Below are 54958 nucleotides of genomic sequence, written 5' to 3'. Positions count from 1 at the left end.
GTGTACGGCGGCACGGCGTAGAGGCGCTTCTCGCGGCCGGCGCCGAACAGCATCAGCGCCGGGCTCAGGTCCAGCTTGGGGTTGTCGAATTTGGGAATCGGCGAGGGGTCCATCACGTAGCGCCCGTCCACCGTCACCGGGTAGGCGTAGCTGGTGGCGATGTGGCCGAAGGTGGCGATGTCCTCGTAGAGCTTCACGTGCATCACGCCGTAGTCGCCCAGCGCGTGCATGGTGCGCGTCTCGGTTTCCGACGGCTCGATGAAGCGCAGCGGCTCGGGGATCGGCACCTGGTAGACCATGATCTGCCCGGCGGCGAGCGGGGTTTCCGGGATGCGGTGGCGGGTCTGGATCACCGTCGCTTCCGGGGTGCGTTCGGTGGTGGCGACCCCGGCGGTGCGGGCGAAGAAGCGGCGGATCGACACCGCGTTGGTGGTGTCGTCGGCGCCCTGGTCGATCACCTTGAGCACGTCGTCGGCGCCGAGAATGGCCGCGGTCAGCTGCATGCCGCCGGTGCCCCAGCCGTAGGGCAGCGGCATCTCGCGGCCGCCGAAGGGCACCTGATAGCCGGGAATGGCGACCGCCTTGAGCAGTGCGCGGCGAATCATGCGCTTGGTCTGCTCGTCGAGGTAGGCGAAGTTGTAGCCCGCCTCGCGGGCGGGAATGGCCTGTGCATTCATGCGCGTTTCTCCTTTGCCGGCGTCTCGGCGGCTACCTCGGCCGGTTCGGTCTGCGGCTGGCGCAGCTTGCGGATCAGCTCCAGCTCGGATTGGAAGTCGACGTAGTGCGGCAGCTTCAGGTGCGAGACGAAACCGGCGGCCTCGACGTTGTCGCAGTGCATCAGGACGAATTCCTCCTGCTGCGCCGGGCCCTGCACTTCCTCGCCGTACTCGCCGGCACGCAGCGCGCGGTCGACCAGCGCCATGCCCATCGCCTTGCGCTCGGCATAGCCGAAGGCCAGGCCGTAGCCGCGGGTGAACTGCGCCTGCTCGGCGCTCTCGCCGACGAACTGGTTGACCATCTCGCACTCGGTCAGCTCGATCTCGCCGAGGCAGACCGGAAAGCCCAGCTCCTGTGGCTCGATCCAGACCTCGGCGGTGCCGATGCGAATCTCGCCGGCGAACGGGTGGTTGCGGCCGTAGCCGCGCTGGGTCGAATAGCCCAGCGCCAGCAGGAAGCCCTCGTCGCCGCGGGCCAGCGCCTGCAGGCGTTCGGCGCGGCTCGTCGGCAGCTCCAGCGGCTCGCGGGTGAGGTCCGGCACCGGCTCGCCGCGGTCGATTTCCGGCGTCATCAGGCCTTCCTCGCCGAGCAGGCCGAGTACCCGCGGGCAGTCGCTCAGCGTGGCGCCTTCATCCACTGGCGGGCCGGGGCGTTCGCCTTCGGCGAGCAGGGCGAAATCGAGCAGGCGATGGGTGTAGTCGAAGGTCGGGCCGAGCAGCTGGCCGCCGGGCACGTCCTTGAAGGTCGCCGAGATGCGCCGGCTGAGCTGCATGGCACCGGTGTCCAGCGGCAGGCTTTCGGCGAAGCGCGGCAGCGTGGTGCGGTAGGCGCGCAAGAGGAAGATCGCCTCGACCAGATCGCCGACGGCCTGCTTGATCGCCAGCGCAGCGAGTTCCTCGTCATACAGCGAGCCTTCGCTCATCACTCGCGCCACGGCGAGCGGCAGTTGCTGGCGAATCTGCTCGACGCCGAGCTCGGCGATGCCGGTATCGCCGCGGCGCTTCTTCGCCAGCAGCGCGTGGGCGTTGTCGATGGCCTGTTCGCCACCCTTGACCGCGACGTACATCAGGCCACCTCCTGCAGCGAATCGCCGATGCGCGTGCTGCGCGGCAGGCCGAGCACTTCGCCGTCGGCGCAGAACAGCGCATCGAGCCCACGCGGGAAGTCGTTGCGTGCGGCGCGCTGCTGCCAGAACGCTGGTTTCAGCGGCAGGCCGACCAGGCGGCTGCCGTCGATGCCCGGGCCCTGCCAGCTCAGCGCCGGGCCGCGGTCGAGTCGGTCGAGCTGGATCAGCAGCGTGCAGGACTGGTCCGGGTAGCGCTCGCTGCCGTTGTAGAAGCCGGAGAGGTCGTCCAGCGCGGCGGCGTCGAGCAGGGCGAACATCGCCTCCTCACGCGCCTCGACGATCGGGCAGCCGCAGTGGAAGGCCAGGTTGGCGCGAATCGCCGGGGTGTCGAAGGCCGGCGCCAGCCACAGTGGTGTGTCGTTATCCAGCAGGCTCAGGCATAGCGCATAGCTGGCGGCCTGCAGATGGTCGATGGCGGCGACGCTGACCAGCGGCTGGCGCGTGCCCGGCTCGGCCAGGGACTTGAGCGCGGCGCGAAAGCTTTTCTGTGCATCCAGCACCGGGTCGGCGAAGGCGGCCTGCAACAGGTCGGATGGGGCGCGATTCATCAGTCTTCTCCTCGCAGCAGCGTGAAGAACTCCACGCGGGTAGTGGCGATTTCGGCGGCCTTTTGCGCGGCGCGTCGGGCCTGCGCGGCGGCCAGCGGTTCGATCAGTTCATTGAGCCAGCGGCTCTGCTGTGGGCCTTGCAGGTGGGCGTCGGCGAGCGCGGCGAGCTCGGCCTGGCGCTTGTCGCGGCCGGCGCGGTAGCTGTAGCCGGTGCTGCCGTCGGCCAGGCGCACCACGCAGCGGGTGACGCTCATCTCGCCGAGGTTGAACGGCGCACCGGTGCCGCCCATGCGCCCGCGAACCAGGGTCATGCCGATTTCCGCGGGGCGGATCAGCTGGTAGGCGCAGTTGTGCAGGTCACTCTCGAAAGGCGCCAGGTCGGCGGCGCTGGCGCGGGCCAGCACGGCCATCCAGCGCTGGCGCGGGGATTGTTCGCGGGTGTGCATGGGGTTCTCCATCAGGTGGCGACCTGGTACTGGAAGCGGTCGGAACGGCTGGCCGAAAGGGCGATCTCCACCGGTCGCCCGGCGGCATCGCAGGACAGGGTGAACACCGACAGCAGTGGCATGCGCAGGGGCATCAGCAGCTGTGCGGCCTCGTCGCGATCGGCCAGGCGTGCGCCGATCAGGCTGAAACGGCGCGTCAGCGGCAGGCCGCGTTCGCCGAGGTAGCGGCGCAGCGAGCCGCCCTGGTAGTCGGCGAGCCGTTCGGCGTGGCTGGCGCAGTAGCGGTGGCGGATCAGGCTGACCGGCTCGCCGTCGAGCAGGCGCAGGGTGCTCAGCTCGATCAGCGCGGCGCCTTCGGCCAGTTGCAGGTGACGTGCTTCCTCGGCGCTGGCGCTGAGCTGACGGCGCGCGAGCAGGCGCGCCTCGGTGCGCAAGCCGAGGGCGGCCAGCGATTCGCTGTAGGCGCTGTCGGCCTGCAGCGGATACACCAGCGGGCGTTGCAACACCTGGGTGCCCTTGCCCTGGCGGCGCAGCAGACGGCCTTCGTTGATCAGCTCGTCGACGGCGCGGCGTAGGGTGTGGCGGTTGACCGCGAAGCGCCGCGCCAGCTGCATCTCGCCGGGGAGAAAGTCGCCGATGCGGTAGTGGCGCAATTCGCCGCGCAGCACCTGGGCCAGTTCGAGGTAGAGCGGTTCGCTGGGTTGTCTAGACAACTGCATGGTTTTTTCGAGAGGCGCACGGCGCCTCACTCCGTCAGATGAAGCGCTTGCGCAGGCGCTGGGAGAGCAGGTCGATCAGGCTCACCACGGCGATGATGATCAGCAGCAGGGCGGCGGTCTGGCCGAACTGGAAGCCGCGAATGGCTTCCCAGAGGATCACGCCGATACCGCCGGCGCCGACCATGCCGACCACCGTGGCCGAGCGCACGTTGGATTCGAAGCGGTACAGCGAGTAGGAAATCCACAGCGGCAGCACCTGCGGAATCACCCCGAAGATGACTTCCTGCAGCGCACTGGCACCGGTGGCACGCACACCTTCCACCGGGCCCGGTTCGATGGCTTCCACGGCTTCGGCGAACAGCTTGGCGAGCACGCCGGTGGTGCTGATCCACAGCGCCAGCACGCCGGCGAAGGGGCCGAGGCCGACGGCGACGACGAAGAGCATGGCGAAGACCATCTCGTTGATCGAACGGCAGGCGTCCATCAGCCGGCGCACCGGCTGGTAGACCCACCAGGGCACGATGTTCTCGGAGCTGAGAATGCCCAGCGGGATGGCGCAGACGATCGCCAGCAGGGTGCCCCAGAGGGCGATGTGCACCGTGGTGACCATCTCCCTGAGGTACAGCTGCCAGTTGCTGAAGTCCGGCGGGAAGAAGTCGGCGGCAAAGGTCGCCATGTTGGCGCTGTCGCGGATCAGCAGCAGCGGATTCATCTCCGCGCCCTGCCAGGACCAGGCCAGCACGGCCAGGCACAGGCCCCAGCCGAGCAGGCGCAGCCAGCTGCGCTTGTCGTTGCCCGCCAGAGGCGGTGTGGTGCTCAGAGTGGTCATGTTCAGTTCTCGAAAACGGCGCGGACGGGGGCGCGGCGCCAGCGCGCCACGCCCGGCGTTGCTCAGCTGGCCTTGGCGGCGTTCTTCTGCTCGCGCTCGGCCATGCGCTGTTCCAGCTTGGCCAGCTCGTCGTCGATGCCCTGCAGCTTGGCCTGGCGATCGCTGTCGGAGAGCTTGCTGTCGGCGGCGACTTCGCTGCGCTTCTTGAACAGTTCCAGCTGGCGGATCGGCAGCAGCTGGTCGTTGTCGGAAGCACGGAACGGAGCCCACTGCAGCGCGGCGAGAATTTCCTTCTCGGCCGGCTTGGCGCCGTAGCTCATGAAGAACTCGCGCAGCCTGTTTTTCTGCTCGTCGCTCAGGCTCTTGCGCCACACCAGCGGGTCGGCCGGGATCAACGGCGAGGTCCAGATCACCTTGAGTTGGGCAGCCTTGTCCGGCGCGGTGATCTCAAGGCGCTCCATGCCTTCGCTGTTGAAGGTGCCGACATCGACCTGCTTGTTCGCCACCGACAGCGCGTTCACTTCGTGGCTGCCGTTGAGGCTGCGCTTGAAGGCCTGGCCGGCGTCGACCTTGTTCTTGGCGAACACGTAGTAGCCGGGCACCAGGTAGCCGGAGGTGGAGTTCGGGTCACCGTTGGCAAAGGTCAGGCTCGTGGCGTTCTTCAGCACGTCCTCGACCGAGTTCAGGGCGCTGTCCTTGTGCACGATCAGGTGGCTGTAGTAGCCCGGGCTGCCGTTGGCCGCGACGGTCTGGGCGAAGACTTCACCGCCAGCGCGGTCCACCGCTTCCATCGCCGACTTGTTGCCGTACCAGGCCAGGTCGACCTTGTCGAAGCGCATGCCCTGGATCACCCCGGCGTAATCGGGGGCGAAGAAGGCTTTCACCTCGTAGCCGGTCTGCTTGCTCATGTCGGCGAGGAAGGGGTCCCAGACGCTGCGCAGGTTCTGCGAGGACTCGGTGGAGATGATGCCGAAGGTGATGGTCTCGGCGGCCTGCGCGGTGCCGAACATCGCACCGGCAAGCAGCGTGGAGGCGGCGAGGGCGCGGCTGAAGCGTTTCAACATGGAGGTCACTCCTGAGGTGTGGCGTTAGTTGTCGGGTTGACCTGCGGCTCAGCCGTTGACCAGCTGCAGCTGCCGCGGCTCGGCGGCACGGGCGCGGTCGGAGAACAGCAGGCTGGCGTTCAGGTCGGCGCCGTAGAGGTCGTTAAGCAGGTGGTCGCTGAGTGCCGCCGAGGGGCCGTCGTAATGAATGCGCCCGCCCTTGAGCGCCACGGCGCGGGAGCAATAGCGCAGGGCGTAGTCGACCTGATGCAGGGTCACCACCACGGTCTTGCCGTCCTGGCGGTTGATGTCGGCGAGGATCTCCATGACCTTGCGCGCCGACTCCGGGTCGAGCGAGGCGATGGGTTCGTCGGCGAGGATCACCTCGGCCTGCTGGGTCAGCGCACGGGCGATCGCCACCCGCTGCTGCTGGCCGCCGGAGAGCGTCGAGGCGCGCTGCGCGGCGCGCTCGGCCAGGCCGACGCGCTCCAGTGCGGCCATGGCCTGGCGCTTCTGCTCGTCGCTGAACATGCCCAGCGATCCGCGCCAGCGCGGCATGCGACCGAGAAAGCCGAGCAGGACGTTGTCCAGCACGCTGAGGCGGTTGACCAGGTTGAACTGCTGGAAGATGTAGCCGATGTCGGCGCGCAGGCGGCGCACCTCGCCGTGCAGACGGCCGGTGGCCTGAACCTCGCGGCCGAGCACCTCGATGCGTCCACCGGCGGAGCGGTCGCAGCAGGCCAGGCCGGCCAGATGGCGCAACAGCGTGGACTTGCCGGAACCGGACGCGCCGATCAGCGCCACCATCTCGCCTGGCTGTATCGCCAGGCCCAGGTCGAACAGCGCCTGCTTGCCGGCGAAGGTCTTGTTCAGTCGCTCGACTCGAATAGCCGCATTCATGTCTTGCCCTCTCGTCTGCGCGGCCGGGGAGGTCGGCCAACTTGTCTAGACGAGAAGGTAGTCAGGCTCTGTTGCAGTCCCGCTAAGCGTCCGTGAACCTGCGATGACCATTCGGTGAAGCTTCGACGGTCAGCGCAGCGGCCAGTCGGCGCACGCAAGGCTTTGCCTTCGCGGCGCGCGCCCCTAAGCTGGTCAGCGAGCTGCCGCGTCGCCTACACGACGGTCGGGCCTGTCAGAAAAGAGGAAGAGCATGAAACAGAAGATCGTATTCATCACCGGCGCCACCTCCGGCTTCGGCCGCGCCACTGCCCGCCGCTTCGCCGAGGCCGGCTGGGCGCTGGTCCTCACCGGGCGACGCAGCGAGCGCCTGGAAGCGCTGCAGAGCGAGCTGTCGGCGAAGGTGCCGGTGCACATCGCCACCCTCGATGTGCGCCATGCCGGCGCGGTGAAGGAGGTGGTCGAGCAGCTGCCCAGCGAGTTCAGCCAGATCGATTGCCTGGTCAACAACGCCGGCCTGGCGCTGGCGCCGCAGCCGGCGCAGCAGGTCGACCTCGCTGACTGGCACACCATGATCGATACCAACATCACCGGCCTGGTCAACGTCACCCACGCGCTGCTGCCGACGCTGATCGCCACCGGCAAGGGTGCCAGCATCGTCAACATCGGCTCGGTGGCCGGCCACTGGCCGTATCCGGGCGGCCACGTCTACGGCGCGACCAAGGCCTTCGTCGAGCAGTTCGGCTACAACCTGCGCTGCGACCTGCTCGGCACCGGCGTGCGCGTTACCGACATCGCCCCGGGCATGGCCGAGACCGAGTTCACCCTGGTCCGCACCAAGGGCGATCAGGACGCCAGCGACCGGCTCTACCGCGGCACCACGCCGCTGACCGCCGAGGACATCGCCGAGCAGATCTTCTACGTCGCCACCCTGCCGGATCACATCAACATCAATCGCCTGGAAGTGATGCCGACGCGTCAGGCCTGGTCGCCGTTCAATATCGATCGCGACAAGTAATCGCTCCAAGAGGCGTGGCGTGCCATGCGCCGCGCCTGCTGCATGCCTCGCAAACCGGCCGTTCAGACATATCGTTAACCCAAGCGTAACGGTCGCGCCTGCTGCTTGATTGATGACCTTCCGGTCACCTCCCTACTGTGCGCTCCACATCGCGGAAACCTGTGGAGTCAGCATGACAACAACAATCTCCCCACCGCCGCAGTGGTCGCGTCGTCGCGCTGAAAAAGCCCGCCGTCTCGACCAGGTGCGCAGCCTCGCCGATGGCGTGGTACTGCCCAGCGAGCGGATCGTCGAGGCCCTGGAACTGCTGATCGCCCCCGGTGATCGCGTGGTGCTCGAGGGCAACAACCAGAAGCAGGCGGACTTCCTCTCCCGCTCCCTGGCCAAGGCCGACCCCGGCAAGCTACATGACCTGCACATGATCATGCCGAGCGTCAGCCGCGCCGAGCATCTGGATCTGTTCGAGCGGCAGATCGCGCGCAAGCTCGACTTCTCCTTCGCCGGCCCGCAGAGCCTGCGCATCAGCCAGCTGCTCGAAGACGGCCTGCTGGAAGTCGGTGCCATCCACACCTACATCGAACTCTACTCGCGCCTCTTGGTGGACCTGATCCCCAACGTCGCGCTGGTGGCCGGCTTCCAGGCCGACCGCCACGGCAACATCTACACCGGCCCCAGCACCGAAGACACCCCGGCGCTGGTCGAGCCGACCGCCTTCAGCGACGGCATCGTCATCGTCCAGGTCAACGAGATCGTCGACGAACTGCCGCGCGTGGACATCCCGGCGAGCTGGGTCGATTTCGTCGTGGTGGCGGACAAGCCGTTCTACATCGAGCCGCTGTTCACCCGCGACCCGCGCCACATCAAGCCGGTGCACGTGCTGATGGCGATGATGGCGATCCGCGGCATCTACGAAAAACACAACGTGCAGTCGCTCAACCACGGCATCGGTTTCAACACCGCGGCCATCGAGCTGATCCTGCCGACCTACGGCGAATCCCTCGGCCTGAAAGGCAAGATCTGCCGCAACTGGACGCTCAACCCGCACCCGACGCTGATCCCGGCGATCGAGACTGGCTGGGTCGAGAGCGTGCATTGCTTCGGCACCGAGCTGGGCATGGAGAACTACATCGCCCAGCGCCCGGACGTGTTCTTCACCGGGCGCGACGGCTCGATGCGCTCCAATCGCATGATGTGCCAGCTGGCCGGGCAATACGCCGTGGACCTGTTCATCGGCGCCACCCTGCAGGTCGATGGCGACGGCCATTCCTCCACCGTCACCCGCGGCCGCCTGGCCGGTTTCGGCGGCGCGCCGAACATGGGCCACGACCCACGCGGTCGCCGCCATCCGACCCCGGCCTGGCTGGACATGGCCATGCCCGGCGGCGAGGCCCCGGTGACCATGCTCGAGCGCGGCAAGAAGCTCGTGGTGCAGATGGTCGAGACCTTCCAGGAAGGCGGCAAACCCACCTTCGTCGAGCAGCTCGACGCGGTGGAGGTGGCGAAGAAGAGCGGCATGCCGCTGGCGCCGATCATGATCTACGGCGACGACGTCACCCACCTGCTCACCGAGGAAGGCATCGCCTACCTGTACAAGGCCCGTTCGCTGGAGGAACGCCAGGCGATGATCGCCGCGGTGGCCGGCGTCACCAGCATCGGCCTGCGGCACAACCCGAAGGACACCGAGCGCATGCGCCGCGAAGGGCTGATCGCCCTGCCGGAAGACCTCGGCATCCGCCGCAACGACGCCACCCGCGAACTGCTCGCCGCCAAGAGCATCGCCGAGCTGGTCGAGTGGTCCGGCGGCCTCTACAACCCGCCTGCCAAGTTCAGGAGCTGGTGATGAGCGCACTCATTGCACGACAGGCGCCGACCGCGGCCGAGCGCCTGGCCGATCTGGCGGTGCAGGCGCTGGTCGACGAGGCCGATCTGTCGCCCAAGCCGGGGCTGGTCGACCGGCGCGGCAGTGGCGCGCACAGCGATCTGCACCTGGGGCTGATGCACGCCTCGGCGCAGTCGCTGTGGCCGGCGTTCGCCGCCATGGCCGATGCCGCGCGGTGCGAAGGTCGGGTCAGCCAGGCGCTGCGTGAAACCCTCGGCCAGCTGGGCCGCGACGGCGAAGCGGAGATGTTGCGCGTCACCGCCGGGGTCAACACCCATCGCGGCGCGATCTGGGCGCTGGGGCTGCTCAGCGCGGCGGCCATGCTGGAAAGCGGCGCTTCGGCCGGCGGGATCGCCGCCAGCGCGGCCGCCCTGGCGCGGCTGGATGACCCGGCCGCGCCGCACAACCCGGACAGCCATGGCGCGCGGGTTTGCCGTCGCTACGGCGTGCTCGGCGCCCGCGAACAGGCGCAGCACGGCTTTCCCGCGGTCATCGAACACGGCTTGCCGCAACTCCTGGCCAGTCGCCGCGCCGGCGCCGGCGAGCAGAACGCCAGGCTCGATGCACTGCTGGCGATCATGAGCAGCCTGACCGACACCTGCGTGCTGCATCGCGCCGGTCTTGAGGGGCTGACCCGCATGCAGGCCGGTGCCCGCGCCGTGCTCGAAGCCGGTGGTGCCGCGACCCTCGCCGGTCGTCGCCAGCTGCGCCTGCTCGATCGCGACATGCTCGCCCTCAACGCCTCGCCGGGGGGCGCCGCCGACCTCCTGGCCGCCACCCTTTTCCTCGACCGTCTGGCGCCGCATGCGCCGGCGCCGACTGGGAGCAACTGAACATGGAAACCCTGTCTTTCGAATTCGCCGCCGGGCAACCCGCCCGCGGCAAGGCCCTGGTCGGCGTGGTCGGCTCGGGCGATCTGGAAGTGCTGCTGGAACCCGGCCAGGCCGGCAAGCTGGCGATCCAGGTAGTCACCTCGGTCAATGGTGCCGAGCAACGCTGGAAGAGCCTGTTCGAGCGGATGTTCCGCGAGCAGACGCCACCGGCATTGAACATCGATATTCACGATTTTGGGGCCACGCCCGGCGTAGTGCGTCTGCGCCTGGAGCAGGGACTGGAGGAGGTCGGCCATGACTGATGCGTCCGCTAACACCGTGGCCCGTTTACTCGCGTCGCGCAGCTTCGTCGAGCTCGGTGCCCGCCAGCGTGCCCGCGCACTGCTGGACGAGGGCAGCTTCCGCGAACTGCTCGATCCGTTCGATCGCGTCACCTCGCCCTGGCTGCCGAAGCAGGGCATCGTCACCCAGGCCGACGACGGCGTGGTGGTCGCCAAGGGCACCATTGACGGCCAGCCGGCGGTGATCGCCGCCATCGAAGGCGCCTTCCAGGGCGGCAGCATGGGCGAAGTCGGCGGCGCGAAGATCGCCGGCGCGCTGGAGCTGGCTGCCGAAGACAACCGCAACGGCATCCCGACCCGCGCCGTGCTCCTGCTGGAAACCGGTGGCGTGCGTCTGCAGGAGGCCAACCTGGGCCTGGCGGCTATCGCCGAGATCCAGGCGGCCATCGTCGAGCTGCGCGACTACCAGCCGGTGATCGGCGTGGTCGCCGGTTCCGTCGGCTGCTTCGGTGGCATGTCCATCGCCGCCGGGCTGTGCAGCTACCTGGTCGTCACCCGCGAAGCCCGCGTCGGCCTCAATGGCCCGCAGGTGATCGAGCAGGAAGCCGGGCTCGACGAGTACGACTCGCGCGACCGCCCCTTCATCTGGAGCCTGACCGGCGGTGAGCAACGCTATGCCTCGGGTCTGGTGGACGCCTACGTCGCCGACGACACCGATGCCATCCGCGCGCAGCTGCACGAGCTGTTCGCCCTCGGCAAACCCGTTCAACCGCGCAGCCGACGCCACGCCTGGTTCCTCCAGCGCCTGGCCGACGTCGACACCCGCACGCAGCTCGATGCCGCCGCCGTGCGTGCCCTCTACGAAGGAGATGCCCAATGAGCCGTGGACTGAACTGGTTGCAAGCCTTGGCCGGCGGCCAGGCACTGGCGGGCTATCCGGCCTCGGTGAAGGTGGTCGACGGCACCCTCGGTGAGCGCACCGCCCGCTATATCGCTGTGGTGCCGGACGCCGAGAATCCCTTCCCGCGCGCGCGCAATGGCGAGGTCGGTCTGCTTGAAGGCTGGGCCCTGGGCCAGGCGCTGGACGAGGTGATCGCCGCCGATCGCGACAAGGCGGACAAGCGTGTGCTGGTCGCCGTGGTCGACGTGCCGAGCCAGGCCTATGGCCGCCGCGAGGAGGCGCTGGGCATTCACCAGGCGCTGGCCGGTGCGGTGGACGGCTATGCCCGTGCGCGGCTGGCCGGGCACCCGGTGATCGCGCTGCTGGTGGGCAAGGCCATGTCCGGCGCCTTTCTCGCCCACGGCTATCAGGCCCAGCGGATCATCGCCCTGCGCGATCCGGGCGTGATGGTGCATGCCATGGGCAAGGCCGCCGCGGCGCGCATCACCCTGCGCAGCGTCGAGGAGCTGGAAGCCCTGGCCGAATCGGTGCCGCCGATGGCCTACGACATCGACAACTACGCGACCCTCGGCCTGCTCTGGGAAACCCTCTCGGTGGACAGCATCGAGCAGCCTTCGGCGGACGACCTGGCGCGGGTGCGTGATTGCCTGAACAAGGCTGTGGCGGACATCGGTGGCAGCAGCGATCTGCGTGGTCGTCTCGGCGCGCCGAACCGCGAGGCGTCGTCGCGGGTGCGCGAGCTGCTGCGCGCGCAGTGGTAGCGAACACCTGAGCGGCCGTATCGCCGAACCCGTCAGCGACTCGACAACAACAATCACGAGGAGGCTGTAGATGCACGACACACCGCGTCCCCACGACCTGCTCTGGGGCATGACCCCGGCCCAGCTGCCGGCCGACGCGCCGGATTGGGCGCGTCGGGTGCTCGCTGCCGGCCAGCCGGTGGTGGTGCGTCGGGCGCGGGTGGCGCTCGGCGAGGTCGCGGTGGGTGTACGCGGCGCCAGCCGGGACCAGCGCTACGCCACCTCGATGGCGCTCGGCCGCGTGCTGCGTTGCGTCAGCCCTGAACAACTGGTGCAGCGGCTGCCAACCGCCGGGCTTGCGGCGCTGCGTGCGCTGGAGCTGGTCAAGCCGATGCTCGACGCCCTGGGCTACGGCTGGGGCGTGACCGGCTCGGTGGGCTACCAGCTCGCCACGGAGCTGCCAACGGTGACCACCGGCAGTGACCTGGACCTGCTGTTGCGTGTGCCTGAGCCGCTGTCACGCGACGCGGCCGCCGAACTGCTGGCGCTGTTCGACGGCGCACCCAGCCGCATCGACATGCAGCTCGAAACTCCCAACGGCGCCATCGCGCTGCGTGAGTGGGCCGGCCAGACGGCTCGCGTGCTGCTCAAGTGCGCCACGGGTGCACGCCTGGTGGCCGACCCTTGGCGGCTGGCATCGGACGGCACGGAGCGGGTCGCATGAGCAGCCTGTTCGCCTTTCCCGGCCAGGGCGCGCAGAAGCCCGGCATGCTGCAGCGCCTGCCCGAGGCGTCGGAAGTCGCCGCAACCCTGGCCGAGGCCAGTGCCGTGCTCGGCGAGGATGCGCTGCTGCTCGATTCGGCCGAGGCGCTGCGATCGACCCGCGCGGTGCAGCTCTGCCTGCTGATCGCCGGGGTCGCCGGGGCGCGGCTGCTGATGCGCGATGGCCAGCGGCCGGACTACGTGGCCGGGCTGTCCATCGGTGCCTATGCCGCGGCGGTTGTCACCGAGTCGCTAGCGTTCGCCGACGCCCTGCGCCTGGTCGCCCTGCGCGGCGAGCTGATGCAGCAGGCCTACCCCGAGGGCTACGGCATGACAGCCATCCTCGGCCTGTCGCTGGGCACGGTCGAGACGCTGCTGGCCGAAGCCGAGGGCCCGGTTCACCTGGGCAACATCAACGCCGACAACCAGATCGTCATCGCTGGCAGCGATGCCGCCATGGCCGCGGTAGCCGCGCGGGCCAAGGCGCTGGGCGCCTCCTGCGCGCGGCGCCTGGCGATGAGCGTGCCGTCGCATTGCGCGCTGCTCGAGCAGCCGGCACAGCGACTGGCGGAGGCCTTCGCCAAGGTCGAGGTGCATGCCCCGCGGATTCGCTACCTCAGCGGCTCCTCGGCGCGCCCGCTGTTCGACGCCGAGCGCCTGCGCGACGACCTGGCCTTCAACATGTGCCGCATCATCGACTGGCACGGCACCCTGCGCACCGCTTACGAACGCGGGGTGCGCCTGCACATCGAACTGCCCCCGGGCCAGGTGCTGACCGGCCTGGCGCGGCGGGTTTTCGAACAGGGTACGCTGGCCGCCTTCGACGGCGCCCGGCTCGACACACTGGACGCCTTGCTGCGTCAGGAGGGCAGCCAGAGCCGATAGACCGCGTGCACATTCAGCGCGAGCAAGCCTTACTCGCGGCTGATCGATGGATAACAACAACGACCTCGACAACACGCGCCAAGCCCTCTGCAGGCGGCGCAACCAAAAAGGACAAGAACAATGATCATCTTTGGTGTGGCCTTCCTGGCCTTGTGTACCCTCACCGGCATCTTCGTCGGCGAGCTGCTCGGCAAGCTGATCGGCGTACCGGCCAACGTCGGTGGCGTCGGCATCGCCATGGTGCTGCTCATCCTCGTCGGCAGTTACCTGAAGAACCGCGGCCTGTTCAAGCCGGAAACCGAACAGGGCGTGAAGTTCTGGAGCGCCGTCTACATCCCGATCGTGGTCGCCATGGCCGCGCAGCAGAACGTCTACGGCGCGCTGTCCGGCGGCCCGATGGCGATTCTCGCCGGCATCGCCGCGGTGGTTCTGGCCTTCGCCCTGGTCCCGGTGCTGGACCGCATCGGCCGAAAAAAGTCTGAGGCCGAGCCGGTTGCCACCGCCAAGCCCACCACCAGCAGCGCACGGGGGTAATGGCCATGTACGAATCGCTCATGAAAGTGGTCACCGGCTACGGCATGATCAGCGGCTTCGCCCTCATCGGCGCAACCATGTGGCTGTCCTACTGGCTGTCCGACAAGCTCACCAAGGGCCGCCTGCACGGCTCGGCAGTCGCCATCCTCATCGGCCTGTTGCTCTCCTACATCGGCGGCGTGGTCACCGGCGGGCAGAAGGGCCTGGTCGATATCGCCCTGTTCTCCGGCATCGGCCTGCTCGGCGGCGCCATGCTGCGTGACTTCGCCATCGTCGCCACCGGTTTCGGTGTCAGCGTCGAAGAGCTCAAGCGCGCCGGGATGGTGGGCGTGCTGGCGCTGTTCGTCGGCGTGTTCTCCTCCTTCATCGCCGGTGTCGCAGTGGCCATCGCCTTCGGCTACACCGATGCGGTCAGCCTGACCACCATCGGCACCGGTGCGGTGACCTACATCGTCGGCCCGGTCACCGGCGCGGCGATCGGCGCCAGCTCCGAGGTGATGGCGCTGTCGATCGCCGCCGGCCTGGTCAAGGCGATCCTGGTGATGGTGGCCACGCCCTTCGTCGCCCCGCTGATCGGCCTGAACAACCCGCGCTCGGCGGTGATCTTCGGCGGCCTGATCGGCACCTCCAGCGGCGTGGCCGGCGGTCTGGCGGCCACCGATCCGAAGCTGGTGCCCTACGGCTGTCTGACCGCCGCGTTCTACACCGCGCTGGGCTGCCTGCTCGGGCCGTCGCTGCTGTTCTTCGTCATGCGCGGGCTGCTCGGCTGAGACGCAGCAGCAAAGGTGGAAAAGGCTGCGCCGTTTTCCACCCTACGGTAGCCATGCGTAGGGTGGAAAACTCGCAAAGCGATTTTCCACCTGCCAGACCGTCGGCTGGCTTCTGACCAAAACCGGGGGGTTACAGCAACGGTTTTTTCTGGCAGGGTAACCCTTGATTCGCGACCGATTGCCGCAGGCAGCGGGCGCGGGTCGATGTGCTAGCGGGAGAGACTGCCGCATGGCAGCGCCGAAGGAGCAACCGCCCCGGAAACTCTCAGGCAAAAGGACCGCTACCACCGCAGACACTCTGAAGAGCCGCCCGGTTTTCGTCGCCGGGCGCACCGAAGGAGCAAGCGGGCCGCCCTGGCTCGTGAATCTCTCAGGTCCAGAACAGAGGGGGCGCCCGCCGCGCGTTGGGCGCACGGGCTATGACCCCCTGACGTCCTGGAGCGCAACAATGAAAACAATCGCAGTCATCGGTGGCGGCATCACCGGCGTCACCACCGCCTATGCCCTGGCCAAGCGCGGCTTCGCCGTCACCCTGCTGGAAAAGCACCGCTACGCGGCGATGGAAACCTCGTTCGCCAACGGCGGCCAGCTGTCGGCCTCCAATGCCGAGGTCTGGAACCACTGGTCGACCATCGTCAAGGGCCTCAAGTGGATGCTCAAGAGCGACGCGCCGCTGCTGGTCAATCCCAAGCCCAGCTGGCACAAGCTCTCCTGGTTCGCCGAGTTCATCGGCTCGATCCCCAACTACCGCAAGAACACCATCGAGACCGCACGCCTGGCGATCGCCGCGCGTGAACATTTGTTCGCCTGGGCCGAGGCCGAGGGCGTCGATTTCGACCTGAAGAAGAAGGGCATCCTGCACATCTACCGCGACAAGGCCGGCTTCGAGCATGCCGGCGAAGTCTCGCGGCTGCTCGCTGCCGGCGGCCTGCCGCGGCGCAGCGTGACGCCCGAGGAGATGCGCGCCATCGAATCGACCCTGGCCGGCACCTATTACGGCGGCTACTACACCGAATGCGATTCCACCGGCGACATCCACAAGTTCACCCATGGTCTGGCCACGGCGATCGAGCGTCTCGGCGTGCGTTGCCGCTACGGTGCCGACGTGAAGTCGGTGACCAGCGACGGCAAGCGTGCCAGCGTGATCCTCGCTGGCGTTGGCGGTGACGAGCGGCTGGAGTTCGACGGCCTGGTGGTCTGTGCCGGCACCGCCAGCCGTGCACTGGCAGCCCAGCTCGGCGACCGGGTCAACATCTACCCGGTCAAGGGCTACTCGATTACCGTCAACCTGAACGACGAAACCAGCCGTGCCTCGGCGCCGACCGTCAGCCTGCTCGACGACGAGACCAAGCTGGTCACCAGCCGCCTCGGCGACGACCGCTTCCGCGTCGCCGGCACCGCCGAGTTCAATGGCTACAACCGCGACATCCGCGCCGATCGCATCCGCCCGCTGGTGGAGTGGGTCAACCAGTGCTTCCCCGGCGTCAACACCCGCAGCGTGGTGCCGTGGGCCGGCCTGCGCCCGATGATGCCGAACATGATGCCCAAGGTCGGCCGCGGCAGCTCGCCGTGCGTGTTCTACAACACCGGCCATGGGCACCTGGGCTGGACGCTGAGCGCGATCACCGCCGACATGATCGGCGACGTGGTGGCGCAAAGCCTGGGCCGGCCCGCTCCGGTGGCATCCGGGCAGACAGCCGTCGCCTAGCCATGCAGTCGTAGGGTGGAAGACGGCGAAGCCTCTTCCACCTTGCGGCGCCGATCATCCCGATCGGCTGGCCATATGCCGACGCGTGGAAAACCGCTGCGCGGGTTTTCCACCCTACGTCCTTCCAGACTTGGCATCCTCGCTCTGCTCCAGCGCGCGCCGGGCATACATCCGGCATTCGGCGAGCAGCGCCAGCAGGTTGGGGTCGCGCTCCTTGGCCTTGAGGAACACCACGCCGATGTGCTGTTGCAGGTGATAACGCGCCTGCAGCGGGATCAGTCGTACCCGCGATTCGTAGACCATGCCCACGCGCCCCGGCAGCAGCGCATAGCCGACCCCGGAATTGACCATGCTCAGCAGGGTGAAGATGTCGTTCACCTGCATCGCCACCTTCGGCTCGAAACCCGCCAGCTGGAACACCCGGTTGCCGTCCTGATGGGTGGCGAAACCCTGGGACAGGGTGATGAAGGTGGCGTCGCGCAGGTCGCTGAGATCCACCTCGCTCTGGTTGGCGAAGGGCGAGTCGGCCGGCGCGGCGAGGAAGATATCGTCGGAAAACAGCTGCACCTGCGCGCAGTCCGGATCGGCCACGCTCTCGTTGAGCGACACCAGAATGGCGTCGAGCTCCATGTTCTTCAGCTTGTAGAGCAGGTCGACGTTGGAGCCGAGGATCAGGTCGATGTTGAGTTCGCTGCGGCGCAGTTTCAGACCCATGATCAGCTGCGGCACGGTCTTCACCGTCAGCGAATACAGCGCGCCGAGCTTGAAACGCTCGGCCGAGAAGCCGGCGGCTTCGCGGGTCTGGCGCACCGTCTCGAGCACGTCCTTGACCAGCTGCTGGGCGCGCTCTTCCAGCACGTAGGCGCTTTCCAGCGGGATCAGGTTGCGTCCCTCGTGCTTGAACAGCGGGCAGCGTAGCGCGCTTTCCAGGGAGTGGATGGCGCGGTGCACGCTGACGTTGCTGGTGTTCAGCTCCACCGCGGCCTTGCCCAGATTGCCGCTGCGCATGAAGGCCAGAAACACTTCCAGCTTCTTCAGGGTCAGTTCTTCGTCGATCTGCATGGCTTCGGCTCCGCGGGCGGGTCGACGATTATGCCGGACCAGGGCGCGCTGCGGCGCCTCACCAGCGCAGCAGGCGCGGCCCAAGCAGTGCACCGAGCACGCCGGGCAGCAACATGCCGAGCAGGTACCAGAGCGCCCAGAACGGCACCGCCATCTCCGGGCAATGCAGGCTGTAGGCGAGCGCCGCGATGCTGCCGGCGAGCAGGCCGGCAGCGGCGCCGGCCAGGCGCGGGCGCGTCGGCGCCAGCCCGCGCAATGCCCAGAGCGCGGCGATGAAGGCGGGGATCGACAACAGCGCGATGTTCGCCAGGCACTCGCGCCAGGTGCTGCCCAGCAGCAGCGGCATGCGCGCGTCGGCCGGTGCGGTGATCAGGATCGCCAGAGCGGCAATCCAGACGATCACCGCCGGTGCGGCCAGCAGTACCCAGCTGCGACCCACCTGCGTGCCGGGGCGGGCCATGCGCGTGGTCAGCAACAGCGCGCCGGCGAGCAGGGTCGCCGGCAGTGCCAGCTTGGCCCAGAACAGCGGCGTGGTGGCGATCACCGCCAGGTCGGCGCGAATGCCGTACGCGGTCACGATCAGCAACAGCGCGCCGGCCAGCCCGCACAGCAGCGCGATAGCAAAGCGCTTGGCAACGACGTGCCGGTCCACCGGCGCAACCTCGTTGGCGAGCAGAGCAATCAGGTCATCGGTTTTCATGCGCCACCTCGAATCTTCGCCGCCAGGGCCTTGAGCCCGCGATGGATGCCGACCTTGATCGCCGAGCTGGAAAGCCCGGTCAGACGCGCAGTTTCTTCCACCGAGCGGCCCTCCAGTTTGACGTGAACGATAGGTAGCCGCTGGCGTGGCGGCAGCTGCTGGAGCAGCTTGCCCAGATCACGGCGGGCCTCGGCCTGCTCATTGTCCTTTACGGCGAGCAGCTCGTCGGCCTCGTCCAGCCAGTCGGTCTGCGCGGCCTGACGGCCACGGGCGCGGTAGTGGTCGGCCAGCTTGTAGCGACAGATCGCCTGCACCCAGACCGTCAGCGGCTGCTCGGCGCGATAGGTCTGCCGCGCATTGTGCACCGCCAGCAGTACTTCTTGCAGAACGTCCTCCAGCTCGCTCGACTGCGCCAGACGGCGTCGCAGAAAACCGCGCAGATGGCCGCCGAGCTGATCGAGAAATGCCCGGTAGGCCCTCGCATCGCCATCGAGCCCGCGCAGCAGCAGCGCGCGCAGCTCGTTCTCGCGGGCCTGGAGTGTCTCCTGAGAGGTAGTTCGTTCCATCGGCTGCTCTGGTTACAGGTGGAACCGCGAAATGTCCGCCGCCCGTCGGCCAGGGTCACGGTAGGGACGTCGCGAGGAAATCTCAAAATAATTTTTCGCTGGCTGTAACCACCACGACCGACGCAGCGAATTACCTCAGGAGCCATCTGCAGATCCGTCGATGGCCACTCAACGATTGCGGAGAATCCAATATGAAGACTCTCAACCTTGCGGCTGCCGCCATTGCCCTGGCTTCGATCGCCGCGGGCGCTCAGGCAGGCGAGAACGACAAAGGCGACATGGAAAAATGCTACGGCGTCGCGCTGGCCGGACAGAACGACTGCAAGGCCGGTGCCGGCACCAGCTGCGCCGGCAGTTCCAAGCGCGATTACCAGGGCAACGCCTGGAAACTGGTGCCCGCCGGTACCTGCACCTCGATCGAGACGCCCAAGGGAATGGGCTCGCTGACGCCGGTCGAACGCTGAGCGTAGCGTGCCGGCCGTGCAGATTCTCGGAGCAGGACTAGGGCTCAAACCCGAGCATTACTCGGACGCCTGCGCCTGCGTGGCGGATGGGTTGTGGTTCGAGGTTCATCCGGAAAACTACATGGTCGGCGGTGGACCGCGGCTTGACTGGCTGGAGGCAGTGGGCGCGCGGCACCCGCTGTCGCTGCACGGTGTGTCGCTCTCGCTGGCCGCCGACTGTGCGCCGGACGAGACGCACCTGCAGCGACTCAAGGCGTTGGCCGAGCGTGTGCGGCCGGCGCTGATCTCCGAACACCTGGCCTGGTCGAGCTGGCGCGGCGACTACCATCCCGACCTGTTGCCATTTCCGCGGACAACGGCGGCTTTGAGGCGGGTCGCGGCGAACATCGAGCGCACCCAGGAGGTACTTGGGCAGCGCATTGCCATCGAGAATCCCAGCCACTACCTGCGCTTCGAGCAGCATGAGTGGGATGAGATCGACTTTCTCGCCGAGCTCAGCCAGCGCACCGGCTGCGGCCTGCTGCTGGACGTCAACAACGTGCAGGTCAGCGCACATAACCTGGGTTTCGATGCCGACGCCTACCTGCGGCGCTTTCCCGCCGCGCCAATCATGGAGGTCCACCTGGCCGGGCACAGCCAGGATGACGCATCCTCGCTGCTGATCGACTCTCACGATGCACCGGTGGACGCGGCGGTCTGGGCGCTCTATCGGCACCTGATCGAGCGTATCGGCCCGCGCCCGACGCTGATCGAGCGCGACGACAAGCTGCCCCCCTTCGAGACGCTGCTGGCCGAGCGCACTCGCGCCCAGCAGGTGCTCGATGAAGTGAGAGCATGGCAATGAGCGGCTCGCTGGCGGCATTTCAGGATGCCTTCGTCGCGGCGCTGACCGGCGCGCCCGATAGTGCGGCGGGCGAGGTCGCTGCGCTGGTCGGGCAGCCGGGTTTCGCCGTGTACCGCAACACTCTGGCCAAAGGCTGTGTCGATGCGCTGCGCGCCAATTTTCCTACCGTCGAACGACTAGTGGGGGAGGAGTGGTTTGCCGCCGCCGCGACGCTGTACGCGCGCCAGATGCCGCCGCGCAGTGGCCCGTTGCTTGAGTACGGTGATGATTTTCCGGCGTTCCTGCAGGGCTTCGAACCGGCGCGGGAGCTGCCCTATCTGTCTGGTGTCGCGCAGTTGGATCGGCTCTGGCTCGAGGTATTCAGCGCCATGGAGCAGCCCGTTCTCGCCCTTGCTGGCTTGACGACACAAACCCCGGAGCAACTGGCCCGGCAGACGCTCGTTCCACGCGATGCGCTGCGTTGGCGGTGGTTCGCCGAACTACCGGTTTTCAGTATCTGGAGTTGCACCCGCGACGGGCGCGTGGTGTCGGCAGAACTGGTCTGGCAAGGCGAGGGGGTACTGCTGAGCCGAAGCGCCGGGCGTATCGGCTGGCAGCCACTCGAACACGCCGGCTGTGCATTTCTCGATGCCTGTGCCGCTGGCCGGTCGCTGGAGCAGGCATCGGAACTGGCGCTGGCGGTCCAGCCGCAACTCGACTTCAACGACCTGCTCGGCCGGCTGCTGGCGGCGGGTGCGTTCGCTGCGCTGGTGCCGCCGACGCCATCCACATGAGGAAACCGTCATGAACGCCATGCACAACCTGCCGCTGCGTTTGCGTCAACAATGGAACGCGGTCGCCCAGGGATTACAGCAGCTGCTCGGTGATTCGCTGCTGAACCTGGCGGCACGGTTGGCCATCGCGGCGATCTTCCTGCTCTCCGGGCGCACCAAGGTGAGCGGCGTGCTGGACATCACTCCCGGCACGTTCGAGCTTTTTCGCAGCGAATACGCGTTGCCTTTGCTGCCGCCGGCCATCGCGGCGCACCTGGCGACCTATGCCGAGCATCTGTTCCCGCTGCTGCTGGTGCTCGGCCTGCTCACGCGGCTGTCGGCGCTGGCGCTGCTGCTGATGACGCTGGTTATCCAGCTGTTCGTCTACCCGGACGCCTGGTCGACTCACCTGAGCTGGGCGGCGCTGCTGCTATTGCTGATAGGTCGAGGCGCCGGCCGGCTCTCGCTCGATCACCTGTGGGGAATTCGCTAGCACTGACCTTGATCGCCACCTCAGGCAGGCACGATGTCTTCATCCTCGGGAATCTCATCGGTGACGAACACGCGAGCGTGATCGCTCTGCGCGTCTTCGATGCGCAGGCCGAAGTAAAGGGCATCATTGGCGTCCCAGAATGCCTCGACCTGCTCAAGTGAGGCCTGCTCGAGCAGGACTTGGCCGGTGTGGTCGAGGATGATGGAGTAGCGGCGATTGGCGGACATGAAAGTGACTCTGATCATCGGATCGGAAGGGCTGCACCCGTAGCTGTGATGTCATTTTGTCACTTCGCGCGGCTTAATCCCTGCCCGTTCATCGCTTGTGCGCTTTTGTCTGCCGAACGGTTAGTGAGCGGTGGAGCTCGAACGCCACTACACCCCGCTCATTGCCAGTTGGCTTATTTATAGGCCCGAAAAGGATTGCAGTCGATGCAGTTTGCAATCAGGAGATAATATTTATATCGAATTTATGGCGAAGGAAGCCGATAAACATGCTGATCCAGTACACGGTAAGTGTTATGCAGGTGAAGTAAAGCCAAGCAGTTATAGGGCGGCTTACCTTTGGTCGAGTCACACCGAATGCGTAAAGAAAACTATATCGGTGCATTCGGCAGAACGTATCAAATGGGCTATAGGATTCCCACTTGACATTGGGCAGGCGAGAGAAGTACGGGTCGAGCCGACGAATTCCGTGGAAGCAGATATAAATGCCATTAATGCCTCCGGCTACGAATAGTAGCAGCCACCCGAGATAGAAGATTCGCCCAAGCACCGAGGCTTCGTTCATATCAGTAAATTCCCCGATAAATAATAGTGCCCACCTCTTCGCCAAAACTGCCGCCTTCAGACCCTCCGTAATAAGCGCCGGCAGCGGCGCCAGCGATTGCGATCACTGCGAGGACAGGAGCTCCAATCGTGACACCGAACGCAAGTGCAATTCCTCCCACCACGGCAGTCGCTACTTTGGCACCTGCGAAACCTCCTACGGCACCCCCGCCCGCACTGCCAAAGAATCCGGTTACCTGCTTGAAGCTAGTTTGGGTACAGGCTTGGTCATTGCCCACCGTGCAGGCTTCTTGAATCGCATTCAATCGAACGCCTCCGTCGATGGCGATGCCCAAATAGCCTAAGCGGCTAGCGCCCTTCGCCCAATTCGAAACCGTATTGATGCGTTGCCCAAGCTGCGGAACTTCGCCTCTTTCAGTAATCGCAGAAGCATTATGCAGGATTGATTTTGTAGATAGGCCGAGCGTGGTCTTGATGCTGTCGTAATTACGGATATTGACAGTTGAAAGGGTCAGGCGGCCAAGGGAATGATTCAGCTGGCCGAATAGCTGCTGACGCTTCGCATAGAACTCCGGCGAGAATCGGTTGGGGTTTCCGGTGCGGCTGAGCTCGTCGACATACGCGACGTTGATCTTTTCCAGCGTGCTCCTGACGTCCCCTAGCTGGCGTCCGGCTGCGGCACTCAGTACACCCAGCGCGGTGCTCTGGTGGGATGCGACGGTTTCCAACGAGACGTAGTCCAGAACTTCCAAATGCCGCTTGACCGTCATGGCTTCGGCGGGTGACAGCTGTTGAATGCCTTCACTTGCGAGCCGGGCCTGTTCCCTGAGGTCTTCCAGGCGTTGTCGGTCGGCGTCGGTGCGCGGCATGTTGGAGATGATGACGATCTCGCCAGGCAGGACCGTTTCGTTGAGATGCTCGTTGTTACGCTGGAACAACGAGCGGTGGAGGAAGTGCATTTCACGTCCGTAGATCGCCTCATAGATCGCCTGGCGGCTCTGCACCTCTTCGTTCCAGTAGAAGGCGACGTCGAATGCAGCCCTGCTGCACTGGCTGTCCTGCATGATCTGTCCCGCGGTGCAGCCGGCGCGCGCCGGGCTGCTCGACGCGGGCATGCGCAAGACCTGGCCAGCCTGGATCTGGTTGGGGTTTTCAATCTGCGGGTTCAGGCGTAACAGGCTGCTGACGGTGGTGCCGTGATCGCTGGCGATCCGAGTCAGGGTGTCGCCCCTCTGTATCGTGTATTCCATTCGCTTTATCCGTGCAGTCCAAGCAGGCTGGCTTCGATTCGAGCCAGCCGGTGCTCGGCAGGTTCTTCCTTGTCGGTCAGCCCCGTTCGAACCTCGGGGCTGTCGATGGCATCGGGAAACTGCAGCGCTAATTCAACGTAAGCGAACAGGTGCCGTTCGGCCTCGATACCGAATGCCTCGGCTTCGTGCACGCGCTGCTTGACGACCGCTTCCAGCTCCGGGATGGACTTTTCATGAAAGTTGTCTGCAGAAAAATGGCTGATCAGGCGCTGGATGAATCGCTGTCGCTCCTGTTGTTGCCAATGAGCGAGGTGCTCGGGACGGAGCGCAAACCAGCCCTCGTCGTCAGCCGTTCTGCCGAGAGAAATCTGGTTTGTGGTGAAACCTCGCCATTCGCTCTGCTCGGTGGTCAGTCCGATGCCGCTGATCGGGCCGAGCCAAGCGCCCAGCTCTTCCTGCGTGAGGCTGTCGAAGAAGCGCTCGCTCAAGGCCGGGTCGTAGAACCTGCAGAATGCCAGTTCACCGGAGGGCAATCTGACGCTGAGAAGGCTGCGCAAATGGTTCGCCAGATCATCGATGCTCGCCGCGCTTTCCAACAGCAGCCCTGCTGATTGCCAGCGCTCCCGGTTCTGCCACATCAGATGCTGCCCCGCGAGGCTGTACAGCACGGGGCTGCATTCCAGCATGGATTCATGGCGCGTACCTCGGTACAGCGGCTCCAGGCGGGGTTCGTCGTCGTGCTGGTAGATGATCTGCAGAGCCGGTAATGCAGCACTATCGAGCAGCAGATAGAGGTCGTCTCGCTCGATGTCCGGTTCTTCTACAGCCTGCATCAGGCCGTGCTCGCATTCTTGCCGCATGGGCAAACCTCCAAGTGGCATGAGCCATCGGCTTGCATTCCGCACTGCTTGACCAACAGCAGCTTGGCGGCCGCGGCCTGTTTGAGTTGCCGCGACATGTTGATCAAGGCAGGCAAGGTGAGGTTGCCGGCAACGGCGCTGGTCGCCAACCATGGCATCACCGGCGCCAGAATCTTCAGCCCCGAGCCCTTTCCGGCTGCGCCACCCGAATTCATCCGGATCGTCGCACCGCTCAGCGTCACCCCGCTGGGGTCGAGCTTGAGGAAACTGCCACCCCCTGAGGCGGTGAGTTCCATGCCGGCGTCGATGACGACCTTGCTGCCGGCGTAGTAGTGGATCTCGTTGCCCGCTTCGACGAACTGACCGTTGCCCAGCTTGATGTGCTGGCTGTTGCCGACGGTGAGGTGGTCGTTGGTGCAGATTTCGGTCTTGCGGTCGGCGTTGGTGGTGCGGTGTTCTTCGGCGCGGAACTCGCTGTAGCTGTTGGCTTCAACGGTGTCGTGGCGCTCGTGGCCGACGCGGATCTTCTGGTCGTGCTCGATGTTTTCGTCCCAGTCGCGCTGGGCGTGGAGGTAGATCTGCTCGGCGCCCTTACGGTCTTCGATACGCAGTTCGTTGTAGCCACCACCACCGGGTGAGCTCAGCGTTTTGAACAGCGTGCGGGTCTTGTTGGCCGGCAGGTCGTAGGGGACCTGATGCTCCTTGTGGTACAGGCAGCCGGTCACCAGCGGCTGGTCGGGATCGCCTTCGAGGAACGTCACCAGTACTTCCATGCCGACCCGCGGGATGGCGATGCCGCCGTAGCGGTCGCCAGCCCAGCTGGAGGAGACGCGCAGCCAGCAGCTGGTCTTGTCGTCGGCCTGGCCTTCGCGATCCCAGTGGAACTGGACTTTCACCCGTCCGTACTCGTCGCAGTGGATCTCTTCGCCGGCAGGGCCGGTGACCACGGCGGTCTGGCTGCCGAGCACCTTTGGCTTCGGATGGAGAAGGGCCGGACGGAAAGGGATGTCCCAGGGCGTGGCGCTGAAGTGGTTGCGGTAGCCCTGGACGAAGCCGTCGCCGCTATCGACATGGCTGGTGACCGACTCCTCCAGCACCTGTGGCTGCTTGCCTTCGTGCAGCACTTCGGTAAGTAGCCAGAGCTGGTTCCAGTCGCTGCGCGGGTGTTCGCCGAGCGGGAGGAAATGCCCACTCGCCAGCTGCGGCTGGTTGCTCTCGCCTTCGGCCAGTTCGTAATCGTGGCGGTGGCGCTCCAGGGCGCGTTGCGACAGGTGCTTGCCGCGGGCGCGCTCGGTGAAGCGACCGGGGTAGTCGTAGTCCTCGAGATCCGGCTGGAAATCGCTGTGGAACGCGGCCTCCATGGTCAGGCGCGGCTTTTCAAAGTCGTAGTCGCGGCGCGTGACCCGGCTAGTACGGGTTTCCAGGCGCAGGCCGAAGCGCTTGATCACTGGCTGGTCGGCGACCAGACCGCTGTCCTGCTGATAGGCGGTGGCAGCGAGCTTCGGGAAGACCGTCTGGTCATCGCCGAAGACCAGCACATGACCGGCTGCGCTGTGCTGGAAGTGATAGTGGATGCCCTCTTCCTCGCACAGGCGCTGGATGAAGTGCAGGTCGGTCTCGTCGTACTGCACGCAATATTCGCGCGGTGGGTAAATAACCGGGCCGAGTTGGAAGCTGTAGGCATCGGCCTGGATACCATGCTCCTCAAGTACCTGGGCGACGATCTGCGGCACGCTCAAGTGCTGGAAGATGCGCTGGTTGGTGCGATGGGCGAGGTAGGCCAGCTGCGGCACGAGCGTGAGGCGGTAGCGGGTCAGGCGCTTGCCGGATTCACCTTGGGCGGCCTGATGTACCAGCCCATGGATGCCGCTGCCATCCGGCGCGAAGGCGAGGAAGGCCGGGCGATGCAGCAGGCTTTCCAGGTCCAGATCAGGGCGCTCGCTGACCAGTTCCAGGTCGAAGTGATAGGGCTGGCTGATGGCCTCGCGGCCTTGGAATTCGAGCACCTTGAAGTCGTGCTCGATGCCTTCAAGGGAAAGCGTGAAGTGGGCCTGGTTGGCTGGGTTGAACATGGCGTCTTTCCTTCCTTAAAGATCGGCCGGGCTGATATTCAGCCGTTCCATGCGATACAGCAGCGTGCGCCGTGGCAGGCCGAGTTCGCGGGCGGCCTGGCTCTGGTTGCCGCCGTTCTTGCGCAGGCAATCCATGAGCAGGCTGCGTTCGACCCGCTCCATGCGTTCGCGCAGGTTCAGGCTGCTGTCCAGGCTCGCCTCCACATGCAGATTGAAGTGTTCCGGCAGCAGCTCACCGCCCTCGCAGAGCAGCACGGCGCGCTCCACCAGCCCTTTCAATTCCCGCACGTTGCCGGGGAAGGCATAGCCTGCCAGACGTTCGAGCGCGGCGTCGGACCAGCGACACAGATCGCGCTGGAGGAAGGCGCAGGCCTTATCGGCGAAATGCCGGGCCAGGCGCAGGATGTCCTCGTCACGCTCGCGCAGCGGCGGCAGTTCGATGGGGAAGTGCGAGAGACGGTAGAACAGATCCTCACGAAACAGGCCGTTTTCCACCTGGCTGCGCAGGTCACGGTGGGTGGCGGCAACGATGCGCACGTCGACCTTGTGGGTTTCGGTGGAACCCAGCGGGCGCACTTCGCCTTCCTGCAGCACGCGCAACAGCTTGGCCTGCAGCAGCAGCGGCATGTCACCGATCTCGTCGAGAAACAGCGTGCCGCCGTCCGCCGCATCGAGCAGGCCGCTGCGGTCGCGGTCGGCGCCGGTGAAGGCGCCCTTGCGGTAGCCGAACAGCTCACTTTCCAAGAGCTGCTCAGGCAGCGAGGCGCAGTTCTGCACGATGAAGGGCTTGCTGCGGCGAAACCCGCAATCGTGAATGGCGCGCGCTACCAGTTCCTTGCCGGTGCCGGTTTCTCCCGTGAGCAGCACGTTGACCGGGCTGTGCAGAACCTTGCCGATCAGCTGGTAGACCGCACGCATGCGCGAGCTGTCGCCGATGAGGCCGTAACCGCTGGCGCAGGGGCTGACCGGTGCGGCGGGCTGCGCGGTGCTCCCGGGTGCACGCAGGCGCTGGAGCAGATGCAGCTGGGCGAGGCCGAAGGCGCCGAGCTGGGCCAGCGAACCGCTGAAGCCGTGCAGCTCGCGCGACTCGGTACTGGCCGTCAGCAGCAGGCCGGCGACGCGCTGTTGCTCGTCCTGCAGCGGCAGGCAGAGCAGGCTACGCCACGGTTTCGGGCTATCCGGCAGGAAACCCGAAGCATGCAAGCTGCTATCCAGTTCGCTGAGACAGAGGGTCTGGTTCTGGCACAGGCAGTATTGCAGCAGCTGCTCACCGTCATAATCGCTCGGCAGACTGGTGGCTTCGCGTGGCTGCAGCAGGCCGTTGTGCCACTCGGCCGAGAGCGTCAGGCGGGTATGGGTGGCGTCCAGCAGATAGAGCTGGCTGAGCTGGCAGTCACTCAGCTGCGCCGCGGTTTCCACCAGCCCACCGAGCAGACTGTCGGCATTCGCCGCGCGCGCCAGCCCGGCGAAGCGACCCAGCAGGGCCTCGGCATAGCGCAGCGGCTGTGGCACCTGATTGAACATCGCGGACATCTCAGGCGAACTCACAGACCAGCGCGCCGTTGCCATCCAGCGTGGCATGTACCCGCTGCAGCGGCTCGCCACTGGCCATGGCATCGAGCAGCCGGTCCACCACCAGCGGTTGCAGGTGCTGCTCGATCAGATGGTCGATCAGGCGCGCACCGCTGTCGCTGTCGCCGCAGCGCTCGGAGAGGTGCGTGACCAATGCCGGGCAATGGCTGAACTGCAGCTGGCGACGCTGCAGGCGCTCACCGAAGCGTGCCAGCTTGAGCGCGACCAGCTCGTCGAGCACCTCGCCGGCGATCGGGTAGTAGGGCACCACGCGCATGCGCCCGAGCAGGGCCGGCTTGAAGTGCTGCGACAGCTGCGGACGGATCGCCAGTTCCAGATCCTCGGCCGCCGGCCGCTGCCCGGCGCTGCAGAAACTGGCGATGCGCTCGCTGGCAAGGTTGCTGGTCATCAGGATCAGGGTGTTGCGGAAGTTGATCTCGCGGCCCTCGCCGTCATTCGCCACGCCCTTGTCGAAGATCTGATAGAAGACGTTCATCACATCCGGATCGGCCTTCTCCACCTCATCGAGCAGGATCACCGAGTAGGGTTTCTGCCGTACCGCTTCGGTGAGCATGCCGCCTTCGCCGTAGCCGACATAACCCGGAGGCGCGCCGATCAGGCGGGAAACGCTGTGCTTCTCCTGGAACTCGGACATGTTTATCACAGTGAGGAAGCGCTCGCCGCCATACAGCAGGTCGGCCAGGGCGAGGGCGGTCTCGGTCTTGCCGACCCCGCTGGGGCCGACCAGCAGGAACACGCCCACCGGAGCGTCGGGTTTGTTCAGCCCGGCCGCTGCCGCGCGCATGGCACGATCCAGCGCTTCCACGGCCTGTTCCTGACCGCGCACGCGGGCGCGCAGATCGGCGGAGAAGTTGGCGACTTGGGCGTTGTGCTCCCGGGCCAGCTGCGCCAGCGGCACGCCGGTCCAGTGGCTGATCACCTCTGCCACCAGGCGCGGGCAGACCTCATGGCTGACCAGTCGCTGCTCGGCCTGGGCTGCGGCGAGTTCGGCCTGCACGGTGCGCAGCTCGGCCTCCAGCTCATCGAGCGATGGGGCCTCGCCGTCCTCGTTTGCATCGCTGCGGGCTTCGGCGGTGCGTTTGCGCAGCTCGAGCAGGCGCTCGGCGAGCTGGCGCTGCCTGGTCCAGCGGGATTCGAGCTGCTCGATTTCATCCCCTGCAGTGATCAGACGTTGCTCCAGCCGCTCGAGGACAGCCGCGTCGACCGGCAGGCCAGCGGCCAGATCGCGGCGCATGGCTTCACGCTGGCGCTCGCCTTCGGCGACTTCGCCACTCAGGCGTTCCAGCGCCTCGGGTGCAGCGGCGAGGCTGATGCGCACCCGCGCGCAGGCGGTATCCAGCACGTCGACGGCCTTGTCCGGCAGCTGCCGGCCCGCCAGGTAGCGCGCCGACAGCTCGGCGGCGGCGGTGACCGCATCGTCGCGAAGGTAGATGCCGTGACTCTTTTCGTAGACCGGCGCCAGCCCGCGCAGGATGGTGACGGCTTCCGGAACGCTCGGCTCGTGCAGTTGCACCGGCTGGAAACGGCGGGCCAGGGCCGGGTCCTTCTCGAAGTACTTCTTGTACTCGCTCCAGGTCGTTGCCGCGATGGTGCGCAGCTCGCCGCGCGCCAATGCGGGCTTGAGCAGGTTGGCTGCATCGCCGCTGCCGGCCTGGCCGCCGGCGCCGATCAGGGTGTGCGCCTCGTCGATGAACAGGATGATCGGCTTCGGCGAGCCCTTCACTTCGTCGATCACACCCTGCAGCCGGCGTTCGAATTCGCCCTTCACGCTGGCGCCGGCCTGCAGCAGACCCAGGTCCAGGCAGAGCAGCTCGACGCCCTTGAGTGCCGCAGGCACTTCGCCGCTGGCGATGCGCAGCGCCAGGCCTTCGACGATGGCGGTCTTGCCGACCCCGGCCTCGCCGACCACGATCGGATTGTTCTTCCGCCGCCGGGCAAGGATGTCGATCATCTGGCGGATCGCCGAGTCGCGGCAGAGCACCGGATCGAGCTTGCCGTCGCGGGCCTGCTGGGTGAAGTTGTGGGTAAAGCGCGCCAGGTTGGATTCGCCACTGGCTGGCTGCTTGCCGTTCGCGGCCTGCGGCTGCTGACTGAGGGCGAAGTCGCGCAGGCGCTCGGCGTCCAGCCGGGCCAGCAATGGCTGGTAATGACCGCCGGCATAGCGCAGCGGATTGCGCAGCAGCGCGAGAATCAGTGCGGCCTGGTCAATCTGGCTCCGGCCGAGTTCCAGGCTGGCCACCAGCAAGGCGTCCTGCAGCCATTGCACCAGTTCGGTGGAAAACACCGGGTTACGCGACTCGCTGTGCTCGCCTCGCGGTTGCAGCGCCTGCGCCAGTGCGCCTGCATCGACTTCGGCATCCAGCAAGGCTCGCTTGAGCAGTCCATCGGGACGCTCGAGCAGGCCAAGCAGCAGGTCCTCGACGAGAATCTTGCTGCCGCCACGGATCACGCAGCGTTCGGCGGCGCCTTCCAGATCGCGCTTGGTCTCGGCGTCCAGCGCCTGTACCAGTTGTTGCAGATCGACATTGATCATTTTCATCTTCCTTAATGGGTCTTGCTGCCGAGAGTGACCAAGCCGTCGGCGCGGTCGCGTCCGAGCCAGCTGGTCCAGCCGAGGCGGCAGTTGTTGTCGGCGCCGATGCGCAGTTCACGGATCTCGTCCGGGCGAAGCTCCAGGCGCAGGTCGTAATCCAGCGGATCGCGCAGGGTGAAGCGCACCAGCGCACAGAGCGGCTGGTAGCCGCTGCCGATGGGCAGGAATTCGTGAAAACGATTCCAGTCCAGCTGGCGGATATGGATGCGGAACTTGCCGCCGCGGTCGCGGACCCGCTCGCCGAGCACCAGGCTTTCGCCCAGCTGGCTGTTGGCCAGACCGAGGCGGTTGCGTTGCTCGTCGAGGATTGCCACCTGGCGCTCCAGGCATTGCTCGATGTTCAACTCGGCGTGCTTGAAGTAGTAGCGCAGCACCGACTCGATCAATGCGGCCGAGTGCGCGCGCAGGCTGAGCAGGCCGAGATAGGGCAGCAGGCGCTTCCAGTTCAGTTCCGGCGCACTGCGGATAGCCTCGCCGCTGAGCCCGACCAGGGCGAACAGCTGCTCCGAGAAGGGGTCATGGGCACCGCTGGTGAAGCGGGCGCGGTAGCGATACTTCTGCCAGACCGGCAGCAGCAGGCGCTGCAGGCGGTTGTTGAAGAGGTCGAGGAAGTCGCGGGTCGGGTTGCCGTCCTCGCTGTCGCCAAGCGCCTGTTCGCCGTAGAAGGCCGGCAGTGGCGAGCCAGCGCCGAAAAGACTGACCAGGTTGATGCGCAGGCGCGCGCGCCACTCGTCGTGCTCCTGGAAGAACTGCACCTGCTCGATATCGCTGCCGGGAAAGCCCAGGCTCGGGTTGGCCTGAAATTCCAGCCGTTCATAGAGCGCCTCGTCATCCAGACCGGGATTGAGCTGGCGCAGGCGATCGAGCACCAGCAGCACACCCTGGAACAGGCTGTACTCGCGGATGCCGCGATTGAGCGGTTTCAGAGCAGCGGTTGCTGACCCATGCGCGGCGTCCATTGGTACACCTCTCCCTGTGTGCTCTGCACGCGCAGCTCGTGATACGAGTTGAGGCTGGCGTAGAGGGCGAAGAATTCGTTGAGCACCGAGGCGAAGAGGAACAGATCGCCCTCACCAATGAAGCCGTCCTGGTTCATGGTCAGTTCGGTACGTACGCCGCGCACCGGCAGCCCGCGATGCAGGCGATCGACGTGCTGGTGGGCGATGTGAGTCAGGCCGCCGAGGCGCCGCCGGCTGACGTTCTCGGCGTGCTTGTCGTAATAGCGAGGCAGGTCGTAGGTCTCGAGGATCACCTTGAGCGCCTCGACGTTGGCCAATGACAAGTAGTTCAGCGACATGTTGCTGATCAGCTTCCACAAATAGTCACGCTGCAGCGGCGGGGCGTAGCTCGGGGTGACCGCCGAGATATTGCGGAAGCTGAGAAATTCCGGGGTGTCTTCGCAGGGCTTGCAGATGTCGCCGAGCTTAAGCTGGCGCGGCAGGTTCTGGTTGGTGCAGGTCAGCTCGATGGACAGCGTCTCGTGCTGATCGAGGTTGCGCAGGCCGAAGCTGAGCCAGGTTTCCTGCCCTTCGCCCAGCAGCGAAGGTTGCTGGCGCACGCTGTAGTGCGGGCGCGCCACCGGCACATCGAAGCTGGGATCATGCTCGAAGGATTCGAACGGCACGTATTCTTCGTAGCCCATGCCGCCGGGTTTCCAGCCGGTGACCCGATCCACCGAAAACACGCCGCATTGCTGCTCATCGTACTCCGCCGGCAGCAGCAGGTACTGGTCCTGCTTGCCGTCCAGGCGGATCGGGATGGCATCGTGCGGGAACAGGTTGACCACCGGCGTACAGTACAGGCGCACGTTGTCCAGCGTCGGGCGGATGCGTTGCACGCCGGTCTTGTGAATGTCGAAGCGCAGCTCCAGACCGCGGGCCTGCTTGAGTATGTCGTCCGGAATGCGCTGAATGATCTCCAGGCCCTTGAGGTCGACGAAGAGGAACTTGTCGGGGAAGGCGAAATATTCCTGCAGGTAGCGATAACCGCGGAAGGTATTGAGCGGGTAGGGTATCAGCGCCTCATCCTCGGCGAATCCCACCGGTTCGAGCTGCTTGGCGGTGAGCTGCAAGGGCGTCAGCGGGCGACCATCGGGACCGGTCAGCGGGTGGCCCTGTTCGTTCAGCAGCACCAGCTCGACGCCGCCCAGATGGCGCAACAGGCTGAGGTAGAGCAGCTGGCTGATATAGGGCTCGCCCGCCAGGTGCAGGCGCAGATGGCTGAGGCCGATCTCGCCAAGATTGCCATCGGCGCTCATCTGCAGGCGCAGGCTGAGCAGCGCACCGGTGCCCTTGACCGAATACTCCAACGCCTGCAACGCCAGAGGCAGCACCTCGGTGGCGTAGGCGGTACGAAAGCAGCAGCTCACGCCCTGCACAGGATTGGATTCCACCGGCGTATTGCGCGGCACCGTCAGCGCCGGGCCGGGGCGCTTCAGCGGATCGAACTGCAGCATGCTAAAGGCTGGCAGCGGACGCATGTAGTTCGGCCACAGCAGATGCATCAGCGAGTGGGTCAGCTCCGGCAGCTCGTCGTCGAGCTTCTGCCGCAGCCGCCCGGTGAGAAAGGCGAAGCCTTCGAGCAGCCGCTCGACATCCGGGTCGCGCCCGGCCTGCCCGAGGAACGGCGCGAGCGCCGGGCTGCGCTCGGCGAAGCGCTTGCCGAGCTGGCGCAGGGCGGTGAGCTCGCTCTGGTAGTAATGGTTGAAAGACATGTCTAACGATTCATCCTTGTCGTTTCGTGTCCGGCGCGCTTGCGCGGCGGGGCTCCTAGCGTCGGCGGTAGCATCCCGTGGAGGTGTCCATGTTCACGAGCAGGCAGTTGCCGCTTGGCACAAGTTTCATCCCGTCGAAAAAGGCCCTCGGCCCGCGTTCGCGCAACTCGATCTGCCCGTCCACCATTGCCCAGTGCCCTCGACCCTGGATGTCGAGGCTGCCGTAGTAGAGCACCGCCTCGAACGTGCCCTGTTCCTGGAGCAGCAGCTGTGAGCCCATTTCCATCACGCCGACCAGTTCGTAGCGCCCGGCCAGTTCGCGCGGCGGTGGGGAAGTGTTGGTGCAGGCGGCCAATGTCAGCGCGAGGGCGGCGAGCGCCAGGCGGGCGCAACGGGAGGAAGGTTTACCACGAGCCATAGGGCACCCCGTGTTGCTCGATGTAGGCCTTGGCTTTTTCCGAGAGGAAGTAGTAGTGCCCATCGGATTTCCCGCCATATGGTCCGACTTTGCTAACCGCGGCGTGGAACCGACCGATTTCGATGGACTGCAGGCAGGGACCGCCGACCCAGGCCTTGGCGATACCGCCGGGGGCCAGTCCGATGGTGATGTCTTTTCGAAATTGTCCATCCAACCACTTGCCCTGAAAGTGGCAATAGCCGCGTTGAGGCTTAAGCATCTCCTCGCGCACCCACTCGGGAATATTGATGCGTACGTTGTAGGTCTGTGGTTCGACCAGCGATTGCCAACGCACGAAAATGATCTCCGGCAGATCAATGCCTGGCAGGTCCTTGCCTGCGCCCCCCGCTGGATGCTTGGGCCAGCCGTCGACCTTGCCTGTATAGGACGGGACCCCGCCACTGACGCGCTCGTAGGCCAGCCCCCGGCGGTCGATCACATCCACGCTTTCCACCCAGACTTCCATGTGTTCAGGTGCGAATACACCGACATACCAGGCGTTATAGGGGAGTTTCGGTTGGGCCTGGCTGCTGGTGCAGCCGCTGAGCAAAAGGATTGCGCAAGCGAGAACAAGAGTTTTCATTCGGGATAGCCCTGCTGTGGCTTGTTGTTGTAGACCAAGCGCACATTGGGCGCAGGCTTGCTGATAAGCAGTCCGCTGGTGGGCTTCCAGTGAGCGGATAAGTGAATATATCGCGATCGAAGTAGATGCTCTTCATGTACATCAAGCTCGTACCGGCCGCCCTCGGCATAAGCCATCAACTTGAAGTAGATATGTTGGAGTTCGGATGGGAGCGCCAATGCGGGATCCCTGTCCTGTATAGGCCGTAAGGGCACTCCGTGTTGCGAAGCGAGGTTTCGCATCACACGTAAATACACCAGTGAAAGCTCGCCGCGTATCTGACGGTCAATAGTTACCAGCCCTAACACCCAATCCTCCGGCGGATGGTTGACACCGCGGGGGTGGAGTTTGCGGATGCGGCGAACCTCTTTTTTAAGCTGATCCTCCGGCAGTCCGAGAGCCTTCCATTTTTCATACTGGCGCTCGGTTTCGCGCCACGCGTGAGTACGCTCAGTGGGTATACCCGCGGGTACCGTGGAACTGACCGGACGACTGAGGATCAGCTTTTCCTGAACGAGCGGAAGATAGCCCCCACCGATATCCGAGTGCGCGCCGGGGAGGGTTATCTCTTGATGATGTGGGGTCACGCTATTGAGCGCGAAGTTCCAGCGCATCTCATCACGGGCCTTCAGCTGAAGCACTTTGCGCGCGCAATCTGGCGGGAGGTACAGGTTGACACCTGGATTGTGGTGGTCCGCAGGGCTGAAGTCCCAACTCAACGGGTCGGCCACGGCCGCCACCGTATCGAACAGACCGATGAAGTTAATCTGAACGTTGGTGGCCCAGTCGAATTCCGCGCTAAACCCAGGTGCCTGCGCATTGAATAAACTCGCCAGCATGCCGCTTTCCGATTTGAGTATTTCGTTGGCGAAGTGACGAGCCGCAGCAGCCCCGCGACTGAATCCAAGGATGTCGAATTCCAACCCTTTGATCTCCAGGTTGGGGTGATTACCCAGCAGGCGGTCCAGCGACTCTTGGATCTTCTGCGGGCTTTGCATCACCCGGGCCACGACACCGGTGTCACCCATGCCCGTCGCTTGCCCGTATACCGAATCTTCCTCGCCGCTGCTGGTGCCGATGCCTTCGAGATACGCCTTGATGCTGGCGCTACGCTCGTCCTTAGCCAGGCTCCGGGTCGCATCGTCTTGGTACAAGTCGAATAGCCGCGCCACGTTGCTCGGCGCGTTGCCGTAGCTGTTGTCCGGCGTCTGGGTGAAGAAGCCGTTGCCTTCGCTACCGCCGAAGCCATGCGCCCGGCAGTAGTCAACGACTTCGCCAAGGGTGCGCTCGTCCAGCAGGGTCAGATCGTCCTGGCGACACTTTTCGGTGACGGCGGCGTTGGCCAGGTTATTGCCGGTGCCGTCGAAGAACACGCCGATTCGCAGGGTGATGCCCTGACGCGCCTGTTGCTGCGGCTGCTCGACCAGCTCCTCTTCTTCGTCTTCCTCTTCCAGGGCGAACGGCGCGAGGTCACCCGGCTCTTCCTGCCAGGCGCGGGCTATCGGTTCAGATGAGCGAAAGGCCTCGGCAGCAGCGGCCGCCGCAGTAACTGCCTTGGCAATTCCAAGGGCGGCAGGCGCGAGGAAGGGCGCCGCGCTGTGGCTGCTGCCGATGACCACCGTACCCGAGCCCGCGGTGACGACATTGCCGTGATTACCCACACTGCCCACCACCGCCGCCGGCTTGCCATCGATCAGCACGTTGGGGATCACGGCGCTGGCCATCGCACCGCCGCAGGCGGAAGCGTCGCCCATGCGCGCGGCCGGCAGACCGTCGAACAGCACGTCGGGTGAGCCGGCGGCGATGGGGTTGGTGCCGTGGCCGGTCTTCGGGCAGGCGGTGGGGTCGCCGAGGCGGGCTGCGGGTTTGCCGGACATCCGTTGTCTCCTTACTGGACCTTGACCTGTCCGCTGCCATCCAGGCTGGCGGAAAAGCTGACCTGGCGCTTGAGGCCATCCACTTCCAGCAGGCCTTCGATAGTGAAGGCGAGCGTCAGTGGATCGTGGGTTCGCGGCAGCGACAGCACGCGCACCTGGGTCAACCTGGGTTCGTACGCTTCGATGAAGCGCTCGATGGCGATACGCGCCTGCTGCAGCGAGTCGTGCAGCGACAGGCGCATATCGTTGAGATCGGGCAACCCGTAGTCGGGCAGCGTCTGGACGCTGCCCGCTCGGGTGCTGAGCATCTTGGCCAGATGGGCAGCCACCGAGGCCATCGCCGCGACTTCGCGGCTCCAGCCGGAACGTCGCGCGGCGTCACCACCGAGGCGTTCGAAGAGGCTGCCGTATCCGTTCAAGTGCTTATTCCTTGTCCAGCTTGCCGACCAGCGACAGGGTGAAATCCGCGCCCATGTACTTGAAGTGCGGACGCACGCTGAGGCTGACGCGGTACCAGCCCGGTTCGCCCTCGACATCGCTGACGTTGACCTGGGCGGCACGCAGCGGGCGACGGCTGCGGACTTCGGCGCTGGGGTTCTCCTGGTCGGCGACGAACTGGCGGATCCACTTGTTCAGTTCCAGCTCGAGGTCGGTGCGCTCCTTCCATGCACCGATCTGCTCGCGCTGCAGCACCTTCAGGTAGTGCGCCAGGCGGTTGACGATGAACAGGTAGGGCAGCTGGGTACCGAGCTTGTAGTTCAGCTCGGCGGTCTTGCCTTCCTCGCTGTTGCCGAAGAACTTCGGCTTCTGCGCCGAGTTGGCAGAGAAGAACGCGGCGTTGTCGCTGCCCTTGCGCATGGTCAGGGCGATAAAGCCTTCTTCGGCCAGCTCGTACTCGCGCCGGTCGGAAACCAGCACCTCGGTCGGGATCTTGGTCTCGATCTCGCCCATGCTCTCGAAGTGGTGCAGCGGCAGATCCTCGACCGCGCCACCGCTCTGCGGGCCGATGATGTTCGGACACCAGCGGAACTTGGCGAAGCTGTCGGTCAGGCGGCTGGCGAAGGCGTAGGCGGTGTTGCCCCACAGGTAGTGCTCGTGGCTGCCGGCTACGTTTTCCTTGTAGACGAAGCTCTTCACCGGGTTGTCTTCCGGGTCGTAGGGGTTGCGCAGCAGGAAGCGCGGAACGGTCAGGCCGACGTAGCGGGCATCTTCCTGCTCGCGGAAGCTTTGCCACTTGGTGAACTGCGGGCCCTCGAAGTGATCCTTGAGATCCTTCAGGTCCGGCAGGCCGGTGAAGCTTTCCAGGCCGAAGAATTTCGGGCCGGCAGCGGCAATGAAGGGCGCATGAGACATGCTCGCGACGCTGGCGACGTACTGCATGGTCTTCACGTCGGGTGCGCTGGGGTCGAAGAAGTAGTTGGCGATCAGCGCACCGACCGGCTGGCCGCCGAACTGGCCGTACTCGGCGGTGTAGATGTGCTTGTACAGGCCGGACTGAACGATCTCCGGGCTGTCCTCGAAGTCATCGAGCAGGTCCTGCTTGGAGGCGTTGAGCAGCTCGAGCTTGATGTTCTCGCGGAAGTTGGTGCGATCCACCAGCAGCTTCAGGCCGCGCCAGGACGACTCCAGGGCCTGGAACTGCGGGTGGTGAAGGATTTCGTCCATCTGCTGGCTGAGCTTGGCGTCGATCTCCGCGATCATGCGGTCGACCATGGCCTTCTTCACCGGCTCGTTTTCGTTCTGCGGCTTGAGTAGTTCTTCGATGAAGGCCGAGACGCCGCGCTTGGCGATGTCGTAGGCCTCGTCGTCCGGGGTCAGGCGGGTTTCGGCGATGATGCGGTCGAGGATGCCGCCTTCGGCGAGGTGGTTGCCGTGCTCGACGGCGGCTGCGCTAGTGGTCATGTAGATGTGCTTCCTTGTCGGTGATATCAGGCGTCCAGCTTCTCTTTGGCCGCCAGGCCCAGTTCGCCGAGTACGCGGTCACGCGAATCGTCGTCGGCGAGTACGCTTTCGATGGCTTTACGGAAGGCAGGGGCGTTGCCCAGCGGGCCTTTCAGGGCGACCAGGGCGTCGCGCAGTTCCATCAGTTTCTTCAGCTCCGGAACCTGCTCGACCAGATTGGCCGGGTTGAAGTCCTTCATCGAATTGATGCGCAGCTGCACGGCCAGTTCGTCGTCGGTCTGCTCGTCCTGCAGACGGTTCGGCACGCCGAAGGTCAGGTTCAGCTCCTGCTTGGCCAGGACCTCGTCGAAGCTGTTCTTGTCGATGGCGATGGGCTTGCGGTCCTCGATCTTGCGGTCGTCGGCGCGCTGGGTGAAGTCGCCCAGCACCATCAGCTTGAGGGGCAGCTCGACCTCTTCCTGAGCATTGCCGGTGGCCGGCTTGAACGTGACGTTGATGCGTTCCTTGGGTGCAACCGAGCCTTCTTTGGCCATGGTGTTCTCCTTTGCGGTTAGTCCAGCACCACTTCGAGATCGAGGTGGCACAGCCTGCGGTAAATCTCATCCTTGCTTTCACGCACGGCGTGGTTCTGCGGCAGCAGCTCGCAACAGCTGTGCAGCAGGCGCAGTACCTCGAGGGCGAGATCGGGTTCCCAGCTGCCCAGGCCACTGGCCTCGAGCTGCTGGTCGAGTGCTTCGAGCTGGGTTTTGGCCAGCTCGTATTTCTTGGCCTGGTAGCACAGGCGGGCGAGGCTCAGCTGCCAGAAGAAGCGCTCGCGGCCGCCGCGGGCGCGAGCCAGGCCCTGCTTGAGCTGTTGCACGGCAGGCTTGAGGCCTTCTTTGCGCAACAGCGGAACGGCCTCTTGCAGCGCGAGCTCCCAGCTCGGTTGTGCGGTGCCGGTGACAGGCGGTTCTTCCTGTCTGGCGGCCGTGGCCGGCTGTACATGGGGCATGACCTGGCCGCTGATCCAGGCGCGGGTTTCGGCGTCGGCGAACGGGGTGCCGTCGTGAAAGTACAGCTCTTCCAGACGCGGTACGCGTTGTAGGAACAGCGCGAGCTGGATCTCGACTTCGGTCATGGCCTGCGCGGCGTCCAGCTCCTGCAGGCACTCCCAGGCCAGGCGCTGACCGTCCAGCCAGAACGGCGCGCGCGCGGTGCTGTTTTCCAGGTCCACCAGCAGGTCGGCGTACTGCCCCTGAGCGAAGCGTTCGCGGTAGCTGGCCAGCTTGTCGGCGGGTACGCCACGTAGCGCGGTGATCTGCTCGCTGTTGTGCTCGGGCAGGCTGTCGATGCTCAGCCAGAGCAGGGTTCGCGCCAGGCGCAGGGGGCGCAGATCGCTGGTGCGTTGCTTCAGCCACCAGGCGGTCAGCGGGCGTGCCTGTTCCTGCAGGTTGCGCACGGCCTTGAGCGCTTCCTTGTCGTTCTCGATCGGCGAGCCGGGGGCGAAGACCTGGCTGGCGACCTGCTTCACCTGGGCGATGGCTGCGCCTACTGTCCCGGGCTGCGGTTGCCCCGAGCTGGCGCGTTTGACCATGCCGTCGAGTTGGCGGCAAAGCGGCAACAGCAGCGGTGCGTCTTCGCCGAGATGACCGGACAGGCACTGCTCCAGCGCATGCAGTTGCTCGGCCAGGCTGCGGAACAGCGGCAGCTGTTCGCCGACCGGCACGTCTTCGGAAAAGGTCTGTTCCAGACGCGGCAGCAACCAGTTGATCGCGGCGGCGCGGGTGCGTGGCTTGCGTGGATGCAGTTCGGCCCAGTGATTGCTGCACAGGTACTGCAGCAAATTCAGCCCGGCCTGTAGTCCAGCGAAAGACTCGCGCTGGAACAGGCTCCAGGTCAGCCAGGCGGCGGCGCGCAGGTCCTTGGACAGCGAGGCGAGCAGCATCTCGCTGCCTTCGCGGACCTTCTGCCAGTCGATGCCGGTGGTCTGGTGCAATGCTCCGGCCTTGGCCAGTTCAGCCTCGAGCAATTCGAATTCGCTGCTGTAGCGAATATCGTCGCCAGCGAAATTGCTGTCATTGACCGGCTTTCTGGCAAGTTCCAGATAATGCTTGCTGAGTGCGCTGGCGTGCATTGGGTCTTCCGTGACGCTCAAGTTCGATCCGTGAACTTTGAAACTGCCGAATATTTAAGAGCGGCATGTTTCCGAGAAAGGAGGTGCGCAACTTCTTGCGCACTTTCCCTGCGCAACAAATTGCACAGGGCCTTATGGGGTGGGCATCCTAGACGGGGGGTATGCCTCATTCAAGGCGAGAAGTGTGATCTCTGTTGCAGTGGGAAATATTAGCCGGCAGCCGACGGAACTAATTCAAAACTGTCGGGAAATTTGCTTCTGCGATCTATTTGAACTTGTGCGAAATAGTCCAGTTGCATGTAAGTCATCACTTACATGCAACTATCTACTCGATCACAGAAAGATGATTGGCGCTGTTATAGCCGATCGTATTCGGCAATTCAGAGCGCGGGGATTGCGGTGACTGACACGCCCAACAGGTGCTGCTGGCCGGGCTGCAATACCACCACGTCGTCCAGCACGTTGGCCGTCTCGATGCAGGCCATGCGCTGCCAGGCGTCGTCGGCGAAGCTGGACAGGCGCTTGGCCTTGTCGATCCAGGGGTTCCACAGCACGGCGGAGCGCGAGCCGCGAGTGGTCAGCCGGATACTGCGTTTCCATGCCGGGTCGATGAGCTCCAGAGTTGTCGGCAGCTGCTGGTAGATGCGGTCGGTTTCGCCGTTGAACGCCAGGTCGCCGTCCTGCTGCCGGCACTGCTGCCAATCCAGCAGCGTATCGATGTAGGGGCAGCCGGCCAGGCCTTCGACGCGGACCTGATGGATGTCGCTGACGGCGAAGTAGCTGTGCAGGGCCTGGCTGATGGTGACTGCCTCCGTGCCGACGTTGCGGCTGCTGAGGCTGAGCTCCAGCTCGTCGGCCAGGCGGATCTGCAGTGTCAGTTCGACCCGGTGCGGCCAGCCCGGCAGTGCGCCGAGCGCCTGCGGCAAGTGGAACTCGAGAATCGCCGTATCGCCTTCGCCGCGCTGCTCCCGCAATTGCCAGGGCAGGGCGCGCACCAGGCCGTGGAAGGGCGCGGGTTGCTCGCCGTGGTAGCTCGCCTGGATCTCTTGTGGGTTGCGCGCCAGATCGCCGAACCATGGCCAGCACACGGGTACGCCACCGCGTACCGATTGGCCCTGCTGAAAGGCGGCCTCCTCGCTGAGCCAGATGATCGGCGGCGCATCGCCCTGGCGATAGCTGAGGATCTGCGCGCCCTGTTCGGCGATCAGCAGTTCGTCCTCACCGCGGCGTACTCGCCAGCAGGCGAGCTGGTTCATTTCGATGCGTTGGATATCGACAGGCATGGGGAATCTCGTAAGGGTTCGGGATCTGCGTCTGACCGCAGAGTGACGGCGGGATTCAGCCGGAGCGGTCAAAGGGTCACTGCCTCCTTGCGCAAGGAGGCAGTGCGGGAGTCAGCGGCCCTGGCAGGCGTCGACCCGCAGCCAGCGTTCCAGCAGCTTGAAGCCCTGCATCAGGATGAAGGCAATCAGCAGGTAGATAAGGCCGGCAGTGAGGAACATTTCCTCGTGCAGGTAGGTACGTGCGGCGATCTTGCGTGCCATGCCGGTCAGTTCCAGCAGCGTGATGGTGCTGGCCAGGGCGCTGGCCTTGAGCATCAGGATCACTTCGTTGCTGTAGGCCGGCAGGCCGATGCGGGTCGCACGCGGCAGGATGATGTGCAGCAGCGCCTGCGCGCGTGACATGCCCAGCGCGCGGGCGGCTTCGACTTCGCCGTGAGGCACGTTCTGGATCGCGCCGCGGATGATCTCGGCGATATAGGCGGCGGTGTGCAGGGTCATGGTGATGATCGCGCACCAGTACGGGTCACGCAGATACGGCCAGAGCGCACTCTGGCGCACCACCTCGAACTGCGCCATGCCGTAGTAGACCAGGAACAGTTGCACCAGCAGTGGTGTGCCACGGAAGAAGAAAATGTAGCCATAAGGCAGCGCGCGCACCGCCAGATGCCGGGAGGAGCGGGCAATGCCCAGCGGCACGGCGAGGATCAGCCCGGCGACGACCGAAACGCCGACCAGTTGCAGAGTCAGCCAGGCGCCTTCTATGAAGCTCGGCAGCCACTTGATGAAGATTTCCCAGGTCATGCTGCGCTCCGCACGAAGCCGCGGCCGGCACGTTTTTCGAGGAAGTGCATACCGATCATGGCGACGATGGTCAGGCACAGGTAGATGAAGGCGGCCACGAGGAAGAAGGTGAAAGGCTCCTTGCTGGCGGTCACCGCGATTTGCGAGCGGCGCATGATTTCCTCCAGGCCGATCACCGAAACCAGCGCGGTGTCCTTCATCAGGATCATGAACAGGTTGCCCAGACCCGGCAGGGCCAGGCGCCACATCTGCGGCAGGATCAGCCGCAGGAAGATGCGCCGCTTGCCCAGCCCTAGGGCCAGGCCAGCCTCGCGGTGACCCTTGGGAATGGCTAGCAGCGCGCCGCGGAAGACCTCGGTCGCATAGGCGCCGAAGCACAGGCCGAGGGCGATGGTGCCGGCGGCGAACGGGCTGAGCGCCAGGTTCTCGATGCCGAACAACTCGCCGATACCGCGAATCAGGCTGATGGTGCCGAAGTAGATCAGCAGCACCCAGAGCAGTTCAGGGACACCGCGCACGATGGTCGAGTAGGTGCCGCCGAGCCAGCGCAGCGCGCTGTAGGGCGAGGTTTTGGCGAGGGCGCCGAGCAGGCCGAGCACCAGCCCCAGCGCCAGGGAGGCGAGGGCCAGTTGGATGGTCATCCAGGTGCCGGCAATGAGCGCCGGACCGAATCCGTGAAGGTCAGGAATCATAGAAGCTCAAACACCAAAGCCCGGTCGGCCAGTTTCAGGCGACCGGGCTTCGGCTCGGTTGGATCAGTAAATGCTGAACGGGAAGTACTTGTCGTTGATCTGCTTGTAGGTGCCGTCGGTGATGATCTCGGCCAGCGCCTTGTTCAGCTTCTCGCGCAGCTCGTCGTTACCCTTGCGCACGGCGATGGCGATCTTGTCGTCATCGAACACCGGCTCGCCCTTGAACTCGAAGTCCTTGCCGGCATCGCTCTTGAGCCATTCCCACTGCACGAAGGTGTCGGCCAGGATGCCGTCGACGCGGCCGGAGGCCAGGTCCAGATAGGCGTTCTCCTGGGTGTCATAGAGCTTGATATCGACCACGCCGTCCAGGTTGTCTTCCAGCCAGGTGCCAGCGATGGTTGCGCGCTGCGCGCCGATGACCTTGCCGTCCAGATAGTCTTTGTCGGTCTTGAACTCGACGCCCTTCGGCGCCACGAACTGCAGCTTGTTGGTGTAGTAGTGATCGGTGAAATCGACGGCGTTCTTGCGCTCTTCGGTCACCGACATCGAGGCGGCGAGGAAATCGAACTTGCCGGCGTTCAACGCCGGGATGATGCCGTCCCAGTCGGAGGTGACCACTTCGCACTCGGTTTGCATCTTGGCGCAAAGGGCGTGGGCGATGTCGAGGTCGAAGCCGACCACCTTGCCGCTGGCATCGATCAGGTTGAAGGGCGGGTAGGCGCCTTCGGTACCAATCCGTAGTTTTTCCGCGGCGAATGCCTGGGTGCCGATGATCAGCGAGGCAGCAGCGGTCAGCAGGATCTTCTTATAGCTCTTCATGCGGTGTTGCTCCATTAGCGATGGCTGGACATGAATTGTTTACAGCGCGCCGATTGAGGGTTGTCAAATACCTGCTCGGGCGTCCCCTGCTCCTCGACCAGACCCTGGTGGAGGAACACCACTTCGCTGGAAACCTGCTTGGCGAAATTCATTTCGTGGGTGACGAGCAGCATAGTCCGGCCTTCCTCGGCGAGCGACCGGATCACTGCAAGCACTTCTTGTACCATTTCCGGATCCAGCGCCGAGGTGGGTTCGTCGAACAGGATTACCTTGGGCTGCATCGCCAGCGTGCGAGCGATCGCCGCGCGCTGCTGCTGACCGCCGGAAAGCTGGTTGGGATAGACGTGGCGTTTGTCGGCGATGCCGACCTTGGCCAGCAGCGCCTCGGCCACCTCGGTGGCTTCGGCCTTGCTCTGGCCGAGCACGCGGCGCGGCGCCTCGATGATGTTGTCGAGGATGGTCATGTGCGGCCAGAGGTTGAAATTCTGGAACACGAAGCCCAGCTCGCTGCGAACCCGGTTGAGCTGCTTGCCGTCAGCGGCAATCAGATCACCCTGCTTGTCGCGCTTGAGCTTGAGCTGCTCGCCGGCCACCAGGATTTCACCCTCATTGGGGTTTTCCAGGAGGTTGATGCAGCGCAGGAAGGTGGACTTGCCGGAGCCTGAAGAGCCGAGGATGGAAATCACGTCGCCGTCACGGGCGGTCAGCGAAATGCCTTTGAGAACTTCCAGGTCGCCGTAGCGCTTGTGCAGGTTGCGGATTTCCAGTGCAGGGATGGCCTCGGCCATGAGGGGTCCTCTTTCGGAACGGCGATGGCCGCCATGGTCCGGATATTCTGTTGGTGCGCTCCAGGCGAACTGCTCGCCTTCCTGGCGAGGCGCAAACCTAGCATGCACCGCGGCATGCGCCAAGCGCGATGCGGCGTTGAGCGATGTGACCGTTCGGTCACATTTTGCCGGCCAACAATGCGCCCCTGGCTATATAGATGAAGTCTATGCCGTTTGCGCAGGTGCGCTCCGCTGCCCGGCGCAAACGGCAGCTCGGTCCGCTTGGCTGCGGCCTGAGGCTGCCACCGCGCTCAGCCTGCTTCCGGCTTCGGTGAGTCTTGATCGTCGGAGAGCATTTCATCGTGCTCGGCCATTTTCCACGGCAAGCTCCCCGGCGAGATGTGCAGGAAGTGCAGGTACTTCTCGAACTGATCGAGTATGTCGCTGATGATGTCCGCCTGGTCGTATCCGTAGACGTCGTAATGCTGGCCGCCGCGGCGCAGGAACACTTCGGCGCGGTAGTACTGCTCGTCGGCCTCCGGACCTTCGGTCAGGGCGAAGGCCGGCATGGCATAACCGACCGCGCGGATCTCGTAGATGAAGTCCACCTGGTCATCCTTGATGACCTCCATGTAGAGCCGCGAATGGGCTTCATCGGTGTGCACTTCGGCTGCCCATTCCTGGCCACTGAGCTCGCGTTGTACGCGGCGCATGGCCTTGAGCACCGTGGTGTTCATGAAGCCGTCGACCTCCTCCCGGTTGGGAAAGCTGACCAAACCGGCCAGGCGCTTCTTCCACAACCCAGGGCCGGCGTTGCTGGCCAGGCGGCTGCTCTGCATATGGCTTTGCAGACTGGTTTCGTGGTGGCCTTCGATCACCAGTGCGCGCCACATGCCCAGCGCGGCGATCATCATGATGATCGCGAAAGGCAGCGCGCTGGCGATGGTCATGGTCTGCAGCGCACTGAGGCCGCCAGCCAGCAGCAGGGTGGATGCGACTACGCCCTCGATGCTGGCCCAGAACACCCGCTGCCACACCGGCGTGTGCAGCGCGCCGCCTGCGGCCAGCGAGTCGATGACAAGGGAGCCGGAATCCGACGAGGTGACGAAGAAGGTGATGATCAGCACCACCGCCAGGAACGAGGCGATGGATGTCATCGGCAGCAGTTCGAACAGTTTGAACAGCGCGATGGCGTTGTCCGCCTGCACATCGCCGATCAGCGAGGTGTAGCCCTCGACCATGATCATGTGCAGTGCGGTATCGCCGAACACCGAGAACCAGAGGAAGGTGAAGATGGTCGGCACGAACATCACGCCGAAGACGAACTGGCGGATGGTCCGACCACGGCTGATCTTGGCGATGAACAGCCCGACGAACGGCGACCAGGCGATGGTCCAACCGAAGATGAACAGGGTCCAGTTGCCGATCCAGTCGCTGCGGCTGTAGGCCTGCAGGTTGAAGGTGCGCTCGATGATGTTGTTCAGGTAGCTGCCGGTGTTCTGCAGGAAGGTTTCGAGAATGAAGATGCTCGGGCCGGCCAGAAACACGAAGAGCATCAGGCCGATCGCCAGGATCATGTTCAGCAGCGACAGGTTCTTCACACCCTTGTCCAGCCCGGCAACCACCGAACAGATCGCCATTGCGGTAATGATCGCGATGGCGATGATCTGCACGTTGATGCTGATCGGTATCGACGGCCAGAGGTAGTTGATGCCCGCGTTGATCTGGGTGACGGACAGGCCCAGGGTGGTGGCGATACCGAACAGCGTGCCGAGAATCGCGAAGACATCCACCACATGGCCGATCGGCCCGTGGATGCGCTCGCCGATGATCGGGTACAGCGCCGAGCGCATCGACAGCGGCAGGCCGTGGCGGAACGAGAAGTACGCCAGTACCAGACCGGTCAGGCCGTAGATGGCCCAGATATGAAAGCCCCAGTGGAAGAAGGCGATCTGCATGGCCTGCTTGGCCGCGTCGACGGTTTCCCCCGCACCGGCGGGCGGCGAAGCATAGTGCAGTACGGGTTCGGCCACGCCGAAGAACAACAGGGCGATGCCGTAGCCGGCGGAAAAGAGCATGGCGAACCAGGCCGGGAAGCTGTACTGCGGCTCGGCGTGATCCGGACCCAGCTTGATGTTGCCCCAGGGCGTCATGGCGATGCCGACGATGAACACCAGGAAAAAGGCCACCGAGAGCATGTAGAACCAGCCGAAATTGGCAGTGATGAAGGCCAGCGTCGAGCTGAACACCTCACCGGCCAGTTCCGGGTTGCTGATCGTGCCGATCACCAGCAGGAGCGTGACGATCACGGCTGGGATGAACACGGGGAAGAGAATGATGGCCTTGGGCAATTTCCTGGCGGCATCCATGGGCGGTCAGCCTCCGTTATGAGCGGGTGATGAGCGGGATGTACGCGGCGAGACTTCGGATTTGCCCGAACGCTGCCTTCTGGTAGACGGCTCGAAGCGCCGAATGATTCAGCGAAATGTGAGAAAGGATTCCGCTCCGGTGTAGCGAAGCGTCTAGAAAGCCGGCTCCAGCCCGTGATGGCGCAGAATCGTGGCGATGCTCCCCTCGTCGATCAGCACCTCCAGCGCATCGTTGAAGCGGGCAAACTCGGCTTCGCTGACCACCGCTCGAGACAGCCCGATAGCGTAGGAGACGGCCTGCAGCTCGCCGGCTTCGTGGATGTCGAGCAGCCTTTCCTGGTCGATCAGGTGCCAGGCGACGTCCTGATTGACCACTGCGACGCCCTGTTCGCCGAACCTGCCGGCTTCCAGCATGCGCAGCAGCCGCCGATTGTCGGCCTTCAGGATCAGTGTCACGTCGCTGACCTCGGCCAGGTGCTGGCCGAGCACGAACGAGGTACCTGACGGCCCGTAGACGGCGACGCTGCGCCCGGCCAGGTCCTGCGGGCGGTGGAAAACGAAGCGGCTGCTCGAGCGGGCATAGACGCCATAGCGTGAGGTGACCAGCATGCGGGTGAGGTGAAAGGCGCGCTCGCGCTCCGGCGAGCGAATCACGGTGAATATGCCGTCCACCTCGCCCATTTCGGCCAGCGCCAGTGCACGGCGCCACGGCAGCAGCTGCACCGGGCAGTCGACTCCCATCCGCGCACAGACGGCTTCGACGATCTCGACGAAAGGCCCGGCCGCACGGTCCTCGGTCGCTGTGGCTGATGCATAGGTGAACGGCGGAAAATCCTCGGTAACGAAGCGCAGCTCATCGGCCTGGCAATTGCCCATGAGTGCCAGGCCGGCGGCTATCGCAATCCATCGAGTGGGCATGCTGCAAGCTCCAGGCGATCGGCAGAGCGGCAATACGCTCCACGCCCTTGCAGGCTAGCTTGTCGCCGTCCTCGGCGCGACCCTGGAATCAGGGCAGCCAGCGCAGCAAGCCCGGTCGCCAGGTGAGGGTAAGGGTGACCGCTATAGCGGCGGCCGCCATCAGCAAGAACCAGAGCAGTACAGCGAAGCCTGGCCCCTCCACCGTCATCAGGGCCGTGGGCGCGCCGGCGAAGGAAATCGCGGCGACACTGCGGCGTAGCCATCGCTCGCGTGCGGGCGCCGGTGCCGCTGATCGCCAGACCTTCTGGCGATGAGATTGCTGCAGCAGCGCGAGCTGGGCGAACGCCAGGTAGCACAGGATAAAGACGCCCAGCTGCATGACTTCAGCCATTGGCAATGCCCCGGTTCAGGCGTCGTGCCGTAGCCAGCGCCAGCAGCGCCAGCAACATGAGCAACAGGTCCATCCCGGCAACCGCATCGCGCCCTTGCTGCAGGCTGTGCAGCAGATGATCGCCGGTGGTCAGCCAGTTCAGCAGCACTGCCGTCGGTGCGGCGACGCCGATGGCCAGCAATTGTCCGTGCCAGGCACCCGCGCCACGAATCAGCGCATGGACCAGGGTCGACGCCCAGATCAGAAAGAACGCCCAGCCCTCGAGGGCGGCGCGGTCTATCTCGAAGCGGCCGAGGTCGGCCGGCAACGCGCGATTGGCGATGAAGAAGCCAAGCGTGGCGAGGATCAGACCGCTGCAGCTGCAAACACAGATCGCGTCCAGCAGGTGCGCGCCGGTATGCCCGTTCCGCTGGTGTCGGGCGCGGCGGGCGCCGGTCCAGAACAGCAGCCCGGTGGCGATCATTACCCAGCCGGACAACCCGCCCAGAAAATACAGCCAGCGCAGCGTCCAGTGTTCGAACTGAACGAAATGCAGGCCGCTGAAGAATCGCTGGATGGCGGCTACCGGCCCGGTCCGGTGATCAAGCAGGAGGGCTCCGCTGCTGCCGTCGAAGGTCATGCGATCGACGTTCATGGTCACCTGGCGGGCAAAGCTGCGGCGAACCTCCACGTATGCCTGGGTGTCTCCGGGATGCCATACCCGCAGCATGTAGGGCTCATCACTCCAGGCTTCGCGGGCACGGTCGCGCATGGCGTCCAGCGAAGCCAGCGTCGCGGGCTCGGCGGATGGCTGCCGTGTGTAGTTGCCGAATGCCTCGGTGCTGAAGGCAGCCGAATTACCGGGGTAGATTCGTTCGATGACCGTCGGAAAGTAGATGGCAAAGAAGATGATCAGACCGGATAGGCTGATCAGAAAGTGAAACGGCAATGCGACGACGCCAGTCAGGTTGTGCAGATCCAGCGTCGCGCGTTGCGTGCTCTTGTGCGGCCTGAAGGTGAAGAACTCGCGAATAATCTTGCGATGGATCACCACGCCGGACACCAGCAACAGCAGCATGCCCATGCCGGCGATGCCCAGCAGCCAGTAGCCGACATTGCGCCAGCGCAGATGCAGGCTGTAGTGGAACGGAAAGAGGAACCCGGTGGCAGCCCAGCTGCCATGGTCCGGTAGTAGCTCGCCGTTGGCAGGATCGATGAAGCGACGCGTCGATACGCCCTCGGCATTCGGGAACTCCAGCTGGATGACCGGTGTGCGCTCGCTGGGCAGGGTGATGCTCCAGCGCCCAGCCGTGCCGGCCAGCCGCTGGGCGTGCGGCACGACCAGGCGATCCAGGGAAAGGTCGACAGGTGGTGAGCCGAGCCGCGTCGAAGGCAGCATCCAGCGGTCGATCTCGCGATCGAAGACCACCAGGCTGCCGGACCAGAAAACCGCCAGCAGCAGGCCGCCGAGCAGCACGCCGGCCCAGGTGTGCAGCCAGCTCAGCGAAGCACGAAATCCGTTCCCGGGCATCGTCAACCTGCACCAGTGATAAGCGGCAGCGATGCCGGCGGGCCGAGCTGCAGCGCCAGGTCGCTGGCGATGCCAAGCAGCAAGAGCAGGCACAATCGCCACAGCCGTGGTTCGACGAACGCCCAGAGCAGCAGGCCGAGGTAGATGACGAAACCCAGCATGCAGGCGATCAACACCGCCTCGTGGCTGGCCAGCTCGATTAGCTGCACCAACAACCGAGCGCTGACCGAAACCAGCGCTACGGTACAGGCGAAGCCGCCGCCGATGCCGGCAAGAACCCGCAGCGCGAGACTGGCGTGGTGGCGCCAGTCCATCTGGTGCTGTTGCCGCCCCTGCTTGGCCGCTGAGTGCATGTCTTAGAAGCTGACCTGATAGCCAAGGGTGAACGTCCGTCCACGACCATTGAAGACGCGCCCATTGCGGGTTGCGGGTGCGCCGGTGTTGGCGGCCTGCGAGTAGTAGGTCAGGTAGTCCTCGTTGAACAGGTTCTCGATCCCCAGGCGGGCTTCGCCGACCGGCAGGCGATAACCGAGCGAGGCATCGACCAGGGTGTAGCCGTCGAAATCCAGGTCCGGCTGGTCAAAGCCCCGGCTGGCATAGTGGTTGGCCTGCAGCAGGCTGTGCAGCTTGTCGTTCCAGTTGGCCTGCCAGCTGATGCCGTAACGATCCGGAGAGATGTTCGCGCCATCGAGGTCGGTATCGACCTTGCCGTCGTCGTCGGTGTCGGACTGGCCGTTGACCTGCGCATACATCAGCTTCAGCCGGTGCGCCTCGTTGATCTGCCAGCCGCCGGTGAACTCGATGCCATCGATCTCGGTGCGCTCGCGGCGTACCTGGTAGACCCCGCCCACGCTGTCCAGGCGCGAGCCGAGGTCGGCATCCGACTCGTAGTAACTGATCTCCGCGTCGAACGGTCCGTGATTCAGGCGAAGGCCGATCTCGCGGTTCTCGGTAACCACCGGTTGCAGGTCGAGGAAGTTGTCGACGCTGGTCCCCGGCGTGCCGATGCCCCGCAGCACGCGACCGACATCCGGCATGCCGAATCCTTCCGAGTAGTTGGCGAACAGCTGCGCCCAGTCATTCATCTGCCAGACCAGGCCGGCGTTATAGAGCGTTTCCTCGAAGGTCGGGTTGCCGCCTTCCACATCGACACTGCCCACCGGTTTGGTCGAGGCAATGGTGCGGAAGCTGTCGACGTCGAGGTCGGCGAATTCATGCCGCACACCGGCATGCAAGGTCAGCTGGTCGAGCGCGCGGATCTCGGCCTGGAGGAACGGCGCATAGTTGCGGAACACCGTTTCTGGCACCCATTCCCGATCAGTGAGAATCAGCTGCTGGCTGGTGGTGTCCTGCAGCACATCGAGTCCGCCGGTGAGCATCAGGCGGTTGTCGAGCATGCCATCGCGGCTGATCGTCAGCTTGCCGCCGATCTTGTCCGACTCGTTCTGCGACTGATCGAACAGCGTTCCCGCCGGCGCGATGCTGGGGTCCTGGAAGGTGCCATTGGTGCCGCCACCGAAGCGGCCGCGGAATCGCTGGGTATAGAGCTGCAGGCCCAGTTCGTTGCCATACAGATCGGCATGTTTGTAGGACAGGCTGGTCGCGAGCACTTCGTTCTGCGGTGCCTTGCCCTGCGGGTCGCCTTTGCGCGAGGTCGCGGGAATCTCCGCGTCGGCGTCACCCGGTACGTTGACGTACTCGTGATCGCCTTCGACTTCGTAGCGATTGATCATCAAACCGATGTTCTGATTGTCGTCCAGCCAGTAACCGAGCTTGAGCAGCAGATCGGTGCCGGTCGAATCCATGACGTCGCCCTGGGTGTCATCAACGCCGATCAGATCGCCGTTGGCATCGTAGAACATGCCCTGGGTCTGCCAGCTGGCGGCGGCGAGGTAATCGAGATCGCCCTGGGTACCTTCCACCCGGTAATCGAGCTTGTAGCCCAGGCCTTCGGACTCGTAGTCGGTGGGTGCGGTGAAGCTGACGCCCGCGTGCTGACGCAGCGCGCCGCTTTCCGGACGGCGGGTGACATAGTTGATGATGCCGCCGGTGGCGCCCAGGCCGTGCTCGGCGCTGGCGCCGTGGATCACCTCGATGCGCTCGACCATCGACAGGTCGATCACATATCCGTCACGCTGGCTGTCGCGCAGCGGCGTGGACTGTGGCACGCCGTCGATGAGGATCAGTGCCGAGCGGCCGCGAAAGGTCTCGCCGGCGCTGCTCATCTTCTGCCGGCTTGGCGAGTAGGAGGGGATCAGGTTGCTCAGGATCGCGCCATGGTCCGAGGTGATCGCCAGTTGCTGCTCGATTTGCTCGCGGCTGATCACCGTGATTTTCTGTGGCGTCTTGCCCGCTTCGCTTCTGGCCCGTGTCGCACTGATCGTGACTGCTTCGAGCTCCGTCGCTTCATCCGCCGCGGTGGCAGGTAGGGGCGAGAGGGCAAGGGTTGCAAGAGAGATAGACAAGCACAGGCTGGTTCTGCGAAACACGTGAAGCTCCCGGTGTTGGATTTGTTCAGGGAGCGCGAATGTAAACTAAATGTAAATTACTTTCATTAAGCTTTGTCTGTTTTTCGCCTGTTTTGGTCGTTCCACCCGTTGCCCGCTGAGCTGAGCTGAGCGTGCGGGTTGGGTCAGCGACTTTTGCGCATCTGCTCGCGCCATTCCCATGGTGGTTGCTGTTCGGTCTTGTGCAACGACCACAGGCCGCGCCGGAACTCTCGGGCGACCGCCTCCAGGTCGAGCAGCCTGCGGTCGTCCAGGCGAGCGCGATACGCCCAGGCGGCGCCCGCCCTGACCATTTCCGAATTGAGGTCGATATTGCCAACGCCGACTCGCGCCAGGGTCCGCCCAAGGCCATCGCGGCCCTTGACCTCGAGCGTCACGTTCTTGCCGAAGATGTGGTCGGAGAGCGCTTGCCGGGCCTGGCTGCCGTAGGGTTGCTTGAGTTCCGGGGCGTCGATCTCCGCCAGCCGAACCCGGAGTCGTTCGCCCGCGTTGGTCCGGCAGCTGAAGGTATTGCCGTCTGCGATGCCGATCACCCGGCAATCGAACGACTCGGCAGAGGCAGGCATGGCAGTGGCGAGCAAGGCGGCAAGCAGGTAGCGCAGCATGAGGGCGTCCATGCGGTTCGGGCGGGCGAGGGTAACAGGCTGGTCGCTGCCCTGATCGGCGCCAGGTCTCAGATGGTCCGTCTGCGTTGGCGAAATGGCGGCCGCATGGCGAGAAATGCGCCGAGCCGCCGCTTGCCAGGCGTGCGCAATGCTCAGAAGGCGGCTTCGAGTTGGTGCCGGCGCAGGATATTCGGCACCGTGCCATCGGCTATTGCGGAGTCTAGCGCCTGCTCGAACGCTTCGAATTGTGCCTGGCTCACCGTCTTGCGCGAGAGGCCGATGCCATAGCGGATCGGACCCATCTCGCCGGCCTCACGCACTCCGGCGAGGCGCTCTTGCTCGATCAGATGCCAGGCGACATCCTGATTGAGCACCGCCAGGCCGTCCACGCCGAAGCGTCCGGACTGCAGCATGCGCAAGAGTCGCCGGTTGTCGGTAGTCAGATGTAGGTGTACGTCTGGCACCGACTTGAGGCGCTCGGACAGCACATAGGAGGTACCGGACGGACCATAGACGCCAACCAGTCGCCCCGCCATATCGCTTGGTTGGTTGAAGACGAAGCTGCTCTCGGTCTGGGCGAAAACACTGTAGCGAGAAGTGACCAGCATCCGGCTGATGTGGAACATCTGCTCGCGTTGCGGTGAGGGTGTGAGCGTGAATATTCCGTCCACCTGGCCCTGTTCGGCCAGACGGAATGCGCGCTGCCAGGGGTACAGGGTGATCGTGCACTGGTGCTGCAGGCGCGCGCAGATCGCATGTACCACCTCCACGAATGGGCCGGCTGCGCCAACGCCTGTGGTTTCGCTGGGCGGGGCGCCGGCCGGATAGGTGAACGGCGGGAAGTCCTCGGTCACGAAACGCCACTGCGCGGCGCCGGCCGGAGCGGCGTTTGACAATAGCCATATCAGCAGAATCGAGATAATCCTGTGCACCGTTCGGCTCCTTGCGCTGTACAGCATTCCTTGGCAGTTCGACGCGGCCAGGCAACATCCCGCTCAGGCCCGCCCAGTTAAACACCAGCCTAGCGCAGCATGAAGTAGGAGCAATGAAGGGAATGCAGGACTGCTGGCCCTGCGCAGCTTGCCTGCGGCTATGCCCTCGCGGTGCGGCGTGGGTGCCGTTCGGTATCCGAGCTTCAGTCAGCGGGTGGCTTGGGGGAGATCGCAGAATGCAGGCGATGCTGGGCGGGTGCTTCCGTGTGAATGCCGTCAAGGCCGTTCCAGCGCGCGCCGCCGGCAAAAATCACAGGCAATAAAAAACCCCAAGGAAATTAATTTCGCTTGGGGTTTCTCGGTATTAGTGGTGCCCAGGGACGGAATCGAACCGCCGACACGGGGATTTTCAATCCCCTGCTCTACCGACTGAGCTACCTGGGCAACGGGGCGCTATTAGACGGATTTGGCTTTTGCCTGTCAAGCGTGGTCCGGAAAAATATTTAATCCGGACGGGCGCTTAGCGCAGCCGACGGTCATTCGCTCGGCGGCACGTAGCCTTCAGCCTTGGCGTAATCTTCGCCGGAGAAAAACTTGTCCATCTCGCCCTGAAGGAACTTGCGATCTTCGGCGTTCATCATGTTCAGCCGGCGTTCGTTGATCAGCATGGTCTGGTGCTTCTGCCAGTCGTCCCAGGCCTGCTTGGAAATGTTGTTGTAGATGTCCTCGCCTTTCTGGCCTGGAAACGGCGGGCGCTCGAGGCCGGGGAGTTCTTCGTTGTACTTGCGGCAGTTCACGGTGCGGGTCATGAGGTTTCTCCTGCATTCAATTCAGCGGCGGCGCGCTTGAGCAGTGTCTTTACCGGCGCGGCAAGGCCGAGGCGCGGCGGGGTGGCGAGGTTATACCAGAGCCAGTCCGCCTCGGCCACGGCGCCGGGGGCGGACTTGACCCTGATCAGCCAGGGCTCGATGGCCAGCTGAAAATGGCTGAAGGTGTGGGTCAGGCCT

General features: G+C 64.9%; 56 protein-coding genes, 1 tRNA gene and 1 riboswitch (2 of these 58 cut by a window edge). Of the genes, 15 read left to right on the top strand and 42 right to left on the bottom strand.

All coding sequences use genetic code 11. The features are described from left to right. The 8 genes from OUY36_RS21450 to phnC all read right to left on the bottom strand — a co-directional run. Positions 1 to 677 carry the 5' portion of an alpha-D-ribose 1-methylphosphonate 5-phosphate C-P-lyase PhnJ gene (locus tag OUY36_RS21450; RefSeq protein ID WP_267935994.1) on the bottom strand. 193 nt of this gene lie to the left of the window's left edge, so the window shows 677 of its 870 coding nt (coding positions 1-677); its start codon is at positions 675 to 677; its stop codon lies off the left edge, out of view. Next, positions 674 to 1783: a carbon-phosphorus lyase complex subunit PhnI gene (locus OUY36_RS21445; protein WP_267935993.1), complete on the bottom strand. Its 1110-nt coding sequence runs from the start codon at positions 1781 to 1783 to the stop codon at positions 674 to 676. The genes OUY36_RS21450 and OUY36_RS21445 overlap by 4 nt, the downstream gene beginning before the upstream one ends. Next, positions 1783 to 2391, bottom strand: a complete 609-nt coding sequence (gene phnH, locus OUY36_RS21440) for a phosphonate C-P lyase system protein PhnH (RefSeq protein WP_003303854.1) — start codon at positions 2389 to 2391, stop codon at positions 1783 to 1785. Before phnH ends, OUY36_RS21445 begins: the two co-directional genes overlap by 1 nt. Next, the gene (gene phnG, locus OUY36_RS21435; RefSeq protein WP_267935991.1) at positions 2391 to 2837 is read right to left on the bottom strand and encodes a phosphonate C-P lyase system protein PhnG; all 447 of its coding nucleotides are present in this window, start codon (positions 2835 to 2837) and stop codon (positions 2391 to 2393) included. Before phnG ends, phnH begins: the two co-directional genes overlap by 1 nt. Before the next feature lie 11 nt (positions 2838 to 2848). Further along, a complete protein-coding gene (gene phnF, locus OUY36_RS21430) occupies positions 2849 to 3556 on the bottom strand; it encodes a phosphonate metabolism transcriptional regulator PhnF (RefSeq protein WP_156246250.1) in 708 nt (235 codons plus the stop codon). A 34-nt stretch (positions 3557 to 3590) separates the two neighbouring features. Beyond that, positions 3591 to 4385, bottom strand: coding sequence for a phosphonate ABC transporter, permease protein PhnE (gene phnE / locus OUY36_RS21425; protein ID WP_267935989.1), 795 nt, complete (start codon positions 4383 to 4385; stop codon positions 3591 to 3593). Between the two features lie 62 nt (positions 4386 to 4447). After that, positions 4448 to 5449, bottom strand: a complete 1002-nt coding sequence (gene phnD / locus OUY36_RS21420; RefSeq protein ID WP_267935988.1) for a phosphonate ABC transporter substrate-binding protein — start codon at positions 5447 to 5449, stop codon at positions 4448 to 4450. Between the two features lie 48 nt (positions 5450 to 5497). Then, the gene (gene phnC / locus OUY36_RS21415) at positions 5498 to 6328 is read right to left on the bottom strand and encodes a phosphonate ABC transporter ATP-binding protein (protein ID WP_267935987.1); all 831 of its coding nucleotides are present in this window, start codon (positions 6326 to 6328) and stop codon (positions 5498 to 5500) included. A 250-nt stretch (positions 6329 to 6578) separates the two neighbouring features. Here phnC and OUY36_RS21410 point away from each other — a divergent pair, with 250 nt between their 5' ends. The 11 genes from OUY36_RS21410 to OUY36_RS21360 all read left to right on the top strand — a co-directional run bounded on the left by OUY36_RS21410 (position 6579) and on the right by OUY36_RS21360 (position 16636). Next, positions 6579 to 7343, top strand: coding sequence for an SDR family oxidoreductase (locus OUY36_RS21410; protein ID WP_046617401.1), 765 nt, complete (start codon positions 6579 to 6581; stop codon positions 7341 to 7343). Positions 7344 to 7515: 172 nt separating this feature from the next. Beyond that, a complete protein-coding gene (gene mdcA / locus OUY36_RS21405) occupies positions 7516 to 9183 on the top strand; it encodes a malonate decarboxylase subunit alpha (RefSeq protein WP_102839027.1) in 1668 nt (555 codons plus the stop codon). Further along, positions 9183 to 10055 carry a triphosphoribosyl-dephospho-CoA synthase gene (locus tag OUY36_RS21400; RefSeq protein WP_267935985.1) on the top strand — a complete coding sequence of 291 codons (873 nt, stop codon included), beginning with the start codon at positions 9183 to 9185 and terminating at the stop codon, positions 10053 to 10055. The genes mdcA and OUY36_RS21400 overlap by 1 nt, the downstream gene beginning before the upstream one ends. Positions 10056 to 10057: 2 nt before the next feature. Next, positions 10058 to 10357 (top strand): malonate decarboxylase subunit delta, encoded by a 300-nt coding sequence (locus OUY36_RS21395; RefSeq protein WP_003281886.1) that lies wholly within the window; start codon positions 10058 to 10060, stop codon positions 10355 to 10357. Further along, positions 10350 to 11216: a biotin-independent malonate decarboxylase subunit beta gene (locus OUY36_RS21390; protein WP_267935982.1), complete on the top strand. Its 867-nt coding sequence runs from the start codon at positions 10350 to 10352 to the stop codon at positions 11214 to 11216. The genes OUY36_RS21395 and OUY36_RS21390 overlap by 8 nt, the downstream gene beginning before the upstream one ends. Then, the gene (gene mdcE, locus OUY36_RS21385; protein ID WP_267935979.1) at positions 11213 to 11998 is read left to right on the top strand and encodes a biotin-independent malonate decarboxylase subunit gamma; all 786 of its coding nucleotides are present in this window, start codon (positions 11213 to 11215) and stop codon (positions 11996 to 11998) included. The genes OUY36_RS21390 and mdcE overlap by 4 nt, the downstream gene beginning before the upstream one ends. A 70-nt stretch (positions 11999 to 12068) precedes the next feature. After that, positions 12069 to 12701 carry a malonate decarboxylase holo-ACP synthase gene (locus OUY36_RS21380; RefSeq protein WP_267935977.1) on the top strand — a complete coding sequence of 211 codons (633 nt, stop codon included), beginning with the start codon at positions 12069 to 12071 and terminating at the stop codon, positions 12699 to 12701. Beyond that, positions 12698 to 13624, top strand: a complete 927-nt coding sequence (gene mdcH, locus OUY36_RS21375) for a malonate decarboxylase subunit epsilon (RefSeq protein WP_267935975.1) — start codon at positions 12698 to 12700, stop codon at positions 13622 to 13624. The genes OUY36_RS21380 and mdcH overlap by 4 nt, the downstream gene beginning before the upstream one ends. A gap of 120 nt (positions 13625 to 13744) precedes the next feature. Continuing rightward, positions 13745 to 14158: a malonate transporter subunit MadL gene (madL, locus tag OUY36_RS21370; protein WP_023444066.1), complete on the top strand. Its 414-nt coding sequence runs from the start codon at positions 13745 to 13747 to the stop codon at positions 14156 to 14158. Between the two features lie 5 nt (positions 14159 to 14163). Next, positions 14164 to 14928: a malonate transporter subunit MadM gene (gene madM, locus OUY36_RS21365; protein WP_061339912.1), complete on the top strand. Its 765-nt coding sequence runs from the start codon at positions 14164 to 14166 to the stop codon at positions 14926 to 14928. 203 nt (positions 14929 to 15131) lie between these two features. Continuing rightward, a riboswitch (glycine riboswitch) is annotated at positions 15132 to 15219 on the top strand. A 157-nt stretch (positions 15220 to 15376) separates the two neighbouring features. Continuing rightward, positions 15377 to 16636, top strand: coding sequence for a D-amino acid dehydrogenase (locus OUY36_RS21360; RefSeq protein ID WP_267935972.1), 1260 nt, complete (start codon positions 15377 to 15379; stop codon positions 16634 to 16636). A 114-nt stretch (positions 16637 to 16750) separates the two neighbouring features. Here the strand turns inward: OUY36_RS21360 and OUY36_RS21355 are convergent, their stop codons facing one another. From OUY36_RS21355 to OUY36_RS21345, 3 genes are read right to left on the bottom strand one after another with little or no spacing between them, the layout of a single operon-like run. Further along, positions 16751 to 17698: a LysR family transcriptional regulator gene (locus tag OUY36_RS21355; RefSeq protein ID WP_063540160.1), complete on the bottom strand. Its 948-nt coding sequence runs from the start codon at positions 17696 to 17698 to the stop codon at positions 16751 to 16753. Between the two features lie 58 nt (positions 17699 to 17756). Then, positions 17757 to 18398: a DUF1109 domain-containing protein gene (locus OUY36_RS21350; RefSeq protein ID WP_267935970.1), complete on the bottom strand. Its 642-nt coding sequence runs from the start codon at positions 18396 to 18398 to the stop codon at positions 17757 to 17759. Beyond that, positions 18395 to 18964, bottom strand: coding sequence for a sigma-70 family RNA polymerase sigma factor (locus OUY36_RS21345; protein WP_200630249.1), 570 nt, complete (start codon positions 18962 to 18964; stop codon positions 18395 to 18397). The genes OUY36_RS21350 and OUY36_RS21345 overlap by 4 nt, the downstream gene beginning before the upstream one ends. Before the next feature lie 191 nt (positions 18965 to 19155). Between OUY36_RS21345 and OUY36_RS21340 the strand changes: the two genes are divergently transcribed. The 4 genes from OUY36_RS21340 to OUY36_RS21325 are packed head-to-tail and all read left to right on the top strand — an operon-like array spanning position 19156 to position 21517. Further along, complete coding sequence (locus OUY36_RS21340; RefSeq protein WP_003281904.1) at positions 19156 to 19428, top strand: BufA1 family periplasmic bufferin-type metallophore; 273 nt, start codon at positions 19156 to 19158, stop codon at positions 19426 to 19428. A 16-nt stretch (positions 19429 to 19444) separates the two neighbouring features. Continuing rightward, positions 19445 to 20272, top strand: a complete 828-nt coding sequence (gene bufB / locus OUY36_RS21335) for an MNIO family bufferin maturase (RefSeq protein ID WP_436785591.1) — start codon at positions 19445 to 19447, stop codon at positions 20270 to 20272. Further along, positions 20269 to 21045 (top strand): HvfC/BufC N-terminal domain-containing protein, encoded by a 777-nt coding sequence (locus tag OUY36_RS21330; protein ID WP_267935967.1) that lies wholly within the window; start codon positions 20269 to 20271, stop codon positions 21043 to 21045. Before bufB ends, OUY36_RS21330 begins: the two co-directional genes overlap by 4 nt. A 10-nt stretch (positions 21046 to 21055) precedes the next feature. Further along, positions 21056 to 21517, top strand: a complete 462-nt coding sequence (locus OUY36_RS21325) for a DoxX family membrane protein (protein ID WP_125867399.1) — start codon at positions 21056 to 21058, stop codon at positions 21515 to 21517. A 20-nt stretch (positions 21518 to 21537) separates the two neighbouring features. On the opposite strand, the gene OUY36_RS21320 is transcribed toward OUY36_RS21325, so the two are convergent. From OUY36_RS21320 to mutY, 31 genes are all read right to left on the bottom strand, one after another. Then, the gene (locus OUY36_RS21320; RefSeq protein ID WP_125867397.1) at positions 21538 to 21744 is read right to left on the bottom strand and encodes a hypothetical protein; all 207 of its coding nucleotides are present in this window, start codon (positions 21742 to 21744) and stop codon (positions 21538 to 21540) included. A 563-nt stretch (positions 21745 to 22307) separates the two neighbouring features. Next, positions 22308 to 23555, bottom strand: a complete 1248-nt coding sequence (locus OUY36_RS21315) for a LysM peptidoglycan-binding domain-containing protein (protein WP_267935964.1) — start codon at positions 23553 to 23555, stop codon at positions 22308 to 22310. Positions 23556 to 23560: 5 nt separating this feature from the next. Beyond that, a complete protein-coding gene (locus OUY36_RS21310) occupies positions 23561 to 24460 on the bottom strand; it encodes a DUF4123 domain-containing protein (RefSeq protein ID WP_267935962.1) in 900 nt (299 codons plus the stop codon). Next, positions 24388 to 26487 (bottom strand): type VI secretion system Vgr family protein, encoded by a 2100-nt coding sequence (locus OUY36_RS21305; protein WP_267935960.1) that lies wholly within the window; start codon positions 26485 to 26487, stop codon positions 24388 to 24390. Before OUY36_RS21305 ends, OUY36_RS21310 begins: the two co-directional genes overlap by 73 nt. Positions 26488 to 26502: 15 nt before the next feature. Further along, a complete protein-coding gene (locus OUY36_RS21300; RefSeq protein ID WP_230724137.1) occupies positions 26503 to 28011 on the bottom strand; it encodes a sigma-54 interaction domain-containing protein in 1509 nt (502 codons plus the stop codon). A gap of 10 nt (positions 28012 to 28021) precedes the next feature. After that, positions 28022 to 30613 carry a type VI secretion system ATPase TssH gene (gene tssH, locus OUY36_RS21295; RefSeq protein WP_267935957.1) on the bottom strand — a complete coding sequence of 864 codons (2592 nt, stop codon included), beginning with the start codon at positions 30611 to 30613 and terminating at the stop codon, positions 28022 to 28024. Positions 30614 to 30624: 11 nt separating this feature from the next. Further along, entirely contained in the window at positions 30625 to 31632 is a 1008-nt protein-coding gene (gene tssG, locus OUY36_RS21290) for a type VI secretion system baseplate subunit TssG (protein WP_267935954.1), read from the bottom strand. Next, positions 31596 to 33386 (bottom strand): type VI secretion system baseplate subunit TssF, encoded by a 1791-nt coding sequence (gene tssF / locus OUY36_RS21285; protein WP_267935951.1) that lies wholly within the window; start codon positions 33384 to 33386, stop codon positions 31596 to 31598. The genes tssG and tssF overlap by 37 nt, the downstream gene beginning before the upstream one ends. Positions 33387 to 33441: 55 nt before the next feature. Beyond that, entirely contained in the window at positions 33442 to 33804 is a 363-nt protein-coding gene (locus OUY36_RS21280; RefSeq protein WP_156244898.1) for a hypothetical protein, read from the bottom strand. Further along, positions 33791 to 34426: a DUF2931 family protein gene (locus OUY36_RS21275; protein WP_156244899.1), complete on the bottom strand. Its 636-nt coding sequence runs from the start codon at positions 34424 to 34426 to the stop codon at positions 33791 to 33793. The genes OUY36_RS21280 and OUY36_RS21275 overlap by 14 nt, the downstream gene beginning before the upstream one ends. Then, positions 34423 to 36342 (bottom strand): PAAR domain-containing protein, encoded by a 1920-nt coding sequence (locus tag OUY36_RS21270; RefSeq protein WP_267935948.1) that lies wholly within the window; start codon positions 36340 to 36342, stop codon positions 34423 to 34425. Before OUY36_RS21270 ends, OUY36_RS21275 begins: the two co-directional genes overlap by 4 nt. 11 nt (positions 36343 to 36353) lie before the next feature. Then, positions 36354 to 36761 carry a type VI secretion system baseplate subunit TssE gene (gene tssE / locus OUY36_RS21265; protein ID WP_003303358.1) on the bottom strand — a complete coding sequence of 136 codons (408 nt, stop codon included), beginning with the start codon at positions 36759 to 36761 and terminating at the stop codon, positions 36354 to 36356. Between the two features lie 4 nt (positions 36762 to 36765). Further along, positions 36766 to 38244, bottom strand: coding sequence for a type VI secretion system contractile sheath large subunit (gene tssC, locus OUY36_RS21260; RefSeq protein ID WP_003303357.1), 1479 nt, complete (start codon positions 38242 to 38244; stop codon positions 36766 to 36768). Between the two features lie 26 nt (positions 38245 to 38270). Then, positions 38271 to 38777 carry a type VI secretion system contractile sheath small subunit gene (tssB, locus tag OUY36_RS21255; protein ID WP_008567243.1) on the bottom strand — a complete coding sequence of 169 codons (507 nt, stop codon included), beginning with the start codon at positions 38775 to 38777 and terminating at the stop codon, positions 38271 to 38273. Positions 38778 to 38794: 17 nt separating this feature from the next. Beyond that, entirely contained in the window at positions 38795 to 40357 is a 1563-nt protein-coding gene (gene tssA / locus OUY36_RS21250; RefSeq protein WP_267935943.1) for a type VI secretion system protein TssA, read from the bottom strand. Between the two features lie 380 nt (positions 40358 to 40737). Then, positions 40738 to 41640 (bottom strand): D-hexose-6-phosphate mutarotase, encoded by a 903-nt coding sequence (locus tag OUY36_RS21245; protein WP_267935940.1) that lies wholly within the window; start codon positions 41638 to 41640, stop codon positions 40738 to 40740. A 111-nt stretch (positions 41641 to 41751) separates the two neighbouring features. Next, positions 41752 to 42441 (bottom strand): ABC transporter permease, encoded by a 690-nt coding sequence (locus OUY36_RS21240; RefSeq protein ID WP_063540141.1) that lies wholly within the window; start codon positions 42439 to 42441, stop codon positions 41752 to 41754. After that, entirely contained in the window at positions 42438 to 43133 is a 696-nt protein-coding gene (locus tag OUY36_RS21235; RefSeq protein WP_063540140.1) for an ABC transporter permease, read from the bottom strand. Before OUY36_RS21235 ends, OUY36_RS21240 begins: the two co-directional genes overlap by 4 nt. Positions 43134 to 43196: 63 nt before the next feature. After that, entirely contained in the window at positions 43197 to 43952 is a 756-nt protein-coding gene (locus OUY36_RS21230) for an ABC transporter substrate-binding protein (RefSeq protein ID WP_267935934.1), read from the bottom strand. Between the two features lie 14 nt (positions 43953 to 43966). After that, complete coding sequence (locus OUY36_RS21225) at positions 43967 to 44740, bottom strand: ABC transporter ATP-binding protein (protein WP_102839004.1); 774 nt, start codon at positions 44738 to 44740, stop codon at positions 43967 to 43969. Positions 44741 to 45030: 290 nt separating this feature from the next. Then, positions 45031 to 47088, bottom strand: coding sequence for a BCCT family transporter (locus tag OUY36_RS21220; protein ID WP_267935930.1), 2058 nt, complete (start codon positions 47086 to 47088; stop codon positions 45031 to 45033). A 153-nt stretch (positions 47089 to 47241) separates the two neighbouring features. Then, positions 47242 to 48006: a substrate-binding periplasmic protein gene (locus tag OUY36_RS21215; protein ID WP_110778727.1), complete on the bottom strand. Its 765-nt coding sequence runs from the start codon at positions 48004 to 48006 to the stop codon at positions 47242 to 47244. 88 nt (positions 48007 to 48094) lie between these two features. Continuing rightward, entirely contained in the window at positions 48095 to 48397 is a 303-nt protein-coding gene (locus OUY36_RS21210; RefSeq protein ID WP_063540135.1) for a DUF3325 domain-containing protein, read from the bottom strand. Continuing rightward, the gene (locus OUY36_RS21205; RefSeq protein ID WP_046617422.1) at positions 48390 to 49907 is read right to left on the bottom strand and encodes a PepSY-associated TM helix domain-containing protein; all 1518 of its coding nucleotides are present in this window, start codon (positions 49905 to 49907) and stop codon (positions 48390 to 48392) included. The genes OUY36_RS21210 and OUY36_RS21205 overlap by 8 nt, the downstream gene beginning before the upstream one ends. Before the next feature lie 2 nt (positions 49908 to 49909). Then, entirely contained in the window at positions 49910 to 50260 is a 351-nt protein-coding gene (locus OUY36_RS21200; RefSeq protein WP_191121669.1) for a hypothetical protein, read from the bottom strand. A 3-nt stretch (positions 50261 to 50263) separates the two neighbouring features. After that, a complete protein-coding gene (locus OUY36_RS21195; RefSeq protein ID WP_267935923.1) occupies positions 50264 to 52396 on the bottom strand; it encodes a TonB-dependent receptor in 2133 nt (710 codons plus the stop codon). Positions 52397 to 52539: 143 nt separating this feature from the next. Then, positions 52540 to 53019: a thermonuclease family protein gene (locus OUY36_RS21190; protein WP_267938232.1), complete on the bottom strand. Its 480-nt coding sequence runs from the start codon at positions 53017 to 53019 to the stop codon at positions 52540 to 52542. 152 nt (positions 53020 to 53171) lie between these two features. Then, positions 53172 to 53951, bottom strand: coding sequence for a substrate-binding periplasmic protein (locus OUY36_RS21185; protein WP_267935921.1), 780 nt, complete (start codon positions 53949 to 53951; stop codon positions 53172 to 53174). A 368-nt stretch (positions 53952 to 54319) separates the two neighbouring features. Beyond that, a tRNA-Phe gene (locus tag OUY36_RS21180) sits at positions 54320 to 54395 on the bottom strand. Positions 54396 to 54487: 92 nt separating this feature from the next. Beyond that, positions 54488 to 54760, bottom strand: a complete 273-nt coding sequence (locus OUY36_RS21175) for an oxidative damage protection protein (protein ID WP_003280779.1) — start codon at positions 54758 to 54760, stop codon at positions 54488 to 54490. Beyond that, positions 54757 to 54958: the end of an A/G-specific adenine glycosylase gene (gene mutY / locus OUY36_RS21170; protein WP_267935919.1), read on the bottom strand. The gene runs 866 nt beyond the window's last position; 202 of the gene's 1068 nt are visible here — the last part of the coding sequence; its start codon lies beyond the right edge, outside the window; it ends in the stop codon at positions 54757 to 54759. Before mutY ends, OUY36_RS21175 begins: the two co-directional genes overlap by 4 nt.

Origin of the sequence: Stutzerimonas sp. R40042, assembly GCF_026642215.1 — a bacterium.
In the GTDB taxonomy this organism is placed as follows: Bacteria; Pseudomonadota; Gammaproteobacteria; order Pseudomonadales; family Pseudomonadaceae; genus Stutzerimonas; species Stutzerimonas frequens.
Note: the sequence above shows the minus strand (reverse complement) of the source record. Positions and strands in the feature narration are given on the sequence as shown.

What these genes read in the sequence shown, in the direction of transcription:
- OUY36_RS21445 (WP_267935993.1), bottom strand. Translation starts at nt 1,783, where the DNA reads ATGTACGTCGCGGTCAAGGGTGGCGAACAGGCCATCGACAACGCCCAC.
- phnH (WP_003303854.1), bottom strand. Translation starts at nt 2,391, where the DNA reads ATGAATCGCGCCCCATCCGACCTGTTGCAGGCCGCCTTCGCCGACCCG.
- phnG (WP_267935991.1), bottom strand. Translation starts at nt 2,837, where the DNA reads ATGCACACCCGCGAACAATCCCCGCGCCAGCGCTGGATGGCCGTGCTG.
- phnF (WP_156246250.1), bottom strand. Translation starts at nt 3,556, where the DNA reads ATGCAGTTGTCTAGACAACCCAGCGAACCGCTCTACCTCGAACTGGCC.
- phnE (WP_267935989.1), bottom strand. Translation starts at nt 4,385, where the DNA reads ATGACCACTCTGAGCACCACACCGCCTCTGGCGGGCAACGACAAGCGC.
- phnD (WP_267935988.1), bottom strand. Translation starts at nt 5,449, where the DNA reads ATGTTGAAACGCTTCAGCCGCGCCCTCGCCGCCTCCACGCTGCTTGCC.
- phnC (WP_267935987.1), bottom strand. Translation starts at nt 6,328, where the DNA reads ATGAATGCGGCTATTCGAGTCGAGCGACTGAACAAGACCTTCGCCGGC.
- OUY36_RS21410 (WP_046617401.1), top strand. Translation starts at nt 6,579, where the DNA reads ATGAAACAGAAGATCGTATTCATCACCGGCGCCACCTCCGGCTTCGGC.
- mdcA (WP_102839027.1), top strand. Translation starts at nt 7,516, where the DNA reads ATGACAACAACAATCTCCCCACCGCCGCAGTGGTCGCGTCGTCGCGCT.
- OUY36_RS21400 (WP_267935985.1), top strand. Translation starts at nt 9,183, where the DNA reads ATGAGCGCACTCATTGCACGACAGGCGCCGACCGCGGCCGAGCGCCTG.
- OUY36_RS21395 (WP_003281886.1), top strand. Translation starts at nt 10,058, where the DNA reads ATGGAAACCCTGTCTTTCGAATTCGCCGCCGGGCAACCCGCCCGCGGC.
- OUY36_RS21390 (WP_267935982.1), top strand. Translation starts at nt 10,350, where the DNA reads ATGACTGATGCGTCCGCTAACACCGTGGCCCGTTTACTCGCGTCGCGC.
- mdcE (WP_267935979.1), top strand. Translation starts at nt 11,213, where the DNA reads ATGAGCCGTGGACTGAACTGGTTGCAAGCCTTGGCCGGCGGCCAGGCA.
- OUY36_RS21380 (WP_267935977.1), top strand. Translation starts at nt 12,069, where the DNA reads ATGCACGACACACCGCGTCCCCACGACCTGCTCTGGGGCATGACCCCG.
- mdcH (WP_267935975.1), top strand. Translation starts at nt 12,698, where the DNA reads ATGAGCAGCCTGTTCGCCTTTCCCGGCCAGGGCGCGCAGAAGCCCGGC.
- madL (WP_023444066.1), top strand. Translation starts at nt 13,745, where the DNA reads ATGATCATCTTTGGTGTGGCCTTCCTGGCCTTGTGTACCCTCACCGGC.
- madM (WP_061339912.1), top strand. Translation starts at nt 14,164, where the DNA reads ATGTACGAATCGCTCATGAAAGTGGTCACCGGCTACGGCATGATCAGC.
- OUY36_RS21360 (WP_267935972.1), top strand. Translation starts at nt 15,377, where the DNA reads ATGAAAACAATCGCAGTCATCGGTGGCGGCATCACCGGCGTCACCACC.
- OUY36_RS21355 (WP_063540160.1), bottom strand. Translation starts at nt 17,698, where the DNA reads ATGCAGATCGACGAAGAACTGACCCTGAAGAAGCTGGAAGTGTTTCTG.
- OUY36_RS21350 (WP_267935970.1), bottom strand. Translation starts at nt 18,398, where the DNA reads ATGAAAACCGATGACCTGATTGCTCTGCTCGCCAACGAGGTTGCGCCG.
- OUY36_RS21345 (WP_200630249.1), bottom strand. Translation starts at nt 18,964, where the DNA reads ATGGAACGAACTACCTCTCAGGAGACACTCCAGGCCCGCGAGAACGAG.
- OUY36_RS21340 (WP_003281904.1), top strand. Translation starts at nt 19,156, where the DNA reads ATGAAGACTCTCAACCTTGCGGCTGCCGCCATTGCCCTGGCTTCGATC.
- OUY36_RS21330 (WP_267935967.1), top strand. Translation starts at nt 20,269, where the DNA reads ATGAGCGGCTCGCTGGCGGCATTTCAGGATGCCTTCGTCGCGGCGCTG.
- OUY36_RS21325 (WP_125867399.1), top strand. Translation starts at nt 21,056, where the DNA reads ATGAACGCCATGCACAACCTGCCGCTGCGTTTGCGTCAACAATGGAAC.
- OUY36_RS21320 (WP_125867397.1), bottom strand. Translation starts at nt 21,744, where the DNA reads ATGTCCGCCAATCGCCGCTACTCCATCATCCTCGACCACACCGGCCAA.
- OUY36_RS21315 (WP_267935964.1), bottom strand. Translation starts at nt 23,555, where the DNA reads ATGGAATACACGATACAGAGGGGCGACACCCTGACTCGGATCGCCAGC.
- OUY36_RS21305 (WP_267935960.1), bottom strand. Translation starts at nt 26,487, where the DNA reads ATGTTCAACCCAGCCAACCAGGCCCACTTCACGCTTTCCCTTGAAGGC.
- OUY36_RS21300 (WP_230724137.1), bottom strand. Translation starts at nt 28,011, where the DNA reads ATGTTCAATCAGGTGCCACAGCCGCTGCGCTATGCCGAGGCCCTGCTG.
- tssH (WP_267935957.1), bottom strand. Translation starts at nt 30,613, where the DNA reads ATGATCAATGTCGATCTGCAACAACTGGTACAGGCGCTGGACGCCGAG.
- tssG (WP_267935954.1), bottom strand. Translation starts at nt 31,632, where the DNA reads ATGGACGCCGCGCATGGGTCAGCAACCGCTGCTCTGAAACCGCTCAAT.
- tssF (WP_267935951.1), bottom strand. Translation starts at nt 33,386, where the DNA reads ATGTCTTTCAACCATTACTACCAGAGCGAGCTCACCGCCCTGCGCCAG.
- OUY36_RS21280 (WP_156244898.1), bottom strand. Translation starts at nt 33,804, where the DNA reads ATGGCTCGTGGTAAACCTTCCTCCCGTTGCGCCCGCCTGGCGCTCGCC.
- OUY36_RS21275 (WP_156244899.1), bottom strand. Translation starts at nt 34,426, where the DNA reads ATGAAAACTCTTGTTCTCGCTTGCGCAATCCTTTTGCTCAGCGGCTGC.
- OUY36_RS21270 (WP_267935948.1), bottom strand. Translation starts at nt 36,342, where the DNA reads ATGTCCGGCAAACCCGCAGCCCGCCTCGGCGACCCCACCGCCTGCCCG.
- tssC (WP_003303357.1), bottom strand. Translation starts at nt 38,244, where the DNA reads ATGACCACTAGCGCAGCCGCCGTCGAGCACGGCAACCACCTCGCCGAA.
- tssB (WP_008567243.1), bottom strand. Translation starts at nt 38,777, where the DNA reads ATGGCCAAAGAAGGCTCGGTTGCACCCAAGGAACGCATCAACGTCACG.
- tssA (WP_267935943.1), bottom strand. Translation starts at nt 40,357, where the DNA reads ATGCACGCCAGCGCACTCAGCAAGCATTATCTGGAACTTGCCAGAAAG.
- OUY36_RS21245 (WP_267935940.1), bottom strand. Translation starts at nt 41,640, where the DNA reads ATGCCTGTCGATATCCAACGCATCGAAATGAACCAGCTCGCCTGCTGG.
- OUY36_RS21240 (WP_063540141.1), bottom strand. Translation starts at nt 42,441, where the DNA reads ATGACCTGGGAAATCTTCATCAAGTGGCTGCCGAGCTTCATAGAAGGC.
- OUY36_RS21235 (WP_063540140.1), bottom strand. Translation starts at nt 43,133, where the DNA reads ATGATTCCTGACCTTCACGGATTCGGTCCGGCGCTCATTGCCGGCACC.
- OUY36_RS21230 (WP_267935934.1), bottom strand. Translation starts at nt 43,952, where the DNA reads ATGAAGAGCTATAAGAAGATCCTGCTGACCGCTGCTGCCTCGCTGATC.
- OUY36_RS21225 (WP_102839004.1), bottom strand. Translation starts at nt 44,740, where the DNA reads ATGGCCGAGGCCATCCCTGCACTGGAAATCCGCAACCTGCACAAGCGC.
- OUY36_RS21220 (WP_267935930.1), bottom strand. Translation starts at nt 47,088, where the DNA reads ATGGATGCCGCCAGGAAATTGCCCAAGGCCATCATTCTCTTCCCCGTG.
- OUY36_RS21215 (WP_110778727.1), bottom strand. Translation starts at nt 48,006, where the DNA reads ATGCCCACTCGATGGATTGCGATAGCCGCCGGCCTGGCACTCATGGGC.
- OUY36_RS21210 (WP_063540135.1), bottom strand. Translation starts at nt 48,397, where the DNA reads ATGGCTGAAGTCATGCAGCTGGGCGTCTTTATCCTGTGCTACCTGGCG.
- OUY36_RS21205 (WP_046617422.1), bottom strand. Translation starts at nt 49,907, where the DNA reads ATGCCCGGGAACGGATTTCGTGCTTCGCTGAGCTGGCTGCACACCTGG.
- OUY36_RS21200 (WP_191121669.1), bottom strand. Translation starts at nt 50,260, where the DNA reads ATGCACTCAGCGGCCAAGCAGGGGCGGCAACAGCACCAGATGGACTGG.
- OUY36_RS21190 (WP_267938232.1), bottom strand. Translation starts at nt 53,019, where the DNA reads ATGCTGCGCTACCTGCTTGCCGCCTTGCTCGCCACTGCCATGCCTGCC.
- OUY36_RS21175 (WP_003280779.1), bottom strand. Translation starts at nt 54,760, where the DNA reads ATGACCCGCACCGTGAACTGCCGCAAGTACAACGAAGAACTCCCCGGC.